Origin of the sequence: Escherichia sp. MOD1-EC7011 (genome assembly GCF_002965005.1) — a bacterium.
Classification (GTDB): Bacteria; Pseudomonadota; Gammaproteobacteria; order Enterobacterales; family Enterobacteriaceae; genus Escherichia; species Escherichia ruysiae.
In genome coordinates this window covers 1-57,671 of the sequence record NZ_PTRD01000015.1, presented here as the reverse complement: position 1 = coordinate 57,671, position 57,671 = coordinate 1, and the positions used below count along the sequence as shown (strand labels likewise).

General features: G+C 51.2%; 53 protein-coding genes and 1 pseudogene (1 of these 54 running past the window's edge). 33 read left to right on the top strand and 21 right to left on the bottom strand.

From position 1 onward, the window contains the following. Nucleotides 1-573, bottom strand: the 5' portion of a protein-coding gene (gene yfcG, locus A7098_RS07390; RefSeq protein ID WP_000566493.1) for a GSH-dependent disulfide bond oxidoreductase. Its footprint begins 75 nt before the window's first position; 573 of the gene's 648 nt are visible here — the first part of the coding sequence; it begins with the start codon at nucleotides 571-573; its stop codon lies beyond the left edge, outside the window. 134 nt (nucleotides 574-707) lie between these two features. Between yfcG and yfcF the strand changes: the two genes are divergently transcribed. The 3 genes from yfcF to yfcD are packed head-to-tail and all read left to right on the top strand — an operon-like array spanning nucleotide 708 to nucleotide 2,560. Then, nucleotides 708-1,352 carry a glutathione transferase gene (yfcF, locus tag A7098_RS07385; RefSeq protein WP_105280576.1) on the top strand — a complete coding sequence of 215 codons (645 nt, stop codon included), beginning with the start codon at nucleotides 708-710 and terminating at the stop codon, nucleotides 1,350-1,352. Nucleotides 1,353-1,407: 55 nt separating this feature from the next. After that, nucleotides 1,408-1,959 carry a phosphodiesterase gene (gene yfcE / locus A7098_RS07380; RefSeq protein ID WP_010346680.1) on the top strand — a complete coding sequence of 184 codons (552 nt, stop codon included), beginning with the start codon at nucleotides 1,408-1,410 and terminating at the stop codon, nucleotides 1,957-1,959. Between the two features lie 58 nt (nucleotides 1,960-2,017). After that, entirely contained in the window at nucleotides 2,018-2,560 is a 543-nt protein-coding gene (yfcD, locus tag A7098_RS07375) for an NUDIX hydrolase YfcD (protein ID WP_000437935.1), read from the top strand. 32 nt (nucleotides 2,561-2,592) lie between these two features. On the opposite strand, the gene yfcC is transcribed toward yfcD, so the two are convergent. The 3 genes from yfcC to ackA all read right to left on the bottom strand — a co-directional run bounded on the left by yfcC (nucleotide 2,593) and on the right by ackA (nucleotide 7,727). Then, nucleotides 2,593-4,113, bottom strand: coding sequence for a putative basic amino acid antiporter YfcC (gene yfcC, locus A7098_RS07370; RefSeq protein ID WP_001274494.1), 1,521 nt, complete (start codon nucleotides 4,111-4,113; stop codon nucleotides 2,593-2,595). 189 nt (nucleotides 4,114-4,302) lie between these two features. Further along, nucleotides 4,303-6,450, bottom strand: a complete 2,148-nt coding sequence (gene pta, locus A7098_RS07365) for a phosphate acetyltransferase (RefSeq protein ID WP_000086701.1) — start codon at nucleotides 6,448-6,450, stop codon at nucleotides 4,303-4,305. A 74-nt stretch (nucleotides 6,451-6,524) separates the two neighbouring features. Next, nucleotides 6,525-7,727: an acetate kinase gene (gene ackA, locus A7098_RS07360; RefSeq protein ID WP_000095696.1), complete on the bottom strand. Its 1,203-nt coding sequence runs from the start codon at nucleotides 7,725-7,727 to the stop codon at nucleotides 6,525-6,527. A 337-nt stretch (nucleotides 7,728-8,064) separates the two neighbouring features. Between ackA and yfbV the strand changes: the two genes are divergently transcribed. From yfbV to A7098_RS07340, 4 genes are all read left to right on the top strand, one after another. After that, nucleotides 8,065-8,520 carry a terminus macrodomain insulation protein YfbV gene (gene yfbV / locus A7098_RS07355; protein WP_000106629.1) on the top strand — a complete coding sequence of 152 codons (456 nt, stop codon included), beginning with the start codon at nucleotides 8,065-8,067 and terminating at the stop codon, nucleotides 8,518-8,520. Nucleotides 8,521-8,603: 83 nt separating this feature from the next. Further along, nucleotides 8,604-9,098 carry a YfbU family protein gene (locus A7098_RS07350; protein ID WP_000426118.1) on the top strand — a complete coding sequence of 165 codons (495 nt, stop codon included), beginning with the start codon at nucleotides 8,604-8,606 and terminating at the stop codon, nucleotides 9,096-9,098. A gap of 10 nt (nucleotides 9,099-9,108) precedes the next feature. After that, on the top strand, nucleotides 9,109-9,759 hold the full coding sequence (hxpA, locus tag A7098_RS07345; RefSeq protein WP_105280575.1) for a hexitol phosphatase HxpA: 651 nt from the start codon (nucleotides 9,109-9,111) through the stop codon (nucleotides 9,757-9,759). Nucleotides 9,760-9,845: 86 nt separating this feature from the next. Continuing rightward, a complete protein-coding gene (locus tag A7098_RS07340; RefSeq protein WP_001012872.1) occupies nucleotides 9,846-11,678 on the top strand; it encodes an SLC13 family permease in 1,833 nt (610 codons plus the stop codon). An 86-nt stretch (nucleotides 11,679-11,764) separates the two neighbouring features. Here A7098_RS07340 and yfbR read toward each other — a convergent pair whose 3' ends face one another. Beyond that, nucleotides 11,765-12,364, bottom strand: a complete 600-nt coding sequence (yfbR, locus tag A7098_RS07335) for a 5'-deoxynucleotidase (protein WP_000813872.1) — start codon at nucleotides 12,362-12,364, stop codon at nucleotides 11,765-11,767. An 83-nt stretch (nucleotides 12,365-12,447) separates the two neighbouring features. Beyond that, entirely contained in the window at nucleotides 12,448-13,665 is a 1,218-nt protein-coding gene (alaA, locus tag A7098_RS07330) for an alanine transaminase AlaA (RefSeq protein ID WP_000074519.1), read from the bottom strand. A gap of 920 nt (nucleotides 13,666-14,585) precedes the next feature. Between alaA and lrhA the strand changes: the two genes are divergently transcribed. The 14 genes from lrhA (at nucleotide 14,586) to nuoN (ending at nucleotide 31,240) form a co-directional block, all read left to right on the top strand. Beyond that, complete coding sequence (gene lrhA, locus A7098_RS07320; protein ID WP_000622296.1) at nucleotides 14,586-15,524, top strand: transcriptional regulator LrhA; 939 nt, start codon at nucleotides 14,586-14,588, stop codon at nucleotides 15,522-15,524. 628 nt (nucleotides 15,525-16,152) lie between these two features. Then, nucleotides 16,153-16,596: an NADH-quinone oxidoreductase subunit NuoA gene (nuoA, locus tag A7098_RS07315; RefSeq protein ID WP_000062994.1), complete on the top strand. Its 444-nt coding sequence runs from the start codon at nucleotides 16,153-16,155 to the stop codon at nucleotides 16,594-16,596. 15 nt (nucleotides 16,597-16,611) lie between these two features. Then, nucleotides 16,612-17,274 carry an NADH-quinone oxidoreductase subunit NuoB gene (nuoB, locus tag A7098_RS07310; RefSeq protein ID WP_000386733.1) on the top strand — a complete coding sequence of 221 codons (663 nt, stop codon included), beginning with the start codon at nucleotides 16,612-16,614 and terminating at the stop codon, nucleotides 17,272-17,274. An 89-nt stretch (nucleotides 17,275-17,363) separates the two neighbouring features. Continuing rightward, nucleotides 17,364-19,166, top strand: coding sequence for an NADH-quinone oxidoreductase subunit C/D (gene nuoC / locus A7098_RS07305; RefSeq protein ID WP_105280574.1), 1,803 nt, complete (start codon nucleotides 17,364-17,366; stop codon nucleotides 19,164-19,166). A gap of 2 nt (nucleotides 19,167-19,168) precedes the next feature. Beyond that, nucleotides 19,169-19,669: an NADH-quinone oxidoreductase subunit NuoE gene (nuoE, locus tag A7098_RS07300; RefSeq protein ID WP_000545042.1), complete on the top strand. Its 501-nt coding sequence runs from the start codon at nucleotides 19,169-19,171 to the stop codon at nucleotides 19,667-19,669. Further along, on the top strand, nucleotides 19,666-21,003 hold the full coding sequence (gene nuoF, locus A7098_RS07295) for an NADH-quinone oxidoreductase subunit NuoF (RefSeq protein ID WP_000789500.1): 1,338 nt from the start codon (nucleotides 19,666-19,668) through the stop codon (nucleotides 21,001-21,003). Before nuoE ends, nuoF begins: the two co-directional genes overlap by 4 nt. Nucleotides 21,004-21,055: 52 nt before the next feature. Beyond that, entirely contained in the window at nucleotides 21,056-23,782 is a 2,727-nt protein-coding gene (gene nuoG, locus A7098_RS07290) for an NADH-quinone oxidoreductase subunit NuoG (protein ID WP_105280573.1), read from the top strand. Then, the gene (nuoH, locus tag A7098_RS07285; RefSeq protein WP_000118685.1) at nucleotides 23,779-24,756 is read left to right on the top strand and encodes an NADH-quinone oxidoreductase subunit NuoH; all 978 of its coding nucleotides are present in this window, start codon (nucleotides 23,779-23,781) and stop codon (nucleotides 24,754-24,756) included. The genes nuoG and nuoH overlap by 4 nt, the downstream gene beginning before the upstream one ends. Before the next feature lie 14 nt (nucleotides 24,757-24,770). Further along, nucleotides 24,771-25,313 carry an NADH-quinone oxidoreductase subunit NuoI gene (gene nuoI / locus A7098_RS07280; RefSeq protein WP_000172749.1) on the top strand — a complete coding sequence of 181 codons (543 nt, stop codon included), beginning with the start codon at nucleotides 24,771-24,773 and terminating at the stop codon, nucleotides 25,311-25,313. An 11-nt stretch (nucleotides 25,314-25,324) separates the two neighbouring features. Beyond that, on the top strand, nucleotides 25,325-25,879 hold the full coding sequence (gene nuoJ / locus A7098_RS07275; RefSeq protein WP_000393511.1) for an NADH-quinone oxidoreductase subunit J: 555 nt from the start codon (nucleotides 25,325-25,327) through the stop codon (nucleotides 25,877-25,879). Further along, the gene (gene nuoK, locus A7098_RS07270) at nucleotides 25,876-26,178 is read left to right on the top strand and encodes an NADH-quinone oxidoreductase subunit NuoK (protein ID WP_000612644.1); all 303 of its coding nucleotides are present in this window, start codon (nucleotides 25,876-25,878) and stop codon (nucleotides 26,176-26,178) included. Before nuoJ ends, nuoK begins: the two co-directional genes overlap by 4 nt. Then, a complete protein-coding gene (gene nuoL, locus A7098_RS07265) occupies nucleotides 26,175-28,016 on the top strand; it encodes an NADH-quinone oxidoreductase subunit L (RefSeq protein ID WP_001056602.1) in 1,842 nt (613 codons plus the stop codon). The genes nuoK and nuoL overlap by 4 nt, the downstream gene beginning before the upstream one ends. Nucleotides 28,017-28,246: 230 nt before the next feature. Then, nucleotides 28,247-29,776 (top strand): NADH-quinone oxidoreductase subunit M, encoded by a 1,530-nt coding sequence (gene nuoM, locus A7098_RS07260; protein WP_105280572.1) that lies wholly within the window; start codon nucleotides 28,247-28,249, stop codon nucleotides 29,774-29,776. Between the two features lie 6 nt (nucleotides 29,777-29,782). After that, entirely contained in the window at nucleotides 29,783-31,240 is a 1,458-nt protein-coding gene (gene nuoN / locus A7098_RS07255; protein WP_000156703.1) for an NADH-quinone oxidoreductase subunit NuoN, read from the top strand. Nucleotides 31,241-31,308: 68 nt separating this feature from the next. Here the strand turns inward: nuoN and A7098_RS07250 are convergent, their stop codons facing one another. The 3 genes and pseudogenes from A7098_RS07250 to rbn all read right to left on the bottom strand — a co-directional run bounded on the left by A7098_RS07250 (nucleotide 31,309) and on the right by rbn (nucleotide 33,177). After that, the gene (locus A7098_RS07250; protein ID WP_032225778.1) at nucleotides 31,309-31,812 is read right to left on the bottom strand and encodes a YfbM family protein; all 504 of its coding nucleotides are present in this window, start codon (nucleotides 31,810-31,812) and stop codon (nucleotides 31,309-31,311) included. 101 nt (nucleotides 31,813-31,913) lie between these two features. Then, nucleotides 31,914-32,114, bottom strand: a pseudogene (locus tag A7098_RS07245) (M28 family peptidase); the annotation flags it as partial. Nucleotides 32,115-32,259: 145 nt separating this feature from the next. After that, a complete protein-coding gene (rbn, locus tag A7098_RS07240) occupies nucleotides 32,260-33,177 on the bottom strand; it encodes a ribonuclease BN (RefSeq protein WP_105280571.1) in 918 nt (305 codons plus the stop codon). A 64-nt stretch (nucleotides 33,178-33,241) separates the two neighbouring features. Here rbn and A7098_RS07235 point away from each other — a divergent pair, with 64 nt between their 5' ends. The 9 genes from A7098_RS07235 to pmrD all read left to right on the top strand — a co-directional run bounded on the left by A7098_RS07235 (nucleotide 33,242) and on the right by pmrD (nucleotide 41,513). Continuing rightward, nucleotides 33,242-33,703, top strand: a complete 462-nt coding sequence (locus A7098_RS07235; RefSeq protein WP_000568146.1) for a GNAT family N-acetyltransferase — start codon at nucleotides 33,242-33,244, stop codon at nucleotides 33,701-33,703. Nucleotides 33,704-33,757: 54 nt separating this feature from the next. After that, nucleotides 33,758-34,063: a stress response protein ElaB gene (gene elaB / locus A7098_RS07230; RefSeq protein WP_000070617.1), complete on the top strand. Its 306-nt coding sequence runs from the start codon at nucleotides 33,758-33,760 to the stop codon at nucleotides 34,061-34,063. Between the two features lie 78 nt (nucleotides 34,064-34,141). Beyond that, nucleotides 34,142-35,437 carry an isochorismate synthase MenF gene (menF, locus tag A7098_RS07225; protein WP_001191450.1) on the top strand — a complete coding sequence of 432 codons (1,296 nt, stop codon included), beginning with the start codon at nucleotides 34,142-34,144 and terminating at the stop codon, nucleotides 35,435-35,437. Nucleotides 35,438-35,525: 88 nt separating this feature from the next. Further along, nucleotides 35,526-37,196, top strand: a complete 1,671-nt coding sequence (menD, locus tag A7098_RS07220; RefSeq protein WP_105280570.1) for a 2-succinyl-5-enolpyruvyl-6-hydroxy-3-cyclohexene-1-carboxylic-acid synthase — start codon at nucleotides 35,526-35,528, stop codon at nucleotides 37,194-37,196. Further along, nucleotides 37,193-37,951 (top strand): 2-succinyl-6-hydroxy-2,4-cyclohexadiene-1-carboxylate synthase, encoded by a 759-nt coding sequence (gene menH, locus A7098_RS07215; protein WP_032225771.1) that lies wholly within the window; start codon nucleotides 37,193-37,195, stop codon nucleotides 37,949-37,951. The genes menD and menH overlap by 4 nt, the downstream gene beginning before the upstream one ends. A gap of 14 nt (nucleotides 37,952-37,965) precedes the next feature. Next, the gene (gene menB, locus A7098_RS07210) at nucleotides 37,966-38,823 is read left to right on the top strand and encodes a 1,4-dihydroxy-2-naphthoyl-CoA synthase (RefSeq protein WP_000639990.1); all 858 of its coding nucleotides are present in this window, start codon (nucleotides 37,966-37,968) and stop codon (nucleotides 38,821-38,823) included. After that, the gene (gene menC / locus A7098_RS07205) at nucleotides 38,823-39,785 is read left to right on the top strand and encodes an o-succinylbenzoate synthase (protein WP_105280569.1); all 963 of its coding nucleotides are present in this window, start codon (nucleotides 38,823-38,825) and stop codon (nucleotides 39,783-39,785) included. The genes menB and menC overlap by 1 nt, the downstream gene beginning before the upstream one ends. After that, entirely contained in the window at nucleotides 39,782-41,137 is a 1,356-nt protein-coding gene (gene menE / locus A7098_RS07200; protein ID WP_105280568.1) for an o-succinylbenzoate--CoA ligase, read from the top strand. The genes menC and menE overlap by 4 nt, the downstream gene beginning before the upstream one ends. 109 nt (nucleotides 41,138-41,246) lie before the next feature. Continuing rightward, nucleotides 41,247-41,513 (top strand): signal transduction protein PmrD, encoded by a 267-nt coding sequence (pmrD, locus tag A7098_RS07195; protein ID WP_032225767.1) that lies wholly within the window; start codon nucleotides 41,247-41,249, stop codon nucleotides 41,511-41,513. On the opposite strand, the gene arnF is transcribed toward pmrD, so the two are convergent. Genes arnF through arnB form a run of 7 tightly spaced genes read right to left on the bottom strand, consistent with a single transcriptional unit; the run spans nucleotide 41,507 to nucleotide 48,857 of the window. After that, nucleotides 41,507-41,893 (bottom strand): 4-amino-4-deoxy-L-arabinose-phosphoundecaprenol flippase subunit ArnF, encoded by a 387-nt coding sequence (gene arnF / locus A7098_RS07190; RefSeq protein ID WP_000523886.1) that lies wholly within the window; start codon nucleotides 41,891-41,893, stop codon nucleotides 41,507-41,509. The genes pmrD and arnF overlap by 7 nt on opposite strands. After that, a complete protein-coding gene (gene arnE / locus A7098_RS07185; RefSeq protein ID WP_000638041.1) occupies nucleotides 41,893-42,228 on the bottom strand; it encodes a 4-amino-4-deoxy-L-arabinose-phosphoundecaprenol flippase subunit ArnE in 336 nt (111 codons plus the stop codon). The genes arnF and arnE overlap by 1 nt, the downstream gene beginning before the upstream one ends. Beyond that, entirely contained in the window at nucleotides 42,225-43,877 is a 1,653-nt protein-coding gene (arnT, locus tag A7098_RS07180; RefSeq protein WP_032225766.1) for a lipid IV(A) 4-amino-4-deoxy-L-arabinosyltransferase, read from the bottom strand. The genes arnE and arnT overlap by 4 nt, the downstream gene beginning before the upstream one ends. Then, the gene (gene arnD / locus A7098_RS07175) at nucleotides 43,874-44,767 is read right to left on the bottom strand and encodes a 4-deoxy-4-formamido-L-arabinose-phosphoundecaprenol deformylase (protein WP_105280567.1); all 894 of its coding nucleotides are present in this window, start codon (nucleotides 44,765-44,767) and stop codon (nucleotides 43,874-43,876) included. The genes arnT and arnD overlap by 4 nt, the downstream gene beginning before the upstream one ends. A gap of 2 nt (nucleotides 44,768-44,769) precedes the next feature. Continuing rightward, nucleotides 44,770-46,746: a bifunctional UDP-4-amino-4-deoxy-L-arabinose formyltransferase/UDP-glucuronic acid oxidase ArnA gene (gene arnA / locus A7098_RS07170; RefSeq protein ID WP_105280566.1), complete on the bottom strand. Its 1,977-nt coding sequence runs from the start codon at nucleotides 46,744-46,746 to the stop codon at nucleotides 44,770-44,772. Beyond that, the gene (gene arnC / locus A7098_RS07165) at nucleotides 46,746-47,714 is read right to left on the bottom strand and encodes an undecaprenyl-phosphate 4-deoxy-4-formamido-L-arabinose transferase (protein ID WP_105280565.1); all 969 of its coding nucleotides are present in this window, start codon (nucleotides 47,712-47,714) and stop codon (nucleotides 46,746-46,748) included. Before arnC ends, arnA begins: the two co-directional genes overlap by 1 nt. A gap of 3 nt (nucleotides 47,715-47,717) precedes the next feature. Further along, nucleotides 47,718-48,857, bottom strand: coding sequence for a UDP-4-amino-4-deoxy-L-arabinose aminotransferase (gene arnB / locus A7098_RS07160; RefSeq protein ID WP_105280588.1), 1,140 nt, complete (start codon nucleotides 48,855-48,857; stop codon nucleotides 47,718-47,720). A gap of 316 nt (nucleotides 48,858-49,173) precedes the next feature. Here arnB and ais point away from each other — a divergent pair, with 316 nt between their 5' ends. Next, complete coding sequence (gene ais, locus A7098_RS07155) at nucleotides 49,174-49,776, top strand: lipopolysaccharide core heptose(II)-phosphate phosphatase Ais (protein WP_105280564.1); 603 nt, start codon at nucleotides 49,174-49,176, stop codon at nucleotides 49,774-49,776. Nucleotides 49,777-49,814: 38 nt separating this feature from the next. On the opposite strand, the gene nudI is transcribed toward ais, so the two are convergent. Next, the gene (gene nudI / locus A7098_RS07150) at nucleotides 49,815-50,240 is read right to left on the bottom strand and encodes a nucleoside triphosphatase NudI (RefSeq protein WP_001249882.1); all 426 of its coding nucleotides are present in this window, start codon (nucleotides 50,238-50,240) and stop codon (nucleotides 49,815-49,817) included. A gap of 278 nt (nucleotides 50,241-50,518) precedes the next feature. On the opposite strand from nudI, the gene A7098_RS07140 reads away from it, so the two are divergent. Next, nucleotides 50,519-51,061 carry a YfaZ family outer membrane protein gene (locus A7098_RS07140; protein WP_000712688.1) on the top strand — a complete coding sequence of 181 codons (543 nt, stop codon included), beginning with the start codon at nucleotides 50,519-50,521 and terminating at the stop codon, nucleotides 51,059-51,061. 99 nt (nucleotides 51,062-51,160) lie between these two features. After that, nucleotides 51,161-52,366 carry a nicotinamide mononucleotide deamidase-related protein YfaY gene (locus A7098_RS07135; RefSeq protein ID WP_032225758.1) on the top strand — a complete coding sequence of 402 codons (1,206 nt, stop codon included), beginning with the start codon at nucleotides 51,161-51,163 and terminating at the stop codon, nucleotides 52,364-52,366. A gap of 53 nt (nucleotides 52,367-52,419) precedes the next feature. Here A7098_RS07135 and A7098_RS07130 read toward each other — a convergent pair whose 3' ends face one another. The 4 genes from A7098_RS07130 to A7098_RS07115 form a co-directional block, all read right to left on the bottom strand. Beyond that, on the bottom strand, nucleotides 52,420-53,466 hold the full coding sequence (locus A7098_RS07130) for a fimbrial protein (protein ID WP_128568110.1): 1,047 nt from the start codon (nucleotides 53,464-53,466) through the stop codon (nucleotides 52,420-52,422). A 4-nt stretch (nucleotides 53,467-53,470) separates the two neighbouring features. Beyond that, complete coding sequence (locus A7098_RS07125) at nucleotides 53,471-55,957, bottom strand: fimbria/pilus outer membrane usher protein (protein WP_001086635.1); 2,487 nt, start codon at nucleotides 55,955-55,957, stop codon at nucleotides 53,471-53,473. Nucleotides 55,958-56,018: 61 nt separating this feature from the next. Then, complete coding sequence (locus tag A7098_RS07120; protein ID WP_105280563.1) at nucleotides 56,019-56,723, bottom strand: molecular chaperone; 705 nt, start codon at nucleotides 56,721-56,723, stop codon at nucleotides 56,019-56,021. 57 nt (nucleotides 56,724-56,780) lie between these two features. Continuing rightward, on the bottom strand, nucleotides 56,781-57,371 hold the full coding sequence (locus A7098_RS07115; RefSeq protein WP_000644765.1) for a fimbrial protein: 591 nt from the start codon (nucleotides 57,369-57,371) through the stop codon (nucleotides 56,781-56,783). Nucleotides 57,372-57,671: the final 300 nt, after the last annotated feature.

Genomic DNA, 57,671 nt, shown 5'->3' with positions numbered 1-57,671 from the left:
TTCATACCAGTTTTTTACTGCCGGATACATTGCGAGTTCAATTCGCTGGCGAGTCCAGGCATTAACCCACGGCCAACAGGCAATATCTGCAATGCTGTAGTTTTCACCGCCCAGCCAGGGCGAGTTTTCCAGGCGCTTATTCAATACATGATACAGACGCTGAGTTTCAACCTGATAACGCTCAATTGCATAGGGAATAGTCTGTGGCGCTGCATGATTAAAATGGTGATTTTGCCCGAGCATCGGCCCCAGGCCTCCAACCTGCCAGAATAACCACTGTAATGTAGTGGCGCGCTCACGCGGTTGATGACCTAAAAATAGCCCTGTTTTTTCCGCCAGATACAACAAAATCGCACCTGATTCAAAGAGGCTTAATGGTTCTCCGCCGTCAGTCGGGGCATGATCAACAATCGCCGGAATTTTATTGTTGGGCGAAATGCGCAAAAATTCCGGGCGAAACTGACCACCTTTACCGAGGTCAACTTTGATTAAGCGATAATCCAGTCCCGCCTCTTCGAGAAACAACGTAATTTTGTGACCATTCGGCGTTGGGGCGAAATAGAGATCGATCATTGCAGCTCCGGTTATCTAATAATCTGAACACATCAAGTATAGAAAGCGCAGCGACTTGTGTAAGTTTTCATCAAGTCACCGTGACAAAAAGGCTCTATAGTTTGATAGCAAGCCCATTTATCGCTGAGGACATAATGAGTAAACCTGCTATCACGCTGTGGTCAGATGCCCATTTTTTCTCCCCTTATGTGTTATCCGCCTGGGTGGCGTTGCAGGAGAAAGGCCTGCCTTTTCATATAAAAACCATCAACCTCGACAGCGGTGAACATTTGCGGCCGACGTGGCAAGGTTACGGACAGACACGGCGCGTGCCGTTGTTACAAATTGATGATTTTGAGTTGAGTGAATCCTCTGCCATTGCAGAATATCTGGAGGATCGTTTTGCGCCGCCGACCTGGGAGCGCATTTATCCGCTTGATTTGCAAAAGCGGGCGCGAGCACGGCAGATTCAGGCCTGGTTACGCAGCGATCTGATGCCCATCCGCGAAGAACGTTCGACGGATGTTGTCTTTGCTGGTGCGAAAAAAGCGCCACTAACGGCGGAGGGAAAAGCCAGTGTAGAGAAACTGTTCGCGATGGCAGAACATTTACTGGCACATAACCAGCCGAATCTGTTTGGTGAGTGGTGTATTGCGGATACTGATTTGGCGTTAATGATTAACCGCCTGGTATTACAGGGTGATGAGGTGCCGGAACGTCTGGTGGATTATGCAGCATTCCAGTGGCAGAGGGCTTCAGTTCAGCGTTTTATTGCACTTTCGGCGAAGCAATCTGGCTGATAGAGGCGATAGAATCCAGTATCATAGCTTACGTTTTTTCGACGAGGAGTGAGTGATGAAACTGATGTTTGCATCGGACATTCATGGGTCGTTACCGGCGACGGAACGTGTTCTGGATTTGTTTGCCCAGAGCGGAGCTCAGTGGCTGGTGATTCTTGGCGACGTGCTGAATCATGGCCCGAGAAACGCCCTGCCTGAAGGGTATGCGCCAGCCAAAGTAGCCGAACGGCTGAATGAGGTGGCGCATAAAGTTATCGCCGTGCGCGGCAACTGCGATAGCGAAGTGGATCAGATGCTGCTGCACTTCCCGATAACCGCACCGTGGCAACAGGTATTACTGGAAAAACAACGTCTGTTTCTGACGCATGGTCATCTGTTTGGCCCGGATAATCTGCCGACTTTAAACCAGAACGACGTGTTGGTGTACGGTCATACCCATCTACCAGTGGCGGAACAGCGGGGTGAAATCTTCCACTTTAACCCCGGTTCGGTAAGCATCCCGAAAGGCGGTTATCCGGCGAGCTATGGCATGTTGGATGATGACGTACTAAGCGTAATCGCACTCAATGATCAAAGTATCATTGCGCAGATCGCGATTAATCCGTAATTTACTCCACAACTCAAAATGCGCCGTAAGAGCGCCAGAAAAAGAAGGTTTCCTGATAATGGAACAGCGTCGTTTGGCAAGTACTGAATGGGTGGATATTGTCAATGAAGAGAACGAAGTCATTGCACAAGCCAGCCGGGAACAAATGCGGGCACAGTGTCTGCGTCATCGTGCAACTTATATTGTCGTGCATGATGGCATGGGCAAAATTCTTGTGCAGCGTCGTACCGAGACAAAAGACTTTTTACCCGGCATGTTAGATGCGACCGCTGGTGGTGTGGTCCAGGCCGATGAGCAACTGCTGGAATCCGCACGTCGCGAAGCGGAAGAAGAGTTGGGCATTGCCGGTGTCCCCTTTGCCGAGCACGGGCAGTTCTATTTCGAAGATAAAAATTGCCGTGTCTGGGGCGCGCTGTTCAGTTGTGTCTCTCACGGTCCATTCGCCCTCCAGGAAGATGAAGTCAGTGAAGTTTGCTGGCTAACGCCGGAAGAAATCACCGCACGTTGCGATGAGTTTACTCCAGACTCGCTGAAAGCACTGGCGTTGTGGATGAAGCGCAATGCCAAAAATGAAGCCGTAGAGACTGAAACGGCAGAATGAAAAAAGAGCCGCAATTGCGGCTCTTAACATTTTTAATGGTAGCCCATTAACTGAGCGCCTATCACCACCACGCTGGACATAATAAACAGCAGTCCAAGCAGTGTCGCACCCACTTTCACCCAGTTACGGAAGTCCACCCGGCAAACACCGAGCGTGGCCATTAACGACGCCGAGGTCGGGTAAATGATGTGACTGAAGCCATCGCCGAACTGGAATGCCAGCACGGTAACCTGGCGGTTAACACCGACCAGATCGCCAAGCGGTGCCAGTAATGGCATGGTTAGCGCAGCCTGACCAGAACCGGATGTCACGAAGAAATTAAATACCGCCTGGAAGAGCAACATAAACCAGGCCGCGACCGCGTTATCCAGACCGCTAATGGCATTGGCAATGCTGTTGAGGATAGTATTCAGCACGCTGGCCTCACCAGCTTCACCGTTACCCACCAGCAGCAAAATCCCTTTGGCGAAACCTACCAGCAGGGCAGGGGCGATCATCATTCGCGCGCCTTCGGTAAAGGATGAAGCCATGGTATTTACCGTCATGCCGTTAAGACGGAAGACAACGCCGATGATGCCAATCACCAGCCCCATAGTGAAGAACTGGCTGGCGATTTCTGGAATAAACCATGCATTAACGATCACGCCCCAAATTACCCAGACCATCACGGCGGTCAGGACAATCAATACCAGCCAGTCACCAAAGGTAAATGGACGTTGTTCAACATCAGCCTGCTTTTCACGAAAGAAGCGGTCGGACTCATGCACGCGTGACAGAAGAGGATTCTTTTTCACTCGTGAGGCATAAACCATGGTAAAGATCAGGCCAATCAGAGTCGCGATAACCCACACTACAATGCGCAGGCCGGAGCCGGAAAGCACCGGAACGCCAGCAATCCCCTGGGCGACAACCACGCAGAACGGGTTCATCCACGAGCTGGCAAAACCGATTTGCGTGGCGATATAGGTCACCAGGACGGTAGTAATACTGTCATAACCCAGTCGTACCATTAGCGGGGCAATGATGATGGCAAAGGCGACGGCCTCTTCCCCCATGCCGAACACCGCACCACCGAGCGAAAAGAGAATAAACAGCGCCGGAATAAAGAGAATTTCATTCCCTCGTGTATGGCGGATAAGCGCCAGGATGCCGTTATCAATGGTTCCTGTACGCATCACGATGCCAAATGCACCGCCAATCACCAGCATAAACATGATGATGCCAACGGCTGTCCCGTATTTCGATCCGGAGGTTAACCCTTCAAACGGGAAGTTCATCAGGCCTGGACGTTCATCTCCGGTCGTGAACAGTTGTACGCGATGATACTCAGGTTCGCCGGCCTCGTTGGTCAGAATGCGAAATGAGTGAGGGTCTACGACTTTGCGTGTTTTCGTCTGACCATCAACCTGGTACTGCACTTCCTGACTGTCAAACATCCCCACCGGAACAACCCATGTGGCGAGGCTGGTTAAAATAGCGACAAAAAAGATAATCACCAGCGTATCGGGCATTGCCCATCTTCTGGTTGGTTTGGATTCAGTTATTGCGGACATAGCGCAAATTTTCCCTTGCACAAGACAAAGTGGTAAGTATGCAAAGTGATATGGCGCAATTCATTGATGCAGCGCAGTTAAGCAAGATAATCAGAAAGGAGTAATGCAAATTAAGAGAATAAAAAACCGGAAATAGTGACTATTTCCGGTTCAGATATCCGCAGCGCAAGGCTGCGGATGATGACGAGATTACTGCTGCTGCTGTGCAGACTGAATCGCAGTCAGCGCGATGGTGTAGACGATGTCGTCAACCAGAGCGCCACGGGACAGGTCGTTAACCGGCTTGCGCATACCCTGCAGCATCGGCCCGATGGAGATCAGGTCGGCAGAACGCTGTACCGCTTTGTAGGTGGTGTTACCGGTGTTCAGATCCGGGAAGATGAACACGGTAGCGCGACCTGCAACCGGAGAGTTCGGTGCTTTAGATTTCGCAACGTCAGCCATTACCGCAGCGTCGTACTGCAGCGGACCGTCGATCATCAGGTCAGGACGTTTTTCCTGCGCCAGACGAGTTGCTTCGCGAACTTTTTCTACGTCGCTACCTGCACCAGAAGTACCGGTGGAGTAGGAGAGCATAGCAACACGCGGTTCGATACCGAAGGCAGCGGCGGAATCTGCGGACTGAATCGCAATTTCTGCCAGCTGTTCTGCGGTCGGATCCGGGTTGATCGCACAGTCACCGTAAACGTAAACCTGTTCCGGCAGCAGCATGAAGAACACGGAAGATACCAGAGAGCTGCCCGGTGCAGTTTTGATCAGCTGCAGTGGCGGACGGATGGTGTTTGCGGTGGTGTGGACAGCACCGGAAACCAGACCATCAACTTCATCCTGTTCCAGCATCAGCGTACCGAGAACCACGTTGTCTTCCAGCTGTTCGCGGGCAACGGTTTCGGTCATGCCTTTGTTCTTACGCAGCTCGACCAGACGAGCAACATAGCTTTCGCGAACCACTTCTGGATCAACGATTTCAATTCCTGCGCCCAGTTCTACGCCCTGAGACGCGGCAACGCGGTTGATCTCTGCCGGGTTACCCAGCAGTACGCAAGTTGCGATACCACGTTCAGCACAGATAGCGGCTGCTTTAACCGTACGCGGTTCGTCGCCTTCCGGCAGAACGATACGTTTGCCCGCTTTACGCGCCAGTTCGGTCAGCTGATAACGGAACGCCGGCGGAGACAGACGACGGCTGCGCTCGGAAGTGGCTGTCAGAGAATCGATCCAGTCAGCGTTGATGTAGTTAGCAACATATTCCTGAACTTTCTCGATACGCTCGTGATCGTCAACCGGAACTTCCAGGTTGAAGCTCTGCAGGCTCAGAGAAGTCTGCCAGGTGTTGGTGTTCACCATAAATACCGGCAGGCCGGTAGCGAAAGCACGTTCGCACAGTTTAGAAATGCGCGCGTCCATTTCGTAGCCGCCAGTCAGCAGCAGGGCACCGATCTCTACGCCGTTCATTGCAGCCAGGCAAGCGGCAACCAGCACGTCAGGACGGTCTGCGGAAGTCACCAGCAGAGAACCAGCACGGAAGTGCTCCAGCATGTGCGGAATGCTGCGTGCGCAGAAAGTGACGGATTTAACGCGGCGAGTGTTGATGTCGCCTTCGTTGATGATGGTCGCATTCAGGTGACGCGCCATATCGATCGCACGGGTTGCGATCAGATCAAAGCTCCACGGCACAGCGCCGAGAACCGGCAGCGGGCTGGATTCTTGCAGCTTCGCCGGATCAACATTGTTGACTTTAGCTTTGGAAGAGTCGTCGAAAATCTCGGACAGATCCGGGCGAGTACGACCCTGTTCATCAACCGGTGCATTCAGTTTGTTAACGATAACGCCGGTGATGTTGGTGTTTTTGGCACCGCCGAAGCTGTTGCGGGTCAGTTCGATACGCTCTTTCAGCTGTTCCGGGGTGTCAGTGCCCTGAGACATAACGAAGACGATTTCCGCGTTCAGCGTTTTAGCGATTTCGTAGTTCAGAGACTGGGCAAATTGGTGCTTACGTGTCGGGACCAGACCTTCAACCAGAACCACTTCAGCGTCTTTGGTGTTAGCGTGGTAGTTCGCGACGATCTCTTCCATCAGCACATCTTTTTTATTGCTGGAAAGCAGACCTTCAACGTAACTCATTTTCAGCGGTTCAGCGGCTGTCGTGGTGGAAGAATTCGCACGCACAATAGTCGTTGTCTGATCGGGCGCATCGCCACCGGTACGCGGCTGAGCGATAGGTTTGAAAACGCTCAGACGAACGCCTTTGCGTTCCATTGCACGGATCACGCCAAGACTGACGCTGGTCAGACCGACGCTGGTTCCGGTAGGGATCAGCATAATAATACGGGACACGGTTTATCCTCTTTCGTTACCGCCGGTTTGGCGGGTTACAAAACAGCACCGCCAGCAGGGCTGGCGGTGTGGAATCAGGCGGTCAGGCGGCAGGCGTCTTGCGCGATAACCAGCTCTTCGTTGGTTGGGATCACAACAGCAGGGCGGGTGCCTTCTTTGTTGATGAAACCAGATTTGCCGAAACGTGCAGCCAGGTTGCGTTCATGATCAACTTCAAAGCCCAGCACGCCCAGTTTGCCCAGAGACAGTTCACGAACCATCGCGGCATTTTCACCGATACCACCGGTGAATACAACAGCGTCCAGACGGCCATCCATCAGTGCAGTGTATGCACCGATGTATTTCGCCAGACGGTGGCAGTAAACGTCCATTGCGCGCTTCGCGTCTTCTTTAGTCGCGTAGTTGTCTTCGACATAGCGGCAGTCGCTGGTGACTTCGGTCAGGCCCAGCAGGCCAGACTCTTTGGTCAGCATTTTGTTGATTGCGTCAACGCTCATGCCCAGGGTGTCGTGCAGGTGGAAGATGATAGCCGGGTCGATATCGCCAGAGCGAGTACCCATTACCAGACCTTCCAGCGGGGTCAGACCCATAGAGGTGTCAACGCATTTACCGTTGCGGATAGCAGAAACGGAACCACCGTTGCCCAGGTGGCAGGTGATGATGTTCAGCTCTTCTACCGGTTTGTTCAGCATTTTTGCCGCTTCCTGGGTTACATAGAAGTGGCTGGTGCCGTGCGCGCCGTAACGACGGATGCCGTGCTCTTTGTACAGGTTGTACGGCAGGGCGTAGAGGTAAGACTCTTCCGGCATAGTCTGGTGGAACGCAGTGTCAAATACAGCAACGTTTTTGTCTTTCAGCTGCGGGAAAGATTTCAGAGCTTCTTCGATACCGATCAGGTGAGCCGGGTTGTGCAGCGGTGCAAAAGAAGCCGCATCTTTGATACCCTGAATAACAGACTCATCGATCACTACGGAGCTGGTATACTTCTCGCCGCCGTGTACGATACGGTGACCGATAGCGGTCAGCTGCGCAGAAAGTTCTGGTTTTTGTGCCAGAATATTATTAACGATAAAGTTGAGCGCTTCGCTGTGAGCGGCGCCTGCACCTAAAGCCGCTTCTTGTTTATTGCCGTCCATTTTCCATTTGATGCGTGCTTCGGGCAGGTGGAAACATTCGGCTAAACCAGAAAGGTACTCTTCACCATTTACAGCATCGATGATTGCAAATTTCAGTGAAGAACTACCGCAGTTCAGAACCAGTACTAACTTACTCGACATGGAAGTACCTATAATTGATACGTGGCTAAAAAAACGTCAGGGAGCCATAGAGCGTAGCGCATGATGACACCGACATTTATGATTAACATCATGCACTGCAAATTTTTTTTGCATGATGGAATAAATATCTTGAGTCTATGCCATTTTGCGTAATTTTCAGCCAATGGCATAATGTATATGAATTTGACGACTCAATGAATATGTACTACTTAGGCCTTCAGGCTGCTAAAGGATACCTGATAGTGGGTATGGAAGACAAAATGTTTTGAACGTTGTCCCGCTGAGTTGTGAATTTGCACAAATTTTTGAATCTTTATATGTGAAGTTGAGGTGAAGCATGTCAACGCCGGATAATCGTTCTGTTAATTTTTTTAGCTTGTTTCGCCGGGGACAGCATTACTCAAAGACGTGGCCGCTGGAAAAACGCCTTGCCCCGGTCTTTGTTGAAAATCGCGTCATCAAGATGACGCGCTATGCGATTCGTTTTATGCCGCCGATTGCTGTGTTCACTCTCTGCTGGCAAATTGCGCTAGGCGGTCAGCTTGGGCCGGCTGTTGCTACTGCGCTGTTCGCCCTGAGTTTGCCGATGCAGGGGCTGTGGTGGCTGGGCAAACGTTCTGTTACGCCATTACCGCCGGCGATCCTGAGTTGGTTTTATGAGGTTCGTGGTAAATTGCAGGAGGCCGGGCAAGCATTAGCACCCGTAGAAGGCAAGCCTGACTATCAGGCATTAGCTGACACGCTTAAGCGCGCCTTCAAACAACTGGATAAAACTTTCCTTGATGATTTGTAATTGACCCCTGATTACGCATATAAAAGAAGGCAGACATCGGCCTTCTTTTTTTTCACCGTAGTAAAGTGATACAGGAGTCAACAATGGAAATGACCAACGCGCAACGTCTTATTTTGTCTAACCAGTACAAAATGATGACTATGCTCGATCCGGCAAATGCTGAACGTTACCGTCGCCTGCAAACAATCATTGAGCGTGGTTATGGATTGCAGATGCGCGAACTGGATCGTGAGTTTGGCGAGCTGAAAGAAGAAACTTGCCGCACTATCATCGACATTATGGAGATGTATCACGCACTGCATGTTTCCTGGTCTAATTTACAGGATCAACAAGCTATCGATGAACGCCGTGTCACCTTCCTCGGCTTCGACGCCGCTACTGAAGCGCGTTATCTCGGTTATGTACGCTTTATGGTTAATGTTGAAGGGCGTTACACCCATTTTGATGCCGGGACTCACGGATTTAATGCTCAGACGCCAATGTGGGAGAAATATCAACGCATGTTGAACGTCTGGCATTCTTGCCCGCGTCAGTATCATCTGAGCACTAACGAAATTAATCAAATCATTAATGCCTGAGGAGGCTAGCGTGCGGTGCAAAGGTTTTCTGTTTGATCTTGATGGTACGCTGGTGGACTCCCTGCCTGCGGTAGAGCGGGCGTGGAGCAACTGGGCGAGACGCCATGGATTAACGCCGGAAGAAGTGCTGGCTTTTATTCACGGTAAACAGGCAATAACGTCTCTGCACCATTTTATGGTGGGGAAATCGGAGGCGGAAATTGCTGCAGAGTTTACGCGTCTGGAGCAAATCGAGGCTACGGAAACCGAAGGGATCTCCGCACTACCTGGGGCGATAGCTTTGCTCAATCATTTGAATAAAGCGGGTATTCCATGGGCAATTGTCACTTCTGGTTCTATGCCAGTTGCACGAGCCCGCCACAAAATAGCCGAACTTCCCGCACCGGAAGTATTTGTTACTGCGGAGCGGGTGAAACGTGGAAAACCAGAGCCTGATGCATATCTGTTAGGCGCGCAACTGCTGGGGCTTGCACCACACGAATGCGTGGTGGTGGAAGATGCTCCCGCAGGTGTGCTTTCAGGACTGGCGGCGGGATGCCATGTTATTGCGGTTAATGCCCCGGCAGACACTCCACGTCTGAATGAGGTAGATTTGGTTCTCCATAGTCTGGAGCAAATTACTGTGACCAAACAGCCAAATGGCGATGTTATTATTTCGTGAAACACCTAATCATGATTTAGCCCCGTCTCGTCGGGGCTTTTTTGTGGCAGAATCAAGCCATCCCCCTCAATTAACAAGGATAAGTTGTGAACGGTGAATTGATCTGGGTTCTCTCATTACTGGCCGTTGCCATAGTCCTGTTCGCTACAGGCAGAGTGCGTATGGATGCGGTCGCTTTGTTTGTTATTGTCGCGTTTGCATTAAGCGGAACGCTGACGGTTCCCGAAGTTTTTTCCGGCTTTTCCGATCCCAACGTTGTGCTGATCGCCGCCCTGTTTATTATTGGTGATGGTTTAGTCCGTACCGGCGTTGCAACCGCGATGGGGACATGGCTGGTTAAAGTAGCAGGCAACAGTGAAATCAAAATGCTGGTTTTACTGATGTTAACTGTTGCGGGTCTTGGCGCATTTATGAGTTCAACTGGCGTCGTCGCTATCTTTATTCCCGTGGTGTTAAGCGTTGCCATGCGTATGCAAACGTCGCCGTCGCGCCTGATGATGCCGCTGAGTTTTGCCGGGTTGATTAGCGGCATGATGACGCTGGTAGCGACGCCGCCTAACCTGGTGGTGAACAGTGAACTGCTACGCGAAGGTTATCACGGGTTTAGTTTCTTTAGCGTAACGCCTATCGGCCTGGTCGTATTGGTACTCGGCATCTTATACATGCTGGTGATGCGTTTTATGCTGAAAGGGGATTCCCAGACCCCGCAGCGCGAAGGCTGGACGCGTCGCACCTTCCGCGATCTTATTCGTGAATACCGTCTTACCGGACGTGCGCGCCGTCTGGCTATTCGCCCCGGTTCGCCGATGATTGGGCAACGACTGGACGACCTTAAATTGCGTGAACGCTATGGCGCAAATGTCATTGGTGTTGAACGCTGGCGTCGTTTTCGTCGTGTTATTGTGAATGTGAACGGGGTTTCTGAATTTCGTGCGCGTGACGTTTTGCTTATCGATATGTCAGCGGCTGATGTCGATCTCCGGCAATTTTGCAGTGAGCAATTGCTGGAGCCGATGGTTTTGCGCGGTGAGTATTTTTCCGATCAGGCTCTTGATGTCGGCATGGCGGAGATTTCATTAATTCCTGAGTCAGAGCTTATTGGTAAATCGGTGCGCGAAATTGGCTTTCGTACTCGCTACGGGCTGAATGTCGTGGGGCTGAAACGCAATGGCGTGGCGCTGGAAGGTTCGCTGGCGGATGAGCCTCTGCTGCTGGGCGATATCATTCTGGTGGTCGGTAACTGGAAACTGATCGGTATGCTGGCAAAACAGGGGCGCGATTTTGTGGCGCTGAATTTACCGGAAGAAGTGAGTGAGGCATCGCCCGCACACAGCCAGGCACCCCATGCCATTTTTTGTCTGGTGTTGATGGTGGCCTTAATGCTAACCGATGAAATTCCTAACCCTGTTGCCGCTATCATTGCCTGCCTGCTAATGGGGAAATTCCGCTGTATCGATGCCGAAAGCGCCTATAAATCCATTCACTGGCCGAGCATTATTTTGATCGTTGGGATGATGCCGTTTGCTGTAGCATTACAGAAAACCGGAGGTGTTGCGCTGGCGGTAAAAGGACTGATGGACATCGGCGGCGGTTACGGACCGCATATGATGCTGGTCTGTTTGTTTGTCTTGTCGGCGGTTATTGGGTTATTTATCTCTAATACCGCGACGGCGGTGTTGATGGCTCCGATTGCGCTGGCTGCCGCAAAAACAATGGGCGTATCACCTTATCCGTTCGCAATGGTCGTGGCGATGGCTGCATCCGCCGCTTTTATGACGCCAGTTTCTTCGCCCGTTAACACACTGGTTTTAGGTCCGGGGAATTACAGCTTCAGTGACTTTGTGAAGCTGGGTGTACCGTTCACCATTATCGTGATGGCGGTTTGTGTGGTGATGATCCCGATGCTGTTTCCATTTTGACGAGAGCCTGATGTCGCATCCGTCGCTTATTGCCTGATGCGACGCTGGCGCGTCTTATCAGGCTGTGTCGGCTGGTATCTGGCTGCTTACAGCGGTGAATCCTGGCTAATCTCATCGAGCGAAAGATGGAAGCTGGGAACAAATACTTCCATGAAGTAGTCCATCTCCTGGCTGCGGCGCGCTTCAAGCGTCGCTTCCAGCCGCGTTTTTGCCAGCAAAAATTCATTATTTCCGGCTGCGAGTTCTTCAAGGCATTTCAGATACGCACACAGCGCATCCGCCTGTTTAACCAGTGACTTTTCTTCATCGCTATACGCATTCTCATCGATTAAAGGCGCAAAGATATCCCGCAACTCCTCAGGAACCATATCGACAAGTTTTTGCTGAGCGATTTTCTCAATGGCTTTATATTCCTGGGCGATTTGCGAGTTGAAGTATTTCACCGGAGTAGGAAGATCGCCAGTGAGCACTTCAGAGGCATCGTGGTACATCGCCAGCAGTGCGATGCGTTCTGCATTCACCTGTCCGCCAAATTTGCGATTCTTGATGGCTGCCAGCGCATGGGCGACCATCGCTACCTGCAAACTGTGTTCGGACACATTTTCCGTCCGCACGTTGCGCATTAGCGGCCAGCGGTTAATGAGTTTCAGGCGGGAGAGGTGGGCAAAAAAATGGCTCTGTTTCATAGTGACCTTACGAGTGATGACATCCTGAGGCCATTGTGGAGGGATAACACTGCCGGATGCAATCTCCGGCAGTGAATTTAAGATTACAACTGATGATAACCGGAAAGGAAACGAGCGAACTTGCTCAAGGACAGTTCGATATCATCAACACGCGGAAGCGTAACAATGCGGAAGTGATCCGGCCACGGCCAGTTAAATGCAGTTCCTTGTACCAGCAGAACTTTTTCCTGTAACAGGAAATCCAGTACCATCTTCTGATCGTCGTGAATATTAAAGCGTTTGGCGTCGATTTTCGGGAACATGTACAGTGCGCCGCGCGGCTTCACGCAGGAAACGCCTGGAATGTCGTTAATCAATTCCCAGGCGCGATTACGCTGCTCGTAAAGACGTCCACCCGGCATGATAAACTCGCTGATACTCTGATAGCCGCCGAGTGCGGTTTGTATTGCGTGTTGCGCGGGAACGTTGGCGCACAGTCGCATTGAGGCCAGCATTTCCAGACCTTCGATGTAGCCTTTGGCGTGTTTTTTCGGCCCGTTCAGCACCATCCAGCCCTGACGGAAGCCAGCGACGCGATACGTTTTCGACAGCCCGTTAAAGGTAATGGTCAGCAGGTCAGGAGCTAACGGCGCAATCGAGTGATGCTCTGCGTCGTCATAGAGGATTTTGTCGTAAATTTCATCGGCGAAGATAATGAGATTATGTTGACGCGCAATCTCCACAATCTCCATCAAAAGCTCTTTGGAATATACTGCGCCGGTTGGGTTGTTCGGGTTGATAATAACAATGCCGCGCGTGCGTGGCGTAATTTTGGCGCGAATGTCATCGAGATCCGGGAACCAGTCAGAGGATTCATCGCAAAGATAGTGCACTGCTTTACCGCCGGAGAGCGAAACTGCCGCTGTCCATAGAGGGTAATCAGGCGCAGGAACCAACATTTCGTCCCCACTGTTCAGCAATGCCTGCATTGCCTGAACGATAAGCTCTGATACACCATTGCCAATGTAAATATCTTCCACGGTAACATCACGCATACCACGAGCCTGGTAGTGCTGCATGATGGCTTTACGCGCGGAATAAAGGCCTTTGGAATCGCAATAGCCCTGAGCTGTCGGGAGGTTGCGTATCACGTCAACCAGGATCTCATCGGGTGCGTCAAAACCGAACGGCGCTGGATTGCCGATGTTCAGTTTCAGTACTTTGTTACCTTCTTCTTCCAGGCGTTTTGCTTCTTTCAGCACCGGACCACGGATGTCGTAACAGACATTCTCTAATTTGCTGGATTTTTCAATGGGGGACATGAATCTTGACCTTTTTGCTGTTATCGCCACTCCCTGCCGTGGAAGTCAGCTTAGAACAATGTACTCTCCCAGGGCGGCGTTTTGAAGTTCTGCAGAACAAGATTTTGCTAGCAGAGAAAGAGGAATTGTGCTGTTAATAACTTAATTATCGCAAAATAATAAGATGCATATACTTAATAAGCGATGTTTTGTAGTGATTTATTCCGAATATTAATTCGCTGTATGGTTTTTTTGTCTGGCAGATAAATGCGTAAAATTTCTTCGGCTTAAGAAATCACGAACATAAAGTGTTGATGATATTTTCGTTATAAGTGAAAAATTAACGAGTAGTGATTGCCGATGTGTCGTATAGGTGATGACGGGGGTAATTATTGTTAAGAGGAATTAATGAATGCGGGTGATGCTAATTAATTATTATTTAATATTCAAAAAGGTTTTGTTGTGCATATTAATAATAGAAGATTACTTTGCCTAACATAACATAACTTTGCATCAGATAATTCGCAATGACCCTTATAAATAAAAGGGTTTTAGGGTAAAATGCCTGCTTTAATGACGGAACACCTGCTTTTGATGCGGTCTCATCCTTGCTGTTTGTACGCGTATACGTATTAGCCGCGCTGCTGCGAGGGAGAGGAGCAGGGAGCAACATTTACATTTACACAAACTCGCGCATGTCATAAATAGAAAAGAGTGAGTAACTTAATAGATATGCGATCCCTGAAGATATATTCTGTGATCTACTTCAGGCATTATAACGGAACAATGTGAGCCACATTTTTAGTGCAACTCATATGCATTTTTACTTTCATCCGGGTTCCGGATGAAACTGCCAGGGAGGCACATTACAAATGGAATTGCTTGTTTGTGTGTGCACAGCATTAACCAGCTCAGTATGAGCCGCCAGTAAGTGATAATATATGATAAGTGCAAATCGTCCGATAATTAACCTCGACCTCGATCTGCTGAGAACATTTGTTGCTGTTGCCGATCTGAACACTTTTGCTGCTGCAGCTGCCGCTGTGTGTCGTACTCAGTCCGCTGTTAGCCAGCAAATGCAACGTCTGGAACAACTCGTTGGGAAAGAACTGTTCGCTCGGCATGGTCGCAACAAACTGTTAACTGAACATGGCATTCAGCTTCTTGGTTACGCCAGGAAAATCCTGCGTTTTAATGATGAGGCTTGCTCATCATTGATGTTCAGTAATCTTCAGGGCGTGTTAACTATCGGTGCTTCAGATGAATCTGCTGATACGATCTTACCTTTCCTGCTTAATCGCGTAAGTTCGGTTTATCCGAAACTTGCGCTGGATGTCCGCGTTAAGCGCAATGCCTATATGGCAGAAATGCTGAAGTCCCAGGAAGTGGATTTAATGGTTACCACTCATCGTCCTGATACCTTTAAGGCGTTGAACCTGCGTACTTCTCCTACGCACTGGTATTGCGCTGCGGAATATGTGTTGCAAAAAGGCGAGCCGATCCCACTTGTGCTCCTGGATGATCCTAGTCCGTTCCGTGACATGGTTCTGGCAACGCTCAATAAAGCGGATATTCCATGGCGCCTGGCGTATGTTGCCTCCACATTACCGGCGGTTCGTGCTGCAGTAAAAGCGGGTCTTGGCGTGACGGCAAGACCGGTTGAGATGATGAGTCCGGATCTGCGCGTTTTGAGCGCGGTAGACGGTTTACCTCCACTACCAGATACCGAATATTTGCTGTGCTATGATCCATCCAGCAATAATGAGTTGGCGCAGGTGATATACCAGGCGATGGAGAGTTATCACAACCCATGGCAATACAGCCCGCTGACTACCCAGGAGGGGGACGATTCCCTGTTGATAGAAGGGGATTACGAATAATCGTCCGGCAATAACAATTTCTGATGACAAGTTTGTAAAAATAAGCCACTGGTGACGAATAAAACGTCAGTGGCTTTTTTTACAATAAATCCTTAAGAATTTTCCTCACGACGAACAAAATCGTTCATTTTTTAATCATCAGCCATTCTCCTCGCTGACGAACAAAAAATCGCCTGAAAAAAATCTCCTGCTACAATGATGTTAAAAAATGCGTAAAATTTTTGCTGTATTTTTGTTATGGATTAACAAAAGCGTGTCACAGATCAAGAAAATACTCTCTTTTGGGGGGAGGAATCGACACAAATTCCTGTCAAAATAGACCCGTATTTTTTCCATTGCTTCACAACGGACACGATTCAACAACATCTAATTTTCCTGGAGTTGTCAACAATCTGGGGCTAAAGGGCATTAAATGCAAAAGTTGTTGATATCATGTAAATTAATGTGAAGAAACCTTTGTTAAAGTTGACAAAAGGTTATAGAAAGGAGTAAAAGACCACATCAATTAGCTGTATAAAATAGTTTCTACAGTGATTGTAAGGTTTTTTTTATTCCTCCCCATGAATCGATGTGGCGTCCATCTGCCGTGAAGAGCAGTGAATCTGGCGCTACTTTTGATGAGTAAGCAATGAGTATGTCAACATCCACTGAAGTCATCGCTCATCACTGGGCATTCGCTATCTTTCTTATCGTTGCCATTGGCCTGTGTTGCCTGATGCTGGTAGGCGGTTGGTTTTTAGGCGGTCGCGCACGCGCGAGGTCGAAAAACGTGCCGTTTGAATCAGGTATCGACTCGGTCGGCTCCGCCCGCTTACGCCTGTCTGCCAAGTTTTATCTGGTGGCCATGTTCTTCGTTATCTTCGACGTTGAGGCGCTGTATCTGTTCGCATGGTCAACCTCCATTCGCGAGAGCGGCTGGATTGGCTTTGTAGAAGCGGCAATTTTTATTTTTGTGTTACTGGCTGGTCTGGTTTATCTGGTGCGTATTGGCGCGCTGGACTGGACGCCCGCGCGTTCTCGCCGCGAGCGTATGAACCCGGAAACGAACAGTATCGCTAATCGTCAACGCTAACCGCGAGGCATTAAGATGGATTATACGCTCACCCGCATAGATCCCAACGGTGAGAACGACCGTTACCCCCTGCAAAAGCAGGAGATCGTAACCGACCCTCTGGAGCAAGAAGTTAACAAAAACGTGTTTATGGGCAAGCTCAATGACATGGTTAACTGGGGTCGTAAAAACTCAATTTGGCCGTATAACTTCGGTCTTTCCTGCTGTTACGTTGAGATGGTGACCTCGTTTACTGCGGTGCATGACGTGGCGCGTTTTGGCGCAGAAGTATTACGTGCTTCGCCGCGTCAGGCTGACCTGATGGTGGTGGCAGGAACCTGCTTTACCAAGATGGCACCGGTTATTCAGCGTCTGTATGACCAGATGCTGGAGCCGAAATGGGTTATCTCTATGGGAGCCTGTGCCAACTCCGGTGGTATGTACGACATTTATTCCGTTGTACAGGGCGTTGATAAATTCATTCCGGTTGATGTGTATATCCCGGGGTGTCCGCCGCGTCCGGAAGCGTATATGCAGGCACTGATGTTGTTGCAGGAATCTATTGGTAAAGAACGTCGCCCGCTCTCCTGGGTCGTTGGCGATCAGGGCGTTTATCGCGCCAATATGCAATCAGAGCGCGAACGCAAGCGCGGTGAACGCATTGCCGTTACCAACCTGCGCACCCCTGACGAGATTTAATTTGCGCCTGTCGGCAAAGGCATTTTTCTTCGCTTATTCCTAAATCTATTGCGCGAAGCCACGCCGACAGTCACCACGGACCATATGCAATGGTGAACAATATGACCGACTTAACCGCGCAAGAACCCGCCTGGCAGACCCGCGATCATCTTGATGATCCGGTGATAGGCGAACTGCGCAACCGTTTTGGGCCGGATGCCTTTACTGTTCAGGCGACTCGCACCGGGGTTCCCGTTGTGTGGATCAAGCGTGAACAATTACTGGAAGTTGGCGATTTCTTAAAGAAACTGCCGAAACCTTACGTCATGCTGTTTGATTTACACGGCATGGACGAACGTCTACGCACCCACCGCGAAGGGCTACCTGCTGCGGATTTTTCTGTTTTCTACCATCTGATTTCCATCGATCGTAACCGCGACATCATGCTGAAGGTGGCGCTGGCTGAAAACGACCTGCACGTACCGACCTTTACCAAATTGTTCCCGAACGCCAACTGGTATGAGCGTGAAACCTGGGATCTGTTTGGCATTACTTTCGATAGTCACCCGAACCTGCGCCGCATCATGATGCCGCAAACCTGGAAAGGTCACCCGCTGCGTAAAGATTACCCGGCGCGCGCTACCGAATTCTCGCCGTTTGAGCTGACCAAAGCCAAACAGGATCTGGAGATGGAAGCCCTGACCTTCAAACCGGAAGAGTGGGGGATGAAGCGCGGCACCGAAAACGAAGACTTCATGTTCCTCAACCTCGGCCCGAACCACCCGTCGGCGCACGGGGCTTTCCGTATCGTTTTGCAACTCGACGGCGAAGAGATTGTCGACTGCGTACCAGACATCGGCTACCACCACCGTGGCGCTGAGAAAATGGGCGAACGCCAGTCCTGGCACAGCTATATTCCTTACACCGACCGTATCGAATATCTCGGCGGCTGCGTTAACGAAATGCCTTACGTACTGGCGGTAGAGAAACTGGCCGGAATTACCGTGCCGGATCGCGTTAACGTGATTCGCGTAATGCTCTCCGAACTGTTCCGTATCAACAGCCACCTGCTGTACATTTCCACCTTTATTCAGGACGTCGGCGCGATGACGCCCGTGTTCTTCGCCTTTACCGATCGGCAGAAAATCTACGATCTGGTAGAAGCGATAACCGGTTTCCGTATGCACCCGGCGTGGTTCCGCATTGGCGGCGTAGCGCACGACCTGCCGCGTGGCTGGGATCGTCTGCTGCGTGAATTCCTCGACTGGATGCCGAAACGTCTGGCGTCTTACGAGAAAGCGGCGTTGCAAAACACCATTCTGAAAGGCCGTTCCCAGGGCGTTGCCGCCTACGGCGCGAAAGAGGCGCTGGAGTGGGGCACCACCGGTGCTGGCCTGCGTGCCACCGGGATCGACTTCGACGTGCGTAAGGCGCGTCCTTATTCTGGCTATGAAAACTTCGACTTTGAAATCCCGGTTGGCGGTGGCGTTTCTGACTGCTACACCCGCGTGATGTTGAAAGTGGAAGAGCTGCGCCAGAGTCTGCGCATTCTTGAGCAGTGCCTCAACAACATGCCGGAAGGCCCGTTCAAAGCGGATCACCCGCTGACCACGCCGCCGCCGAAAGAGCGCACGCTGCAACATATCGAAACCCTGATCACCCACTTCCTGCAAGTGTCGTGGGGTCCGGTGATGCCTGCCAATGAATCCTTCCAGATGATTGAGGCGACTAAAGGGATCAACAGTTACTACTTGACCAGCGACGGCAGCACCATGAGTTATCGCACCCGTATCCGCACGCCGAGTTATGCGCATTTGCAGCAAATTCCGGCGGCGATCCGTGGCAGCCTTGTGTCTGACCTGATTGTTTATCTGGGCAGTATCGATTTTGTTATGTCAGATGTGGACCGCTAATTATGCACGAGAATCAACAACCACAAACTGAGGCTTTTGAGCTGAGTGCGGCAGAGCGTGAAGCGATTGAGCACGAGATGCACCACTACGAAGACCCGCGTGCGGCGTCCATTGAAGCCCTGAAGATCGTTCAGAAACAGCGTGGCTGGGTGCCGGACGGTGCGATCCACGCGATCGCTGACGTTCTGGGTATTCCGGCGAGCGATGTCGAAGGCGTGGCAACATTCTACAGCCAGATCTTCCGCCAGCCGGTTGGTCGCCATGTGATCCGTTATTGCGACAGCGTGGTCTGTCACATCAACGGTTACCAGGGCATTCAGGCGGCGCTGGAGAAAAAACTGAACATCAAACCAGGGCAAACGACGTTTGACGGCCGCTTTACGCTGCTGCCAACCTGCTGCCTGGGGAACTGTGATAAAGGGCCAAACATGATGATCGATGAGGATACTCACGCGCATCTGACCCCGGAAGCGATCCCTGAACTGCTGGAGCGGTATAAATGAAAAACATTATCCGTACTCCCGAAACGCATCCGCTGACCTGGCGTCTGCGTGATGATAAACAGCCAGTGTGGCTGGATGAATACCGCAGCAAAAACGGTTACGAAGGGGCGCGTAAGGCGCTGACCGGGCTGTCTCCGGACGAAATCGTTAATCAGGTAAAAGACGCTGGTCTGAAAGGGCGCGGCGGCGCGGGCTTCTCGACTGGCCTGAAATGGAGCCTGATGCCGAAAGACGAATCCATGAACATCCGTTACCTGCTGTGTAACGCTGATGAAATGGAGCCGGGCACCTATAAAGACCGCCTGCTGATGGAGCAACTGCCGCACCTGCTGGTGGAAGGCATGCTCATCTCCGCGTTTGCGCTGAAAGCTTACCGTGGCTATATCTTCCTGCGCGGCGAATATATCGAAGCGGCAGTGAATCTACGCCGTGCCATTGCCGAAGCCACCGAAGCGGGTCTGCTTGGCAAAAACATTATGGGAACAGGTTTTGATTTCGAACTGTTCGTCCATACCGGGGCAGGGCGCTACATCTGCGGGGAAGAAACAGCGTTAATCAACTCCCTGGAAGGGCGTCGCGCTAACCCGCGCTCGAAGCCCCCCTTCCCGGCAACCTCCGGCGCATGGGGTAAACCAACCTGCGTCAACAACGTCGAAACCCTGTGTAACGTTCCGGCAATCCTTGCTAACGGCGTGGAGTGGTATCAGAACATCTCGAAAAGTAAAGATGCTGGCACCAAGCTGATGGGCTTCTCCGGTCGGGTGAAAAATCCGGGTCTGTGGGAACTGCCGTTCGGCACTACCGCACGCGAGATCCTCGAAGATTACGCCGGTGGTATGCGTGACGGCCTGAAATTCAAAGCCTGGCAGCCAGGCGGCGCGGGCACCGACTTCCTGACCGAAGCGCACCTTGACCTGCCGATGGAATTCGAAAGCATCGGTAAAGCGGGCAGCCGTCTGGGTACGGCGTTGGCGATGGCGGTTGACCATGAGATCAACATGGTGTCGCTGGTGCGTAACCTGGAAGAGTTTTTCGCCCGTGAATCCTGCGGCTGGTGTACACCGTGCCGTGACGGTCTACCGTGGAGCGTGAAAATTCTGCGTGCGCTGGAGCGGGGCGAAGGTCAGCCGGGCGATATCGAAACACTTGAGCAACTGTGTCGATTCTTAGGCCCGGGTAAAACCTTCTGTGCCCACGCACCTGGTGCGGTGGAGCCGTTACAGAGCGCCATCAAATATTTCCGCGAAGAATTTGAAGCGGGAATCAAACAGCCGTTCAGCAATACCCATTTGATTAATGGGATTCAGCCGAACCTGCTGAAAGAGCGCTGGTAACCGAATTTCGATTAACGCTCAGTCTCTGACTGAGAAAACTGGAAGCATGCTAATGGCTACAATTCATGTAGACGGCAAAGAATACGAGGTCAACGGAGCGGACAATCTGCTGGAAGCTTGTCTGTCTCTGGGTCTTGATATTCCTTACTTTTGCTGGCATCCGGCGCTGGGAAGCGTCGGTGCTTGCCGCCAGTGTGCGGTGAAGCAGTACCAAAACGCGGAAGACACGCGTGGTCGCCTGGTGATGTCCTGTATGACACCGGCTTCCGATGGCACCTTTATTTCCATTGACGACGAAGAAGCGAAACAGTTCCGTGAAAGTGTGGTCGAGTGGTTAATGACTAACCACCCGCACGACTGTCCGGTATGTGAAGAGGGCGGTAACTGCCATCTTCAGGATATGACCGTGATGACCGGACACAGCTTCCGTCGCTACCGTTTCACCAAACGTACCCACCGCAATCAGGATCTGGGGCCGTTCATCTCCCACGAAATGAACCGCTGCATCGCCTGTTACCGCTGTGTGCGTTACTACAAAGATTACGCTGACGGTACGGATCTGGGCGTTTATGGCGCACACGACAACGTCTACTTCGGTCGCCCTGAAGACGGCACCCTGGAAAGCGAATTTTCCGGTAACCTGGTCGAAATTTGCCCGACTGGCGTATTTACCGACAAAACGCACTCCGAGCGTTACAACCGTAAATGGGATATGCAGTTTGCGCCGAGCATCTGCCAGCAATGTTCCATCGGCTGTAACATCAGCCCCGGCGAACGTTACGGCGAACTGCGTCGTATCGAAAACCGTTACAACGGTACGGTAAACCACTATTTCCTCTGCGACCGTGGTCGTTTCGGTTACGGCTACGTCAACCTGAAAGATCGTCCGCGTCAGCCAGTACAGCGTCGTGGCGATGATTTCATCACCCTTAACGCCGAACAGGCAATGCAGGGCGCAGCCGATATTCTGCGTCAGTCGAAGAAAGTGATCGGCATCGGTTCTCCGCGAGCCAGCGTAGAAAGCAACTTTGCGCTGCGTGAGCTGGTGGGCGAAGAAAACTTCTATACCGGTATTGCTCACGGTGAGCAGGAACGTCTGCAACTGGCGCTGAAAGTGCTGCGTGAAGGCGGCATTTATACGCCGGCACTGCGCGAAATCGAATCTTACGATGCGGTACTGGTACTGGGCGAAGACGTTACCCAGACCGGCGCACGCGTCGCGCTGGCGGTGCGTCAGGCGGTGAAAGGTAAAGCACGCGAAATGGCGGCAGCACAGAAAGTGGCTGACTGGCAGATTGCGGCAATCCTCAACATCGGCCAACGTGCGAAGCATCCGCTGTTTGTTACCAACGTTGATGACACCCGTCTGGATGATATCGCGGCGTGGACTTACCGTGCACCGGTTGAAGATCAGGCGCGTTTAGGATTTGCCATCGCCCATGCGCTGGATAACTCCGCGCCAGCGGTTGACGGTATCGAGCCTGAGCTGCAAAGCAAAATCGACGTCATCGTGCAGGCGCTGGCTGGCGCGAAGAAACCGTTGATTATCTCCGGGACGAACGCCGGTAGCACAGAAGTGATTCAGGCGGCGGCTAACGTGGCGAAAGCCCTGAAAGGTCGCGGCGCTGACGTAGGTATCACCATGATTGCCCGTTCCGTCAACAGCATGGGGCTGGGCATTATGGGCGGTGGATCGCTTGAAGAAGCGTTAACCGAACTGGAAACCGGACGCGCCGACGCGGTGGTGGTGCTGGAAAACGATCTGCATCGTCACGCTTCCGCAACCCGCGTAAATGCTGCGCTGGCTAAAGCGCCACTGGTGATGGTGGTTGACCATCAACGCACAGCGATTATGAAAAACGCCCATCTGGTGCTTTCCGCCGCCAGCTTTGCTGAAAGCGACGGTACGGTTATCAACAACGAAGGTCGCGCTCAACGTTTCTTCCAGGTTTACGACCCGTCCTATTACGACAGCAAAACGGTCATGCTGGAAAGCTGGCGCTGGCTGCACTCGCTGCACAGCACCCTGCTGAGCCGTGAAGTGGACTGGACGCAGCTCGACCATGTGATTGACGCCGTTGTGGCGAAAATCCCGGAACTGGCGGGTATCAAAGATGCCGCGCCGGATGCGACATTCCGCATTCGCGGGCAGAAACTGGCTCGTGAACCGCACCGTTACAGCGGTCGTACCGCCATGCGCGCCAACATCAGCGTTCATGAGCCGCGTCAGCCGCAGGATATTGACACCATGTTCACCTTCTCGATGGAAGGTAACAACCAGCCGACCGCGCACCGTTCGCAAGTGCCGTTTGCCTGGGCACCGGGCTGGAACTCCCCGCAGGCGTGGAACAAATTCCAGGACGAAGTGGGCGGCAAACTGCGCTTTGGCGATCCGGGCGTGCGTCTGTTTGAAACCAGCGAAAACGGTCTGGATTACTTCACCAGCGTACCGGCTCGCTTCCAGCCGCAGGAAGGGAAATGGCGTATCGCGCCGTACTACCACCTGTTTGGCAGCGATGAACTGTCACAGCGTGCTCCGGTCTTCCAGAGCCGTATGCCGCAGCCGTACATCAAACTTAACCCGGCAGATGCCGCGAAGTTGGGTGTGAACGCGGGTACACGCGTCTCCTTTAGTTACGATGGCAACACGGTCACGTTGCCGGTTGAAATCGCCGAAGGGCTGACGGCAGGGCAGGTGGGCTTGCCGATGGGGATGTCCGGCATTGCTCCAGTGCTGGCTGGCGCGCATCTTGAGGATCTCAAGGAGGCACAACAATGAGTTGGTTATCACCGGAACTGATTGAGATCCTGCTGACCATCCTCAAAGCGGTGGTGATCCTGCTGGTGGTTGTCACCTGCGGGGCATTCATGAGCTTTGGCGAACGTCGCCTGCTGGGTCTGTTCCAGAACCGTTACGGACCTAACCGTGTTGGCTGGGGCGGTTCGCTCCAGCTGGTCGCGGACATGATCAAAATGTTCTTTAAAGAAGACTGGATCCCGAAATTCTCGGATCGCGTCATCTTTACTCTGGCGCCAATGATTGCCTTTACCTCGCTGCTGCTGGCCTTTGCGATTGTGCCAGTCAGTCCGGGTTGGGTGGTTGCCGACCTGAACATCGGGATTTTGTTCTTCCTGATGATGGCCGGTCTGGCGGTCTACGCGGTGCTGTTTGCGGGCTGGTCAAGTAACAACAAATACTCTCTGCTGGGGGCGATGCGTGCTTCTGCGCAGACTCTGAGCTACGAAGTGTTCCTCGGGCTTTCCCTGATGGGCGTGGTGGCGCAGGCCGGTTCATTCAACATGACCGACATCGTCAACAGCCAGGCGCATGTGTGGAACGTCATCCCGCAATTCTTTGGTTTTATTACCTTTGCCATCGCGGGCGTGGCGGTGTGTCACCGTCACCCGTTTGACCAGCCGGAAGCCGAGCAGGAACTGGCGGATGGTTACCACATTGAATATTCCGGTATGAAATTCGGTCTGTTCTTCGTGGGTGAATACATCGGGATTGTGACCATCTCTGCACTGATGGTGACGCTGTTCTTCGGTGGCTGGCAAGGCCCGTTGTTACCACCATTCATCTGGTTCGCGCTGAAAACCGCGTTCTTTATGATGATGTTCATTTTGATTCGTGCGTCGTTACCGCGTCCGCGTTATGACCAGGTAATGTCCTTCGGCTGGAAAATCTGCCTGCCGCTGACGCTGATCAACTTGCTGGTAACGGCGGCTGTCATTCTCTGGCAGGCGCAATAAGGGGCACTAAGACCATGACCTTAAAAGAATTGTTAGTAGGTTTCGGCACCCAGGTTCGTAGTATCTGGATGATCGGCCTGCACGCGTTCGCCAAACGCGAAACGCGAATGTACCCGGAAGAGCCGGTCTATCTGCCGCCCCGTTATCGTGGTCGTATCGTTCTGACCCGCGACCCGGACGGCGAAGAGCGTTGCGTAGCCTGTAACCTCTGCGCGGTAGCCTGCCCGGTCGGCTGTATCTCGCTGCAAAAAGCAGAAACCAAAGACGGTCGCTGGTATCCGGAATTTTTCCGCATCAACTTCTCACGCTGCATTTTCTGTGGCCTGTGCGAAGAAGCCTGTCCGACCACGGCGATTCAGTTAACCCCGGATTTCGAAATGGGGGAATACAAGCGCCAGGATCTGGTTTACGAGAAAGAGGATCTGCTGATCTCCGGTCCGGGCAAATACCCGGAATATAACTTCTACCGGATGGCAGGTATGGCAATCGACGGCAAAGATAAGGGCGAAGCAGAGAACGAAGCCAAGCCTATCGACGTCAAGAGCCTGTTACCGTAAGGAGAGGGGCAATGGAGTTCGCTTTTTATATCTGTGGCCTGATAGCCATACTTGCGACCTTGCGAGTGATCACCCATACCAATCCGGTACACGCACTGCTGTACCTGATTATTTCGCTGCTGGCGATTTCCGGGGTGTTCTTCTCACTGGGCGCTTATTTCGCTGGTGCGCTGGAAATTATTGTCTACGCGGGTGCCATTATGGTGCTGTTCGTGTTCGTGGTGATGATGCTCAACCTGGGCGGTTCAGAAATCGAACAGGAACGCCAGTGGCTGAAACCGCAGGTGTGGATTGGTCCGGCAATTTTGTCGGCCATCATGCTGGTGGTGATTGTTTACGCCATTCTCGGTGTTAACGATCAGGGTATCGACGGTACGCCAATCAGTGCTAAAGCAGTGGGTATTACGCTGTTCGGGCCTTACGTACTGGCGGTGGAACTGGCTTCTATGCTGCTGCTGGCTGGTCTGGTTGTGGCCTTCCACGTCGGTCGTGAAGAGCGTGCGGGTGAAGTGCTGAGCAATCGTAAAGACGACAGCGCGAAAAGAAAAACGGAGGAGCACGCATGATCCCCTTACAACATGGACTGATCCTCGCGGCAATCTTATTCGTTCTTGGCTTAACCGGTCTGGTTATCCGTCGCAATCTGCTGTTTATGCTGATTGGTCTGGAAATCATGATTAACGCCTCCGCGCTGGCCTTTGTGGTCGCCGGTAGCTACTGGGGCCAGACCGACGGTCAGGTGATGTACATTCTCGCCATCAGCCTCGCGGCGGCAGAAGCGAGTATCGGCCTTGCGCTGCTGCTGCAACTTCACCGTCGTCGCCAGAACCTGAACATCGATTCAGTAAGTGAGATGCGCGGATGAACATGCTTGCCTTAACCATTATTTTGCCATTGATTGGCTTCGTCCTGCTGGCGTTCTCCCGTGGACGCTGGTCTGAAAACGTCTCTGCGATCGTGGGCGTTGGCTCAGTGGGCCTGGCGGCGCTGGTAACTGCCTTTATCGGCGTCGATTTCTTCGCTAACGGCGAGCAGGCATACAGCCAGCCGCTGTGGACGTGGATGTCGGTAGGCGACTTTAACATCGGTTTTAACCTGGTACTGGACGGCCTGTCGCTGACCATGCTCTCGGTGGTCACTGGTGTGGGTTTCCTTATTCACATGTACGCCTCCTGGTATATGCGCGGTGAAGAAGGCTACTCTCGCTTCTTCGCTTACACCAACCTGTTCATCGCCAGCATGGTGGTTCTGGTTCTCGCCGACAACCTGCTGCTGATGTACCTCGGCTGGGAAGGCGTGGGTCTGTGCTCCTATCTGCTGATCGGTTTCTATTACACCGATCCGAAGAATGGCGCAGCGGCAATGAAAGCGTTCGTCGTGACCCGTGTGGGTGACGTGTTCCTCGCTTTCGCGCTGTTCATTCTTTACAACGAACTGGGCACCCTGAACTTCCGCGAAATGGTGGAACTGGCACCAGCGCACTTTGCTGACGGCAATAACATGCTGATGTGGGCGACGCTGATGCTGCTGGGCGGTGCGGTCGGTAAATCTGCGCAGTTGCCGTTGCAGACATGGCTTGCCGACGCGATGGCTGGCCCGACGCCAGTCTCCGCGCTGATCCACGCCGCAACGATGGTAACAGCCGGTGTCTACCTGATCGCTCGTACCCACGGCCTGTTCCTGATGACCCCGGAAATCCTGCATCTGGTGGGTATTGTCGGGGCGGTTACGCTGCTGCTGGCAGGCTTTGCTGCACTGGTACAAACTGACATCAAACGTGTTCTCGCTTACTCCACCATGAGCCAGATTGGTTACATGTTCCTCGCGCTTGGCGTACAGGCATGGGATGCGGCGATTTTCCACTTGATGACCCACGCGTTCTTTAAAGCGTTGCTGTTCCTGGCATCCGGTTCCGTCATTCTGGCCTGCCATCACGAACAGAACATCTTCAAGATGGGCGGTCTGCGTAAATCTATTCCACTGGTTTATCTCTGCTTCCTGGTGGGCGGCGCGGCACTGTCGGCACTGCCGCTGGTCACTGCGGGCTTCTTCAGTAAGGATGAGATCCTCGCGGGTGCGATGGCGAATGGTCATATCAATCTGATGGTGGCAGGTCTGGTCGGTGCGTTTATGACCTCGCTTTACACCTTCCGTATGATTTTCATCGTCTTCCACGGAAAAGAACAAATTCACGCTCACGCCGTGAAAGGGGTAACTCACAGCCTGCCGCTGATTGTGCTGCTGATCCTTTCCACCTTCGTTGGCGCACTGATTGTACCGCCGCTGCAGGGCGTGCTTCCGCAAACGACGGAACTGGCGCACGGCAGTATGTTGACCCTGGAAATTACCTCTGGCGTGGTTGCGGTCGTCGGCATTCTGCTGGCTGCCTGGCTGTGGCTGGGTAAACGTACTCTGGTGACCTCCATCGCCAACAGTGCGCCGGGTCGCCTGCTGGGAACCTGGTGGTACAACGCCTGGGGCTTTGACTGGCTGTACGACAAAGTGTTCGTCAAGCCGTTCCTGGGTATTGCCTGGTTGCTGAAACGCGATCCGCTGAACTCAATGATGAACATCCCGGCTGTCCTTTCCCGCTTTGCAGGTAAAGGCCTGCTGTTAAGCGAGAACGGCTACCTACGCTGGTATGTGGCATCCATGAGCATCGGTGCGGTCGTGGTGCTGGCACTGTTGATGGTACTGCGTTGAGTTGTTGGCTGAGTGAATATACCCGGCGTTGCGCCGGGTCTGTGAACTAAGAATAAATTTTAGGTAACTGTTCCTGAAGTACAGGCGTCATCGGCGAAGTCAGACCGGATACCGCCAGCGCACAGCAACCGGAGCGTACTTAAGTACGTGAGGATTGCGAGCACTGCCGGGATTCGGGCTGGCGAGTGAGATAGCCTGAGCAGGAGTAAATATAAGGGACATACTTAGCTATGTTATTACCCTGGTTAATACTAATCCCCTTTATCGGCGGCTTCCTGTGCTGGCAGACCGAACGCTTTGGCGTCAAGGTGCCGCGCTGGATCGCGCTGATCACCATGGGATTGACGCTGGCGCTGTCGCTGCAACTGTGGTTGCAGGGCGGTTATTCACTGACGCAATCCGCCGGAATTCCACAGTGGCAGTCTGAATTCGACATGCCGTGGATCCCGCGTTTTGGAATCTCTATCCATCTCGCCATTGATGGTCTGTCGCTGCTGATGGTCGTCCTGACTGGTTTGCTCGGCGTGCTGGCGGTACTTTGCTCGTGGAATGAGATCGAAAAATATCAGGGCTTCTTCCACCTCAACCTGATGTGGATCCTGGGCGGCGTTATCGGCGTGTTCCTTGCCATCGACATGTTCCTGTTCTTCTTCTTCTGGGAAATGATGCTGGTGCCGATGTACTTCCTGATCGCACTGTGGGGGCATAAAGCCTCTGACGGTAAAACGCGTATCACGGCGGCAACCAAGTTCTTCATTTACACCCAGGCGAGTGGTCTGGTGATGTTGATCGCCATCCTGGCGCTGGTTTTTGTTCACTACGATGCGACTGGCGTCTGGACCTTCAACTATGAAGAGTTGCTGAATACGCCAATGTCCAGCGGTGTGGAATATCTGCTGATGCTGGGCTTCTTCATCGCCTTTGCGGTGAAAATGCCGGTGGTTCCACTGCACGGCTGGCTGCCGGATGCGCACTCCCAGGCACCGACTGCCGGTTCCGTTGACCTCGCGGGGATCTTGCTGAAAACCGCCGCTTACGGTCTGCTGCGTTTCTCCCTGCCGCTGTTCCCGAACGCGTCGGCAGAGTTCGCGCCAATCGCTATGTGGCTGGGTGTTATCGGCATCTTCTACGGTGCGTGGATGGCCTTCGCTCAGACCGATATCAAACGTCTGATCGCCTACACCTCGGTTTCCCACATGGGCTTCGTGCTGATTGCTATCTACACCGGCAGCCAGTTGGCCTACCAGGGCGCGGTAATTCAGATGATTGCGCACGGCTTGTCGGCGGCGGGTCTGTTTATTCTCTGCGGTCAGCTCTATGAACGTATCCATACCCGCGACATGCGCATGATGGGCGGTCTGTGGAGCAAGATGAAATGGCTGCCAGCACTGTCGCTGTTCTTTGCGGTGGCAACGCTTGGGATGCCAGGCACCGGTAACTTCGTCGGCGAATTTATGATTCTGTTCGGCAGCTTCCAGGTTGTGCCGGTGATTACCGTTATCTCTACCTTTGGGCTGGTCTTTGCATCTGTTTATTCGCTGGCGATGTTGCATCGCGCTTACTTCGGTAAAGCGAAAAGCCAGATTGCCAGCCAGGAACTGCCAGGGATGTCGCTGCGTGAGCTGTTTATGATCCTGTTGCTGGTGGTGCTGCTGGTACTGCTGGGCTTCTATCCGCAGCCGATTCTGGATACCTCGCACTCCGCGATTGGCAATATCCAGCAGTGGTTTGTTAATTCCGTTACTACTACAAGGCCGTAAATCGCCATGACAATAACTCCACAAAACCTGATCGCACTGCTACCGTTGCTGATCGTCGGCTTGACGGTGGTGGTTGTGATGCTCTCCATTGCGTGGCGACGCAATCATTTCCTCAACGCTACGCTCTCGGTTATTGGGCTTAACGCGGCGCTGGTTTCGCTCTGGTTTGTCGGCCAGGCTGGCGCTATGGACGTTACGCCGCTGATGCGCGTTGATGGTTTCGCCATGCTTTATACCGGGCTGGTATTGTTGGCGAGCCTCGCCACCTGTACTTTCGCCTACCCGTGGCTTGAAGGCTATAACGACAACAAGGATGAGTTCTACCTGTTGGTGTTAATTGCCGCGCTGGGCGGGATCCTGCTGGCGAATGCCAACCATCTGGCGTCTCTGTTCCTCGGTATTGAACTGATCTCTTTGCCGCTGTTTGGCCTGGTCGGTTACGCTTTCCGTCAGAAACGTTCGCTGGAAGCCAGTATCAAATACACCATCCTTTCTGCCGCAGCGTCTTCTTTCCTGCTGTTCGGTATGGCGCTGGTGTATGCGCAGTCTGGCGACCTGTCGTTTGTCGCGCTGGGTAAAAACCTCGGCGACGGTATGCTCAACGAGCCGCTGTTGCTGGCAGGTTTCGGCCTGATGATTGTTGGCCTCGGCTTCAAACTCTCTCTGGTGCCGTTCCACCTGTGGACGCCAGACGTATACCAGGGCGCGCCTGCGCCGGTTTCCACTTTCCTGGCGACGGCGAGTAAAATCGCTATCTTCGGTGTGGTGATGCGTCTGTTCCTTTACGCACCGGTGGGTGACAGCGAAGCGATTCGCGTGGTGCTGGCGATTATCGCCTTTGCCTCCATCATCTTCGGTAACCTGATGGCGCTGAGCCAGACCAACATCAAACGTCTGCTCGGTTACTCGTCTATCTCTCACCTCGGCTATCTGCTGGTGGCGCTGATTGCGCTGCAAACCGGCGAGATGTCGATGGAAGCGGTAGGGGTTTACCTGGCCGGTTATCTGTTCAGCAGCCTCGGTGCGTTCGGTGTGGTCAGCCTGATGTCCAGCCCGTACCGTGGCCCGGATGCTGATTCCCTGTTCTCTTACCGTGGTCTGTTCTGGCATCGCCCGATACTCGCGGCAGTGATGACGGTGATGATGCTGTCGCTGGCAGGTATTCCGATGACGCTGGGCTTTATCGGTAAGTTCTATGTGCTGGCTGTCGGTGTCCAGGCACACCTGTGGTGGCTGGTGGGCGCCGTGGTTGTCGGTTCGGCAATCGGCCTCTACTACTACCTGCGCGTGGCGGTGAGCCTGTACCTTCATGGTTCAGAACAGCCAAACCGTGATGCGCCGTCAGACTGGCAGTACACAGCAGGTGGTATCGTGGTGCTGATCTCTGCCCTGCTGGTTCTGGTGCTGGGTGTATGGCCGCAACCGCTGATTAGCATTGTGCGTTTGGCAATGCCGATGATGTGAGTCGTCAGTCAGTAAGCTGAGAAAGCCGCCGACATGTTCGGCGGTTTTTTTATGGTGCCCTGACACCATCACCCAACAATAACCGTCAGCGCATGATTCCCTTGCCGCAGCATACGTCGATACGCACTAATCAGTTTTTCCATATCAAGCATGATCGAAGCAAAGAGTTGCCCCTCTAACTCCTCTGAAAAGGTCACTCCCGGATAAATATCCATTTCATTGAGTCGCTTAATGGAAAACTGTTTACGCAGTTCATTTCGGTCGAGTGCCTCCAGTCGGTCAATAGTGGCGGCTAACTCCTGATTCCAGGTCAATCCCAGGAAACCATCGATTCCATCTTCGAGACTATGTTCACCGAGCACCGCACGACTCAGCGGATCATTCTTCGCTGGATCAAAAGCAGAGGTGCCCGTCAGGCCAAAATGTAAAAAGTCCCAGCGTTTATCAATATCCAGTCGCCTTGAGCCTGAAATCGTTTCATGAATATCGACCATTAAAGATTTCTCATTAGACTCAATCAATTTGTTGGCCTTTTCTGAGTTAATTTCCGCAAAATACGCAATCATTCCCATCTTATTTCTCCCGTCAGATTTCCTTTTGCGCATCTTAAAACAGACGGGGGGAAATAAAATATACAAGCTGCTTTTTCTGGAGCCGCCTCGAGAAAATTTTATTATTTACTGTTGTACAACAAGGTTATAACACCATCCACCACCTGCGCCATTTTCTGATAGTTCAGTCTGTCTGCGGTATCACCGGGCAGGTGATATTGTTTATTACGATAAAAAGCGGTGTCTGTAATCATGACGGCGGGGATATCTTGCTGCCAGTAATTAAGATGGTCAGAGAAATCGACACCGGGAATAAAACCAGGACATAGGCGAGTCTGTTATTTATCACTATTAATGATAAATAACATGCTCAAATATATTGTTGACTTGATAGATTTATATAAAAGTAGCCTGAGTCATTGGCTGATGAAACAGGGCGATTTTGCCCTGTTATCAATTAATTAAAAATTATACGTGAAACACCGCGAAATCGCTCGCCAGTTCTGTTGCCGGGAAAATTGCCCGGCACTCGCGTAATAAATGCTGACAGCCTTTATCATCATAGCGTGAGCTGACGTGAGTAATGATCAATTTGCCGACACCCGCCTCACGAGCCAGAGTCGCCGCCTGACGGCTTGAACTGTGCCCACGGCTGTTGGCTTTGGCTTCCATCTCCATATCCAGCGTTGTTTCGTGAACCATTATGTCGACACCTTTAGCAAGATCTATTGCGGCATCGCAAGGGCCGGTATCACCGAAAATGGCGATTGATTTACCCGGTGTAGGCGCGGATAAGTAATCAGCGCCGTTAATCTGCCGACCGTCTTCCAGCGTGACTGTTTTGCCTTTTTTCAAATCCTGGAACAGCGGACCAGGTTGTACGCCGGCATCTTTTAACGCCTGGGCATTCAGCGCGCCTGGTTTATCATGTTCTTCAATACGATAGCCGTAACACTCCAGTGGATGTTCCATTGGATATGCCGTTACCTTGCGCAGGCCATCATCAACTATTTCTCCTGCTGTAATTTCAACAATTTCCAGCGGATAATCGGTCCATGAGCCGCTAATGCGTAACGCTGTCTCAACAAATTCACGGATACCTTTCGGACCATAAATTGTTAATGGTTGCACAATGCCTGACATGGAACGACTGCATAGCAATCCGGGCAAGCCAAAAAGGTGATCGCCATGAAGATGGCTTATAAAAATCCTGTCCAGTTTTCCTGGGTTAAATGCCGTGTTCAACATCTGGTGTTGTGTACCTTCACCACAATCAAATAACCAAAGCCCGGCTTGCGTCGGATGTTGCAGATTAAGCAATATTGCCGTGACATTACGTGTCCGGGTCGGAACACCTGCCGAAGTGCCTAAAAAAATTAATTCCATGAGTTCATCACGCTGCTGAAAATATTCCGGCTAGTATAAAGCAAACAGCACAAAGGAGCCTTCCATGATCGACTGGCAAGATCTGCATCATTCTGATTTATCCGTTTCTCAGCTTTATGCCTTATTACAACTGCGTTGTGCGGTATTTGTAGTGGAACAAAACTGTCCTTACCAGGATATCGATGGCGACGATCTGGTGGGAGAAAATCGCCACATTCTCGGTTGGCATAACGGGACACTGGTGGCGTATGCGAGGATTCTGAAAAGTGACGACGAACTGCAACCCGTTGTGATTGGTCGGGTGATTGTCAGCGAAGCCTTACGCGGCGAAAAAATTGGTCAGCAATTGATGAGTAAGGCGCTGGAATCGTGTACTCGCCACTGGCCGGAGAAGCCGATTTATCTGGGGGCGCAGGCGCATTTACAAAACTTTTATGGGCAATTTGGTTTCATCCCTGTGACCGATATTTATGAGGAAGATGGTATTCCGCATATCGGGATGGCGCGCGAGGTTATTCAGGCGTAATCGATAACCGTTGTCTATAGTTAGTGGCAGGTTTTACGCAAATGGAGAACGAGAATGTCTAATCAGTTTGGTGATACACGTATCGATGACGACCTGACGTTGCTGAGTGAAACACTTGACGAGGTACTACGTTCCTCTGGCGATCCCGCCGATCAAAAATATGTTGAACTAAAGGCGCGTGCAGAAAAGGCGCTGGATGATGTGAAAAAAAGGGTAAGCCAGGCTTCTGACAGTTATTACTATCGGGCGAAGCAGGCAGTTTATCGCGCCGATGACTACGTCCACGAAAAACCCTGGCAGGGAATTGGCGTTGGCGCGGCTGTTGGACTGGTGTTAGGACTATTGCTGGCACGCCGTTAAAACCTCCCTACACTGGGGTACTGCATTTTTTCTGTAGTACCCCGTATAATGTGAGGCTTTTAACAGGGAGAGGTCCGCGTGCAATCACTTACTACGGCGCTGGGAAATCTACTGCGCCATTTGTCGCAAGAGATTCCGGCGACACCCGGCATTCGGGTTTTCGACATTCCTTTCCCTCTCAATGACGCTTTTGATGCCTTAAGCTGGCTGGCCAGTCAGCAAACGTATCCGCAATTTTACTGGCAACAACGTAATGGCGATGAAGAAGCTGCCGTGCTGGGCGCAATCATCCGCTTTACGTCGTTGGGGCAGGCGCAACGTTTTCTTCGTCAGTATCCGGAACACACCGACTTACGCATCTGGGGATTGAATGCGTTTGACCCGTCGCAGGGTAATCTACTTTTACCACGTCTGGAATGGCGACGCTGTGGCGGTAAAGCCACGCTACGGCTGACGCTATTCAGTGAAAATTCCCTTCAGCACGATGCAGTTAAGGCAAAAGAATTTATCGCCACACTGGCGAATATTAAACCTTTGCCCGCGTTACGTTTAACCACCACGAAAGAACAACACTGGCCGGACAAAACTGGCTGGACGCGATTAATCGAACTGGCAACGAAAACCATCGCCGAAGGTGAACTCGACAAAGTGGTTCTTGCCCGGGCGACTGACCTGCATTTCGCAAGTCCGGTCAATGCAGCGGCGATGATGGCTGCCAGCCGGCGGCTCAATCTGAACTGCTATCATTTTTACATGGCCTTTGATGGCGAAAATGCTTTTCTTGGCTCAACGCCTGAGCGGCTATGGCGGCGGCGAGACAAAGCTCTGCGTACCGAAGCCCTGGCGGGAACGGTAGCAAATCATTCTGATGATAAGCAGGCGCAGCAGTTGGGTGAGTGGCTGATGGCGGATGATAAAAACCAGCGCGAGAACATGCTGGTGGTGGAAGATATCTGCCAACGATTGCAGGCCGATACCCAGACGCTGGATGTGTTACCGCCGCAGGTACTGCGCCTGCGTAAAGTGCAGCATCTGCGCCGCTGTATCTGGACTTCACTCAACAAAGCGGATGATGTGATCTGTTTACATCAGTTACAGCCAACGGCAGCCGTTGCTGGCTTACCGCGCGATCTGGCGCGGCAGTTCATCGCCCGGCACGAACCGTTCACCCGTGAATGGTATGCCGGTTCTGCGGGTTATCTCTCATTACAACAAAGCGAATTCTGCGTTTCCCTGCGCTCGGCGAAAATCAGTGACAATGTGGTGCGATTATATGCCGGAGCAGGCATTGTCCGAGGCTCAGACCCCGAGCAGGAGTGGCAGGAAATCGACAACAAAGCGGCAGGGTTGCGAACATTATTACAAATGGAATAGTAATGAGTCGCATCATTACCGATTCATATCAATAATCTATTTTTGTAGCTCCTTATACTTAGCCGCAATATTGATACCGGACAAACTCATGTCAGTAAGCGCATTTAACCGACGCTGGGCGGCGGTCATTCTGGAAGCATTAACGCGTCATGGCGTCAGACACGTCTGCATTGCCCCTGGCTCTCGTTCTACGCCGTTAACGTTAGCGGCGGCGGAAAATTCTGCATTCATCCACCACACCCATTTTGATGAGCGTGGGCTGGGGCATCTGGCACTGGGGCTGGCGAAGGTCAGCAAACAGCCGGTGGCGGTGATAGTAACTTCCGGCACGGCGGTGGCAAATCTCTATCCGGCACTGATTGAAGCGGGGTTAACCGGAGAGAAACTGATCCTCTTAACCGCCGATCGCCCGCCAGAACTGATTGACTGCGGCGCGAATCAGGCGATTCGCCAGCCGGGAATGTTCGCCTCTCACCCCATGCATAGCATTTCACTACCGCGTCCGACCCAGGATATTCCCGCTCGCTGGCTGGTATCCACCATCGACCATGCTCTCGGTACTCTGCATACTGGCGGAGTCCATATCAACTGCCCGTTTGCTGAACCGTTGTATGGCGAGATGGACGACACCGGGCTTGGCTGGCAACAACGTCTGGGCGACTGGTGGCAGGACAATAAACCGTGGCTGCGTGAAGCGCCTCGTCTGGAAAGTGAAAAACAGCGCGACTGGTTCTTCTGGCGACAAAAGCGCGGCGTGGTCGTTGCGGGTCGCATGAGTGCGGAAGAGGGCAAAAAAGTCGCCCTGTGGGCGCAAACTCTTGGCTGGCCGCTGATTGGCGACGTGCTGTCGCAAACCGGGCAGCCGCTGCCGTGTGCCGATCTCTGGTTAGGCAATGCCAAAGCGATCAGCGAGTTACAGCAGGCGCAGATTGTGGTGCAACTGGGGAGCAGCCTGACCGGCAAACGGTTACTGCAATGGCAGGCAAGTTGTGAGCCGGAAGAGTACTGGATTGTTGATAATATCGAAGGGCGACTCGACCCGGCGCACCATCGTGGACGTCGGCTGATTGCTAATATCGCCGACTGGCTGGAACTGCATCCGGCAGAAAAACGCCAGCCCTGGTGCGTTGAAATCCCGCGTCTGGCTGAACAGGCAATGCAGGCGGTTGTGGCGCGCCGAGATGCATTTGGTGAAGCGCAACTGGCGCACCGCATCAGCGACTATCTGCCGGAACAGGGGCAACTGTTTGTCGGTAACAGCCTGGTGGTGCGTCTGATTGATGCGCTCTCGCAACTTCCGGCAGGTTATCCGGTTTACAGCAACCGTGGAGCCAGCGGTATTGACGGACTGCTCTCTACCGCAGCAGGTGTTCAGCGGGCGAGCGGTAAACCCACGCTGGCGATTGTTGGCGATCTTTCCGCACTTTACGACCTGAACGCACTGGCGTTACTGCGTCAGGTTTCCGCGCCGCTGGTATTAATTGTGGTAAACAACAACGGCGGGCAAATTTTCTCGCTGCTACCAACGCCGACAAGCGAGCGCGAGCGTTTCTATCTGATGCCGCAAAACGTCCATTTTGATCATGCTGCCGCGATGTTTGAGCTGAAATATCATCGCCCGCAAAACTGGCAGGAACTTGAAGCGGCGCTTGCCGACGCCTGGCGCACCCCGACCACCACCGTGATTGAGATGGTGGTTAACGACACCGATGGCGCACAGACCCTCCAGCAATTGCTGGCGCAGGTAAGCCATTTATGATCCTGCACGCGAAGGAAAAACACGGCAAGCCAGGTTTACCCTGGCTGGTTTTTCTGCACGGTTTTTCCGGTGATTGCCACGAATGGCAGGAAGTCGGCGAAGCGTTTGCCGACTACTCGCGGTTGTATGTTGATCTCCCAGGTCACGGCGGTTCGGCGGAAATTAGCGTCGATGGTTTTGATGATGTCACCGACTTACTGCGTAAAACCCTTGTTAGTTACAACATACTTAACTGCTGGCTGGTGGGGTACTCGCTCGGTGGACGCGTGGCGATGATGGCGGCTTGTCAGGGGATGCCGGGGCTGAGTGGGGTTGTTGTGGAAGGCGGTCATCCGGGGTTGCAAAATGCTGAACAACGCACGGAACGTCAGCGTTCCGATCACCGTTGGGCGCAGCGTTTTCGCACAGAACCATTAACGGCAGTATTTGCCGACTGGTATCAACAACCAGTTTTTGCCTCGCTTAACGACGAGCAGCGCCGGGAACTGGTGACGCTGCGTAGCAACAATAATGGCGCAACCCTTGCCGCCATGCTGGAAGCAACCTCATTGTCCGTCCAGCCTGATTTACGTGCTAACCTTAGCGCCCGCACATTTGCGTTTTATTATTTATGTGGTGAACGTGACAGCAAATTCCGCGCTCTGGCGGCGGAACTGGCTGCTGACTGCCATGTCATTCCTCGCGCCGGACATAACGCGCACCGGGAAAATCCCGCTGGCGTAATCGCAAGTCTGGCGCAGATCTTGCGTTTCTGACTAAAGGACACAATATGATTTATCCTGATGAAGCAATGCTTTACGCACCGGTTGAATGGCACGACTGTTCCGAAGGTTTCGAGGACATTCGTTATGAAAAATCTGCCGACGGTATCGCAAAAATCACCATTAATCGTCCGCAGGTGCGCAATGCCTTCCGTCCTCTGACGGTAAAAGAGATGATCCAGGCGCTGGCGGATGCGCGTTATGACGATAACATCGGCGTGATCATTCTGACTGGCGCAGGCGATAAAGCGTTCTGCTCTGGCGGCGATCAAAAAGTCCGTGGTGACTACGGTGGTTATAAAGATGACTCCGGCGTACATCACCTGAACGTGCTGGACTTCCAGCGCCAGATCCGTACCTGTCCAAAACCGGTTGTCGCGATGGTGGCTGGCTACTCCATCGGCGGCGGTCACGTTCTGCACATGATGTGCGATCTGACCATTGCGGCAGAAAACGCCATCTTCGGTCAGACTGGGCCGAAAGTCGGTTCCTTCGACGGCGGCTGGGGCGCTTCCTATATGGCGCGTATTGTCGGGCAGAAAAAAGCGCGTGAAATCTGGTTCCTGTGCCGTCAGTATGACGCGAAACAGGCGCTGGATATGGGGCTGGTTAACACCGTTGTGCCGCTGGCGGATCTGGAAAAAGAAACCGTCCGCTGGTGCCGCGAAATGCTGCAAAACAGCCCGATGGCGCTGCGCTGCCTGAAAGCTGCGCTGAACGCCGACTGCGACGGTCAGGCAGGGCTGCAAGAGCTGGCGGGTAACGCCACCATGCTGTTCTACATGACGGAAGAAGGTCAGGAAGGTCGTAATGCTTTCAACCAGAAACGTCAGCCTGATTTCAGCAAATTTAAACGGAATCCGTAATGCGTAGCGCGCAGGTATACCGCTGGCAGATCCCCATGGACGCGGGGGTGGTTCTGCGCGACAGGCGGTTAAAAACCCGCGACGGGCTGTACGTTTGCCTGCTCGATGGCGGGCGCGAAGGGTGGGGAGAGATCTCCCCACTGCCGGGCTTCAGTCAGGAAACCTGGGAAGAGGCGCAAAGCGTGCTGCTTGCCTGGGTAAATGACTGGCTGGCAGGCGATTGCGAATTACCGCAAATGCCTTCCGTCGCCTTTGGCGTGAGCTGCGCGCTGGCAGAGCTTACTGATACGTTGCCGCAAGCAGCCAATTACCGTGCGGCACCGCTGTGTAACGGTGATCCGGACGATCTGATCCTCAAACTTGCCGATATGCCTGGCGAGAAAGTGGCGAAGGTCAAAGTGGGATTGTACGAAGCCGTGCGCGATGGCATGGTAGTGAATCTGTTGCTGGAAGCGGTTCCGGATCTGCATTTGCGTCTTGACGCGAATCGCGCCTGGACGCCGCTGAAGAGCCAGCAGTTTGCCAAATATGTCAATCCGGATTATCGCGACCGCATCGCTTTTCTCGAAGAACCGTGCAAAACACGCGATGATTCCCGCGCCTTTGCCCGTGAAACTGGCATTGCCATTGCCTGGGATGAAAGCCTGCGCGAGCCGGATTTTGCCTTTGTGGCGGAAGAGGGCGTGCGCGCGGTGGTGATCAAACCCACGCTCACTGGCAGCCTGGATAAAGTACGCGAGCAGGTGCAGGCGGCGCACGCGCTGGGGCTGACGGCGGTGATCAGTTCTTCCATCGAGTCGAGCTTAGGCTTAACGCAACTGGCGCGGATTGCGGCCTGGTTAACGCCAGACACCATTCCGGGTCTGGACACGCTGGATCTGATGCAGGCGCAGCAGGTTCGTCGCTGGCCGGGTAGCCCGCTACCGTTAGTGGAAGTAGATGCACTGGAGCGGCTGCTATGATCTTCTCTGACTGGCCGTGGCGTCACTGGCGGCAGGTGCGGGGAGATGCCATCGCCTTGCGTCTCAATGACGAGCAACTCAACTGGCGCGAGCTTTGTGCTCGCGTCGATGAATTAGCGTCGGGCTTTGCGGCGCAGGGCGTAGTTGAGGGCAGCGGCGTGATGTTGCGGGCGTGGAATACGCCGCAAACGCTGCTGGCCTGGCTTGCGTTGTTGCAATGCGGTGCGCGGGTGCTTCCCGTCAACCCACAGCTTCCGCAGCCGTTGCTTGAGGAGTTGCTGCCCAATCTTACGCTGCAATTTGCGCTGGTGCCGGAAGGGGAGAACACCTTTCCGGCGTTAACGTCGCTGCAAATTCAGGCTGGAGAGGGCGCATATGCAGCTATGTGGCAGCCGACACGCCTGTGCTCAATGACGTTGACCTCTGGTTCTACCGGGTTGCCGAAAGCCGCTGTCCATACTTATCAGGCTCATCTTGCCAGCGCCGAAGGGGTGTTATCGCTGATTCCGTTTGGCGATCACGATGACTGGCTGCTCTCTTTGCCGCTATTTCATGTTTCCGGGCAGGGAATTATGTGGCGCTGGTTGTATGCTGGCGCGCGGATGACGGTACGCGATAAACAGCCGCTGGAGCAAATGCTGGCAGGCTGTACTCACGCTTCGCTGGTGCCGACGCAGCTCTGGCGTTTGCTGGTTAACCGTAGTTCAGTTTCCCTGAAAGCGGTATTGCTTGGCGGCGCGGCAATCCCGGTCGAATTGACGGAACAGGCACGCGAGCAGGGTATTCGTTGCTTTTGCGGCTATGGTCTGACCGAGTTTGCCTCCACGGTGTGTGCGAAAGAAGCCGACGGTCTGGCAGACGTCGGTTCGCCGCTGCCCGGTCGGGAAGTGAAAGTTGTTAACGATGAGGTATGGTTGCGCGCTGCCAGTATGGCAGAAGGTTACTGGCGTAACGGGCAACTGGTGTCGCTGCTCAATGATGAAGGCTGGTACGCTACGCGCGATCGCGGCGAGATGCATAACGGTAAACTGACCATTGTCGGGCGCTTGGATAATCTGTTCTTTAGCGGTGGCGAAGGTATTCAGCCGGAAGAGGTGGAGCGGGTTATTGCTGCGCATCCTGCGGTTTTGCAGGTGTTTATCGTCCCCGTTGCAGACAATGAGTTTGGTCATCGCCCGGTAGCTGTGGTGGAGTATGACCAGGACAGCGTGGATCTTAGCGAATGGGTGAAAGATAAGCTGGCTCGTTTTCAGCAACCGGTGCGTTGGCTGACGTTGCCATCAGAACTGAAAAACGGCGGCATTAAAATTTCACGCCAGGCGTTGAAAGAGTGGGTTCAACGCCAGCAGTAATGGAACATCCGTTTCACTTCTCATTTTTGCCATTCCATTGCCGTTGATAAAGAGTTTATCTGTTAATCTGTAACTTAATGTGAAAACTCTTAGTTAACAGGATAATGCAATGGAATGGCTGGTCAAAAAATCGTGTTGCGATAAACAAGATAAGAGACATGTAATTATGCTCTGCGATGCTGGCGGCGTGATAAAAATGATCGCTGAAGTGAAGAGTGACTTCGCCGTGAAAGTGGGGGATTTACTCTCGCCTTTGCAGAATGCGCTTTACTGTATTAATCGTGAAAAGTTGCACACGGTGAAAGTCCTCTCGGCAAGCAGTTACAGCCCCGATGAGTGGGAACGGCAGTGTAAATCGGCTGGGAAAATTCAGTAACGTTGTTTTGTCGTGGGAAGGAAAATCAGCATTAATCCGCTCGCAATACAGGTTACGCCCAGCAGCGCTTTCAGTGAAAAAGTCCCTTCCCAACCAGGAAGCACCATTGAAGCAATCCATACCAGTACATAACTCATACTCAGTAAGGCATAGGCTTTGCTGAGTGCCAGTTGATGTAACGCTTTATACCAGCAAAAAACGGAGATCAGATAACCAAGCAATCCGACCAGCAGAATCTGAGCACCGGTATCAAAAGCAAAAAACGCCGCGATAAAATCCCGCCACCGCGTCATCGATGGCAGATGACTTGCCGCATAACCCAGACTTAATTGTGCTGCAGAAGCAATCATGACGCTGAACAATCCCCACATCAGCCCCATTACACCGTACTCCCCAGGATCACAATGCCGCCAATAATGAATGCTACCCCGCACCAGTGACGCAGCGATACCGGCTCGTGCCACAGTTTTACTGCCGCCAGCGTCACCCAGACAAAATTCAGACTCAACATCGGGTAGGCAATGCCTACCGGAACGCTCTGCAAGACCAGTAGCCAGAGCACCATCGCAAGGCCAAGACAAGCCAGCGCCAGTCCCAGCCACAGTACGATATGTTTGCGCCGCTTTTTTATTGCCACAAAGCCGGTTGCCTGTTTCTGACACAACTGCCCGGCTACGCTAAGCAGACTGGCAAAGACTAAAATCATCCAGATCATTTGGGACGATACTGAATGAGCACCAGACGTCCCTGATGATCGATGGCATCAGCGGGCGGAATGGCGAGACTGTTGATGTCTTCATCGCGGTCAACCGAAAGCACGAGTGTAATCATCCCCTCCTGACGATGTTGATTAAGCCAGTTTGCGAACTCATCACCGCTGACAAATCTCCCTTGCGCATCCGGATAATTAAGGCCGTATTTCAATTCACCCGTCTGGCGATACATGATGATGTCATCGCGTTGCAGGCTCCATGCCAGACCAGCGGCAACGCCGACGCTGTCGGTAAGAATATAGCGGCTTGGCTGCAGTGATTCTTGTGTCATCTCGACAAAAAATTGCGGATGTTTTCCTTCCATAACTCTGTCAGGAATTGAAAATCCTACCAGCAACGCCATCCCCAGCGGGCAAAGCGCGGCATAAGGCCAGGTTTTATCCACGTTTGTTAAGGTATACCAGCCGAAAAATGCCCATAGCGAAAAAATCGACCATGCACAGAAGACTTTATAGCTCTCGAAGGTTTGCCACACTGGCGTGTTCATTGCTCCCCAGGGGGAGACTACAAACGTGGCAATAATGCCAGTGACACCAAAAGCGATGTTAATCCAGCCATTCATCCGCAACGCCAGAGGATTATTTTTTGCTGCCAGCAAAGCGTAATGCGCCATCAGCATTGCCAGAGGTGCAAAGCAGGAAAGAATATAGGTAGGTAATTTGCCTTTCGCGACGGAGAAAAACAGCAGCGGCATCACCGTCCAGCTCAACAAATAGACGGTTGCGGAATGCTTGCGGTTTTTCCAGCCTGTGTACAGTGCACCGGGGAGTAACCCCAGCCACGGCAGGCTACCGGCAATAATGACCGGCAAGTAGTACCAGAACGGGGCTTTATGCTGGGCATCATCCATCGCAAAGCGTTGAATATGCTCAACCCAGAAAAAATAATGCCAGAAGTCAGACTCCCGCTGCGCTATCGCCAGTCCCCAGGGGAGAACCGTCAGTACGCAACTGATAACCGCCAGCCAGCCGTAAATAAAGAGATCTTTCCAGCGTTTTTGCGTCGCTACCCACGGCAGCACGCTTAATACCGGGACGGCGAGGGCGAGAAAACCTTTAGTCATCACCCCCATGCCGCAGGTGATCCCCAGCAGTAAAAATCCCACGCTTTTGCCTTTCCACGTCTGTGCCTGCATTGCCAGCCAGAAGCTGCACATTCCCGCCACCAGCCAGAATGCAATAAACGGATCGAGCACGGCATAAGTGCCGATGGCATAGACAATAAACAATGAGAGATAAATCACTGCGGCGAGTAGTGCCAGACGTTTATCGCGCCATAAGCGCAGTGTAAACCAGGCCACCAGCGCGGCGGTTAACAGGGTCGCAAAGATAACGCCTGCCCGCACACCAACGTTATTCGCACCAAATAGCCATTGCCCAATGCTGTTAATCCAGTATCCGGCAATGGGTTTTTCAAAATAACGTAGCCCTAACAGATGGGGCACAATCCAGTCTCCGGATGCCAGCATTTCCCGACTGATTTCCGCATAACGCGTTTCATCTGGTTGCCAGAGCAGACGATAATTAATCGGCAAGAGATAATAGGCGGTGATAAACGCAAAGAATGCTGCGTAATAGCGAATGGATTTCATGGAAGCATTCCCGCAGCTTGTTGGCAACCCAGCCAGCCTTCACGTCCGGCAATACTTCCGCGAACAACTTGTCCGAGCGGCAACGTTTCTGATAACAGTTCGCTTAAAGGGCAAAATGTCACGCCTTCCTGGGCAGCACGTTTCAGGAGATCCACAAAATTATGCTGATAAGCGCAGCCTTCAACTTCGGCATGAATGGTATAAACCGGCGTGCCTTTATCTCGCAGGATGCGGTTGAGTAGCCAGCCATTAAAATCTTCCGCTTTCACATCCCGACCAATCACTTCATCCCAGGTGGGTAAGGTCACCGGAATTTGCGTAGTACCGGGTTTTCCTGATTCGAGCAATGGACGAAACGGCATCGCCCCACGACAATCGCTGTTGTAGCGCAAATGGAACGCTTCTTTTGCTTCGATCACCTGCTGGTCGGCACGCCAGCCCGCAGCGGCAGAACAGGTTACCGGTTGGCCGATAATCTCTTCAAGGGTGCGAAGACCACGTGCAATATCGTCGACCATCGTTTGGCGATCCCAGTTACCGCTTTGGGCTTGCCAGGCATGGTGATCCCAGGCGTGCAGGCCGACTTCGTGGTATTTAGCCGCTTCGCGAATGATATCGGCGTTGGCATAACCAATCTCTTTACCTGGCCATGCCGTACCGGCCAGTAAAATATCCCAGCCATAAAGCGATGCCGCGTTTGAGCGCAGCATCTTCCACAAAAACTGTGGTTTCACTAGCCGCCAGAGATGGCGACCCATATTGTCCGGGCCGACGCTGAAAAAAATGCTGGCCTGAATATTATGCTTACTCAAGATTTCCAGAAGACGCGGCACGCCTTCACGGGTGCCACGAAAGGTATCGACATCAATGCGTAAGCCCACTTTGGTCATGATCATTTTTCCGTAAGATCGACAGTGCGCAGGAAGAAATCCAGTGTTTCGTCGATGGTTTCCTGCATATCAATTTTCGGTTCCCAGCCCAGGCAGCGGTGGGCATTGCGGATGCTCGGTTTACGATGCTCTACGTCCTGATATCCTTTGCCGTAGTAGCTGCTACTTTCGACAACCCGAAAGCCCGCAAACGGTGGGAAGTGATGGCGCAGTGGATGTTTTTCGAAGCTCGCCAGCAGCATCTCGCCCAGTTCCTCAATGCTCGCTTCGTTATCAGGATTGCCAATGTTGATAATTTCGCCGTCGCAGCGATTTCCCGCATTTTCGATAATACGGTATAACGCTTCAATGCCATCCCGAATATCAGTAAAGCAGCGTTTTTGTTTTCCGCCATCAATCAGCTTAATCGGTGAACCTTCCACCAGGTTGAGAATGAGTTGCGTAATAGCGCGCGAACTGCCAATTCGCGCCGCATTCAGGTTATCCAGCCTTGGCCCCATCCAGTTAAACGGACGGAAGAGGGTGAACTGTAAACCTTCTTTTTCGCCATACGCCCAGAGCACCCGATCAAGTAATTGTTTTGAAACCGAATAAATCCAGCGCGGTTTATTCACCGGGCCGACGATTAAATTAGAATGGTCTTCATCGAAGTATTTATCGCTACACATCCCATAAACTTCTGAAGTCGACGGGAAGATGATTCGCTTACGGTACTTCACGCAATAACGGATAATGCGCAGATTCTCTTCAAAATCGAGTTCAAATACGCGCAGCGGGTTGCGGGTATATTCAATCGGTGTGGCTATCGCCACCAGCGGCAAGACGACATCACATTTTTTGACGTGATACTCAATCCATTCGGAATGAATACTGATATCGCCTTCGACAAAGTGAAAATGCGGATGATTCAGAAAACGGCTTATCGCATCGCTGCCGATATCCAGACCGTAAACTTCATAATGATCTTCGCGCAGCAGGCGTTCTGTCAGATGGTTACCAATAAAGCCATTCACCCCGAGGATGAGTACCCGGGTACGGTGTTGGGCAGCGCAGGTTGATTGGCTATTTAATCGTGAACCTTGCACCAGCCCCAGCGTTTGCGCTAATTGTGAGCCTTGCATGGTAATGCCGTCGCCCGCCTGTCCGGTGACGATTTCCAGCGTGCCATAACCACAGGCAATCAACAGCGGTGAAACAGAAATCACGCTGCCCGACTGTGCGGCAGTAGTAAGGGAATGAACGCGGGACGACCAGACTGTAAATTTCTGATTGCCAACATAGCTAAAGGCGCCAGGCCAGGGATCGGCAACGGCACGCACCATGTTGTGGAGTTCACAAGCCGGTTTATGCCATTCGAGGCGGCTGTCCTCCGGTGTTCTGCGACCAAAACAGGTGGCTTCGTTCTCACGCTGGGCGATTTCCAGAATATTACCGTGTTTAATAGCGGGTAACGTCTGTTCCAGTAACTGACGCGCGGCGTGGCACAATTTATGATGTAGCGTAATGGCAATATCATCCGGCGCAATGGTAACGCGTAGCTGGGCAATAATGGCTCCGGCATCGGCACGCTTCACCATTCGGTGCAACGTAACGCCAGTTTCCGTTTCACCGTTCACCAGCACCCAGTTCAGCGGCGCGCGACCACGATATTTCGGTAACAGCGAACCATGCAGATTAAATGCGCCTGCGGGAGCAAGCTGCAAAATCTCGTCGCTGATCAAATGGCGATAATAAAAAGAGAAAATCACATCAGGTGACAGTTGGGCTATGCGTTCTACCCACAGCGGATGGTTAACGTTATCCGGCGCGTAAACCGGAATGCCTCTTTCCGCCGCCAGACGAGCCACCGAACCATAAAACGCTTTTTCGCCAGGATTATCGGTATGAGTAAAAATGGCGCTAATTTCGTAACCGGCAGCCAGCAAGCCTTCAATGCCCAGGCATCCCATATCGTGATAGGCAAAAACGGCGGTTTTCATTATTCATTTTCCTTGCTGGATGGACGGATAACTTGCTGAACAAAATAGCGGGGGCGGGCGCGGACATCGGTGTAGATCCTGCCGATATATTCACCGAGCAAGCCCATGCCGATAAACTGAGCGCCAATAAAGGTAAACAGCACGGCAAACAGCATAAAGACGCCTTCAGCCGCCCATTGTGGTCCGAAGGTCAGGCGTAAAATCACCAGCAGCACCGCGATGCTAAAACCGCCAATCGCAATAATGCTGCCGAGCAGACTCAGCATACGTAGCGGCGTAGTGGTAAGGCAGGTCACCAGGTCGTACATCAAATTAATCAGGCGCATAAAGCTGTATTTGGATTCACCAAACTCACGCTCGGCATGATGCACCGGAATTTCAATGGCGCGGCGGGCAAAGATATTCGCCAGAATAGGAATAAAGGTGCTGCGTTCATGGCAGTGCAACATCGCATCGACAATATGCCGGCGATAAGCGCGCAGCATACAGCCGTAGTCGCCCATCGCTTTGCCGGTGGTGTGCTGGATAAGCCGGTTAATCATCTTCGAGGCGGTTTTACGAAACCAGCTGTCCTGGCGATTCTGGCGCACAGTCCCTACCACGTCGTAACCTTCATCGGCTTTTTCCACCAGGTGGGGGATTTCTTCTGGTGGATTCTGGAGATCGGCATCAAGAGTAATGATTAAGTCGCCGGTAACGTGACTGAATCCCGCCATAATTGCCGAATGTTGTCCGTAATTGCGGTTAAGCAAAATAGACACAATATGGCTGCCCTCCGCTTGTGAGGCATCGACCAGCATTTGTGCGGAGTTGTCGTTACTGCCGTCATCAACCAACAGTATTTCATACTCTTTGCCCAGTGATTCACAAGCTGCGGTGGTGCGCCTGATTAATTCCGGTAAACTTTCCTGCTCGTTATAAACGGGAATAACCACCGAGACTTTCTTAACAGGGTGGATTTCAAACATGGCTTATTGTCCTGCGAGTTGCTGAAGGGCAGTGATGACGCGATCGGCATCGGCGGTGGTCATATCCGGGAACAGCGGCAACGAACAGATGCGTTCGCTATTCCATTCCGTATTCGGCAACGACAGCGTTGGAAAACGCTCGCGATAATATTTTTGCGTGTGGGCGGCGCGGAAATGTAACCCGGTTCCAATGCCTCTTTCTTTTAACGCTTCCATCAGAGCATCGCGGCTGATACCACAACGTTGTTCATCAACACGAATGATAAACAGATGCCAGGCGTGAACGTGTGACCATGCAGGAACGCTTAAAGGCTGGAAAGGGAGAGTTGCCAGTGCTTGCTGATATTGCAGGGCAATGTCGCGACGGCGAGTATTTAGTTGCTCTAATTTATTCAACTGCGTCAGAGCTATCGCAGCGTTAATATCGGTCAGATTGTACTTATAGCCTGGCGTTAATACTTCAGCCTGCGGTGTGCGGCCCCAGGTTTGTCTGTCGTATGCATCGACACCCAGACCATGAAATTTCAACATGCGTAACTGGCGGGCGAGGCTTTCATTATCGGTAACAATCAGGCCGCCTTCCGCGCAGGTAATATTTTTGATGGCGTGAAACGAAAAAATAGCGGTGCCCTTTGCACCAGTATGCTGACCTTTGTAATACGTACCGACGGCGTGGGCGGCATCTTCAATGACCGCGATACCGTGGCGTTCAGCAATGGCGCGAATGGCGTCAATATCTGCTGGCGCTCCGGCATAATGCACCGGGATAATCGCTTTGGTGTAGGGCGTAATGGCCGCTTCGATCGCTTCAGGCGTGATCATCAGCGTATCGCGATCAACGTCCACCATCACCGGCGTTGCGCCCAACAGAGAGATCATATTGAGGGTTGAAACCCAGGTCATGGAGGGGGTGATGACTTCATCATCAGCGCCAATCCCCAGCGCCATCAGCGTGATATGCATTCCAGCAGTGGCCGAGCTGACTGCGATGGCATGTTGATTTCCTGTCAACTGGCAAAAGGCCGCTTCCAGTGCTTGATTCTTCGGGCCAGTGGTGATCCAACCGGATTCGAAAACCTCTTGAGCTGCAGCGAGTTCTTCTGCGCCTATTGCCGGACGCGAAAAAGGTAAAAAGTCTGACATCGTTTTTCCTTCGGCCATTGAATACCTTTCCCTGTTATTCGCTAATATCTGTCATAGGGAACGTTATGTGTATTTTGCCATTTGGAGTGAAATTCTAAGGGTAGAATATTAATTTAACCTTAAGGGATGAATATAAGGCTTAAATATTATTTTTTTTGTTTTTGTATCTTATTCAGGCTTTTAATTTGACAAGATTTAAGGCATTTTGCGTGCATCGTAATGTTTTAATACTATCCCAGCCACTATTTACCGGTGAAAATGTCGTTTGTTTTCGCGGTCATTTAGCTGGCTACGCTTGTCTATAGGTGGAGCTTAAGTGTTAGCTTTTAGTGGGACTTCGTTGAAGTCTAAAAAATATATCTACATTTTACTGGCGCTTGGGTCGATTGTGGGGCTGGGTACACATGCTGCCTGGAGCAGTAATGGTTTGCCGCGTATCGACAATAAAACGCTGGCCAGATTAGCGCAGCAGCACCCGGTTGTGGTTCTGTTTCGCCATGCGGAACGCTGCGATCGCTCCTCTAATCAATGCTTGTCAGACAAAACAGGCATTACGGTGAAAGGTGCTCAGAATGCCCGTGAACTGGGCAAAGCTTTTAGCGCGGACATCCCTGATTTCGATCTTTATTCCAGTAATGCCGTTCGGACTATTCAATCAGCGACCTGGTTTTCTGCTGGAAAAAAACTGACGGTAGATAAACGGTTTTTACAATGTAGAAATGAGATTTATAGCACAATTAAGGAGTTGCAAAGCAAAGCTCCAGATAAAAATATCGTTATTTTCACCCATAACCATTGTCTGACCTATATCGCAAAAGATAAACGTAGCGTGACATTTAAACCAGATTATCTGGATGGGTTGGTAATGCATGTGGAAAAAGGCAACGTTTTACTGGATGGTGAGTTTGTTAATCGGTGATTTTTTAATATGACAGCCAATAATGGCTGTCATTACTGTTACATCAGGCCTTTCAAACGTAATGTTTTTTGGGTGGCAACATTCAGATCATAGTGAGCAAGATCTTCAGGTTTTACCCATGCGTATTCCTGAAACTCTTCGTTAATTTTCACTTCACGGTTGGCAGAGACGCAGTCAAAGATCAGGTAAATCATATAAATCTCTTCCTTGCGGCCATCTGCATATGTCTTGATGCGAATATCATCACTGAACGTCCACGGCGTGATGTCAGTAAGAATCAGTTGCTCGCCCAGCTCTTCTCTGATTTCACGACGTAATGCTTCTTCAATGCGCTCACCGGGTTCTACGCCGCCGCCAGACAGCGCCCATTGTCCGGGGAAAACGCCGCGATCGTCGGCCATTTTACACAGCAGATAAGCACCATCATTTTGAATTAAGGGACAAACTATAGTCCGTTGCCGCATGGGAATATTCCTTACCACCAAAAATAAAACAAAAGAATACGGCAATGGATCAACGCGTGAAAGTGGCATTGGTCTTTTTTGCGATGATAATCATGGTGATTGTTTTTTTTGGTTTCATCTTTTTGGTGGCTACTTTTTCTGCACTTAATTATTCAAGAAGTATTTAGTTACAATAAGTTAGCAGATCGCTTTTTTCACGCATTGAATCTTCTGTGTCAGGCAGTACAATCCCGCAGCTTTGGGGACTTTTAATTATCTTCTTGCGGGAAAAGGTAAAAATGAAAAAATTTGCGCTGCCAGTTCTGGCTGGAATGCTATTGGTTTCTGCATCGGCAAATGCGATAAGCATTAGCGGTCAGGCGGGAAAAGAATATACCAATATTGGCGTCGGTTTCGGTACTGAATCGACCGGTCTGGCATTAAGCGGTAACTGGACACATAACGATGACGACGGTGACGTCGCGGGCGTGGGTCTGGGATTGAATCTGCCGTTGGGACCGTTAATGGCAACGGTGGGCGGTAAAGGCGTTTACACCAACCCGAACGACGGCGATGAAGGCTATGCCGCAGCGGTAGGCGGTGGCTTGCAGTGGCAAATTGGCGATAGCTTCCGTCTGTTTGGTGAGTATTACTACTCTCCGGATTCGCTCTCCAGCGGTATTAAAAGTTATGAAGAAGCGAATGCTGGCGCGCGTTACACCATTATGCGTCCAGTCAGTATTGAGGCGGGTTATCGCTACCTGAATCTGTCGGGTAAAGACGGTAACCGCGACAACGCCGTGGCTGACGGTCCGTATGTCGGGGTTAACGCCAGTTTCTGATCCCTTCCGGCGCGGCGTTCTGCCGCGCCATTCAGTTTCTTACTACGCCTTATCTCCCTTTGCGTTATAGTGATTCGATAACAAAAGCAGGAGATAACCATGTTAAAAGTGGAAATGTTATCCACCGGGGATGAAGTGTTACACGGGCAAATCGTTGACACTAACGCTGCCTGGCTGGCGGATTTTTTCTTTCACCAGGGATTGCCATTATCTCGCCGCAATACAGTGGGCGATAACCTTGATGATTTAGTGACCATTCTTCGCGAACGTAGTCAGCACGCCGATGTGCTGATCGTCAATGGCGGACTGGGGCCGACCAGTGATGATTTAAGCGCACTCGCCGCAGCGACAGCCAAAGGTGAAAGCCTGGTTCTTCATGAAGCCTGGCTCAATGAGATGGAACGCTATTTCCGCGAACGTGGTCGCGCAATGGCGCCGAGTAATCGCAAACAAGCGGAGCTGCCTGCCAGTGCTGAATTTATCAATAACCCGGTAGGCACCGCTTGTGGTTTTGCCGTACAGCTTCACCGTTGCCTGATATTCTTTACCCCCGGCGTACCGTCGGAGTTTAAGGTGATGGTGGAGCATGAAATCCTGCCGCGCCTGCGCGAGCGTTTTTCTTTGCCGCAGCCGCCGGTTTGTCTGCGGCTGACCACTTTTGGTCGTTCGGAAAGCGATCTGGCACAAAGCCTGGATGCGTTGCAACTGCCGCCAGGTGTGACGATGGGCTATCGCTCTTCCATGCCGATTATTGAACTGAAACTCACTGGACCGGCAAGCGAGCAACAGGCGATGGAAAAACTGTGGCTGGACGTTAAACGCGTCGCCGGGCAGAGCATGATTTTCGAAGGCACAGAAGGACTGCCTGCACAAATCAGTCGCGAACTGCAAAGTCGCCAGTTCAGCCTGACGTTGAGTGAGCAATTCACCGGTGGTTTATTGGCTTTGCAACTCGCGCGCGCAGGTGCGCCATTACTGGCATGTGAAGTGGTTCCTTCACAGGAAGAAACTCTGGCGCAAACTGCACACTGGATTACAGAACGGCGGGCCAACCATTTTGCCGGACTGGCACTGGCTGTTTCTGGTTTCGAGAACGAGCATCTCAACTTTGCGCTAGCCACACCAGACGGCACTTTCGCTCTGCGTGTGCGTTTCAGCACTACGCGCTACAGCCTGGCTATCCGTCAGGAAGTGTGCGCAATGATGGCACTGAATATGCTGCGCCGCTGGCTGAACGGGCAGAACATCGCCAGTGAGCATGGCTGGATTGAGGTTGTTGAGTCGCTGAGACTGTCGCCGCAATAATAGTCCAGGTGCCGGATGCTTCCGGCACCTGTTCGCGGGTTTATTGCTGTTTATTACGGAAACGAAAGATAAAATGTCGCATCCGCATCCGCTTTCCCTGGCGTTACATTACTTTCTGTCTGAATATATCGCGCACTAAAATTCAACGACGTGGCTGATTGCTGAATATTACTTAACTGTAAAACGTAATCAGGTTGATTAAGGGGGATAATATTTTTATTCTTATCTAAGATCTGTACGCCAACCCCAGAGGCAGAATTATTCTGTTGAGTTAGCTTCAGGATTGAATTATTACTTCCACTTACCGTATCGCCTTCAAAACGTATGGCGACATTGGTTCCCGGATCACACGTTAGTCCGATATTAAAATCTACCAGCGCCGAAGTGGAGTTAATCCCTTTGAAGGTGGTGTCGGAATTAATTCCTGCGGCGGGTGATAATGAAACTGGAACATCAGGCGTGTTCAGGTCGCAGCTCAATGAGTGAAGATTAATAATGGTGTTGCTAAATTCGAGAGAAAATGCCTCAATATTATTCCACCAAATGCCAGCATTACTAAAACGAGATAAGTCAATTTCACCACCCTGTAATTCTCCGATGACTTTTAATTGTATGCGGAAATTACCCTCAACGGAGAAGTTGTTTTTATTTGCAGTGCTGGTGCGTTTAGGGTATTCCATGCAGTAATTGTTTGGGGTGGTATTATTATTCTTTAAATCGTAAAATATTTTAATGCCGACGCCAGAATTTTTTCCATTAGTCAAAGGCACATTGAATAAACAGATATCACTGCCGACTAAAGTTGAAGGAGAAGTGGCAAACCCTTCACTGTAATCAGGATAATTATCTGAGCATGTGATCTGTCCTGAGTGACTGGAATGGTAACTTCGATCAAAAATTATGGTTCCTGGCGCTGTGTTTTTATTGTATTCAGAATTGATCGAAATATCAGAAAATGAAACTAATGCCGGCCCACCACTGGTGTAGCTACATGTTTTAGCGAAACTAAGAGAAGGAACAAAGGCTGCTATCAAAATAACCAGCAGCAATAACGCTTCACGACTTGTAACTTTATAAGTACTGATGATTTTTATCTTCATGATGTTAATCACACGCTGCGGTGGCAATAATAAGATTAGTCATGTTTTGCGGTGTCTGAAGTAGTTCTGGTAATATACGAACCTGGCAACTTTCAGTGGCCGATTTTCCCCACTTGACTTGCCATTTTTGATTAGCTTGTGCGCCGGATAAATACGTTTCACCGTTTCGCCCAACGAGGGTTGAAATTTGCTCATCTTTAGCAGTGACTACGGCTCCAAAGGGAACAAATTTGTCTTTATGCATTAAGGTTAAAAGTAATTTCTGACCATATCGCGTTGAAAAATTGGCTACGACTAATGCGCCTTCCGTAGGAATAACTTCTTGTACCGGTTCCGGTATTTCAACATTTGACGGCAAGGTTTGCGTATTGATGGCGATACGGTTGCGCTGAAATGCTGATGCGTAAGGGATGATGGAGTATCCTCGCCAGTCGGTATAAACCGACGTTCCTCTGTTAATGCCCAGCCCACTGGCATCAGGGGCGCGCACCAGAATCGATGATTCACCTAAAGACTGAGCAAGGGTTAATCCATACGGATGCAGAACAATTGCGCCCTGCATATTGTAATTTAATTGCCGTTGATCCTGACCATAGTTCCAGCCTGCGCCAATTACGCCTTTACTGGAGCGATAACTGAGTGACGTATTGCCACCATAACCTTGATCGCCATGACTTTGTTGCAGACTATAACTGAGATTATTATCTTCCAGCGCAGTACCGTTAAGCGCCACACTGTTTAAAGTGTGACCGCTATTACTGCTGGTGTTATTGTAATTAACATGCGCACCAGGTAACCATTTTCCTAGTGGAACGCTGACAGAAAGTGAGAGTTGTTGATCGTTCTTATTATTGTCTGGCATTCGTGTCAGTAAATAACTTAGGCTAAAACTCACATTTTCCCAACTATGACTATACCCTACGCTGAGGCTGCGCTCTTTACCCCCGAGTCCCCAATAATCTTGTTGATAGCCTGAAATATTGAACTGACCAAACGAGGGGATCGCCTGATTAATGGTAAGTTGTAACCGACGATGGCGGTTATAGTTGTTACGGTATGAAAACGCGTCGTCCTCATCATACTCTTTATTATTTTGTGCTTCGCTAAAGGTATAGAAATTCTCTGTGGAATAACGGTAGCCAGCAAGCGTGATATTCGTTTCAGTGCTGGAGAAATTTTTCGAGTAAAGCAATCGGTAAGATTGTCCTTGTTGTGAACTGTCATCAACCGTCTGGCTATATGAACGAGTAATGTCTGCTGAAAGCGAGCCAAAGTGTTGTAAATCGACACCTGCGCCTAATGCGCCAGAACGATAATCACTGGCAAAAATTGTGCCACCATAGAGGGTAATGCCTGCAGGTAAACCGTAAATCAGCGTTGCCTGAGCAAAGCCGGGTTTATCATGGGAGTTATCAGATGAGCGATATTCTCCGCCAGATAAACTATAAGACATGGCTCCTTCTCGTCGCATGACAGGAATTGAAGCTGATGCCTGAATATATTTTTGTTCGCTACCATCAGATTCTTTCACCGTGACTTCCATATCCCCACCAGAAGAAACAGGAGAGACATCATGTAATTCGAAAGGACCTGGGGATACCGTACTTTGGTAAATAATATAATTATTTTGTCGAATCGTCACTTGCGCATTGCTTTTGGCAACGCCGCGAATAACGGGGGCAAAACCTCTCATGCTGTAAGGAAGCATATTTTCATTACTTTCCAGTTTTACCCCACGAAACTGGAAACTATCGAAAACGGCTGAATCTGTCCAGGTATCGCCAAGAATGAGTTTGCTGGTTAACGCAGGGATATTTCGCCAGATATAGGTATCAATATTTTGCCAGGTGCCATCGTTGTAATTAATGTTATTTCTTAAACGCCAGGGACCAAGATTAATACCATTATTCAGATTAAGGTATGAACTATTATCTGAACGACCATCTTGCCAATTATGTGAGCCGCTAAAATAGTAATTTGTAAACAACGCAGGCAATCCATTATCCCATAAAACCGGATCAATATACCCGTTTGCGGCATTGTTCATCGCCAGTTGTGGAACTGACAGATACAGGCGCAGCGAACTTTGCTCAAAGCGCACTGATGAAAAGGGAATATAATTTTCTAAATTCGTCACGATATCGTCATCTGCCAGCGTGGCAAATGACGCGGAGGGGCTATTGGCAACCCCCATAGCGATATACTCTTTTTTGCTTAACACAGGTAAGAGTTTGTTCGCTTTATCATCAACGACAAAATCAATATCTTTACGTGTAATGCGTTGATTATTCATAAAAACATCGACCCGATATTTACCGGGCACCAGGCCATCATTTTTGTCAAAATTTTTAATGGCTTCCAGTTCGCTTTCTGAAGCCCCTGACTCTAAAAGTTTGTAATTAAACACCTCGCGGGCGTAACTGTTTTGTAACAGTGTCAATGGCACTATTGTTACAACAACATGCAAACAAAATAGATGTAAGGAGTTCATGTTAGTATTACTTTCCTTGTACGAGATAATTCCTGTCGTTTTCCTGAACAATCTATTGCGCTTATAACCGGGTCTTTATGGTACTTGTCGTACCGCCGTAATCATTTATTGCTGACCATTCAACACTATTGTTTTCAGAAGAGGATGCGGTCAGAGTATATGTTTGCTCGCCAAATGGATTGAGCATCATTTTCACAACGCCGTTTCCTTTATACGATACGGGCTTACCATTCACTGCCAGAGTGCGGAAGGTGACAAAGTAAGGTGTTGGGTTTTTGGCGATTAGCCTGTTGCCTTGTATCCGGAAAGCGATTTTGCTATAGGCGGTATTGGCATCATCAGCAAGCCCCTGCGGGCGATAAAAAACTTTGAGCTGGCTCTGAACGGCAAATTGCAGTTGATTCGGCACCTGTGAAGACTCTTCTGACATCCCAGGAATGGATTTTACATTTAGCCAAAAAATGGATTCACGATCCTCCGGTAATTTTTGCGTACCGGTATAGATTAAGCGGAAAAGCGTGTTTTTCTGAGCTTCCAGTTTAACTAACGGCGGAGTGAGTACAAATGGCGTTTTCTTATTTGCATCATTGGCAAAGTCACTCATCCAGGCCTGAACAAGGTATGAACGCTCTTTATCTTGATTCGTCACTTCTACAGGGATTTCCCGCGCCGTGGACGGGTAAATAATTCTTGTTCCCCGAATAACCACTCCCCCGTAAGCAATGTTGGCAAATAATACAATCAGTAATAAAGAGTATTTTTTCATGCATTTTTACTTTAGTAATTAAGGGGTGTAGTAATGTCACCCCTTTGAAATATATCATTAATAGTAAGCGATACGATAATCCGCAGTCGCGTTACCCTGACCTTCAGTAATTGTATCTGCTGTTCTGACATAAACCGCTTTATAATTAAAGCTATGCTTGCCATCACCATTGGTTGGGCTAATGGATGAAAGTGTTACCGCAGAGCTTTCTGCATCGGTACGATCAGTAGCAAAATTAATCGGTGAAGAAGCACCTTCACGATAAATACGAATCCCTACGCCTGTTGCTTTATCTGCACCGGTGTCAATTGCCAGGGCTGTATTATCGGTGGCATCGGTGGTATTACCGCTAAATTCAAGGTTGATGCTACCTAATTGTGTCGTACAACCAGTAAGATTAATATTAAAATCTGTTGCAGAGTTTGCTGCTTCATTACCTACAGCAGCGCCAAAATCAGCAACGTCCACTGTCTGAAGCGTTACGGTCTGGTCATTCTGTCCCTTGCCTGTACCTTGCTCTAAGTCACAAGTTGATGCAGTAATTAGCCCATTGAAATGAACTTTACCGGCGGGAGTGTCCGCATAACTTAAAGCCGATATACCCATCAAGAGAACAGATAACGATGGAATGAGAATTTTTGCTTTCACTTAAGTTCCTTTTATATTGATGAATGGAATAATATTATATTTTTAATATATTGAACAGGCGGGATTATATACGCAAATAAATATTTATAAACAATTTTTTTTGCGGGAATTATAAAAGTAATTCTAAACATATAATGCTGGTGAATATGTTTAATTTTTAATAATCGTATATTATTATTCTTTTTGGTAATGTGGTGGTGAATATTATTATTTTTTTCAATTAGTTTTTGAAGGGGCATAATAAAGATACTTTTAGATAGTGATAGTAAATATTTGGGAATATGAATTTAAGTATAAAAT

Excerpts from the sequence above, each read along its gene's own strand:
- arnA (WP_105280566.1), bottom strand. The coding sequence starts at position 46,746 with ATGAAAACCGCCGTTTTTGCCTATCACGATATGGGATGCCTGGGCATT.
- nuoL (WP_001056602.1), top strand. The coding sequence starts at position 26,175 with ATGAACATGCTTGCCTTAACCATTATTTTGCCATTGATTGGCTTCGTC.
- alaA (WP_000074519.1), bottom strand. The coding sequence starts at position 13,665 with ATGTCCCCCATTGAAAAATCCAGCAAATTAGAGAATGTCTGTTACGAC.
- A7098_RS07130 (WP_128568110.1), bottom strand. The coding sequence starts at position 53,466 with ATGAAGATAAAAATCATCAGTACTTATAAAGTTACAAGTCGTGAAGCG.
- lrhA (WP_000622296.1), top strand. The coding sequence starts at position 14,586 with ATGATAAGTGCAAATCGTCCGATAATTAACCTCGACCTCGATCTGCTG.
- pmrD (WP_032225767.1), top strand. The coding sequence starts at position 41,247 with ATGGAATGGCTGGTCAAAAAATCGTGTTGCGATAAACAAGATAAGAGA.
- ackA (WP_000095696.1), bottom strand. The coding sequence starts at position 7,727 with ATGTCGAGTAAGTTAGTACTGGTTCTGAACTGCGGTAGTTCTTCACTG.
- yfcF (WP_105280576.1), top strand. The coding sequence starts at position 708 with ATGAGTAAACCTGCTATCACGCTGTGGTCAGATGCCCATTTTTTCTCC.
- nuoH (WP_000118685.1), top strand. The coding sequence starts at position 23,779 with ATGAGTTGGTTATCACCGGAACTGATTGAGATCCTGCTGACCATCCTC.
- yfcC (WP_001274494.1), bottom strand. The coding sequence starts at position 4,113 with ATGTCCGCAATAACTGAATCCAAACCAACCAGAAGATGGGCAATGCCC.
- elaB (WP_000070617.1), top strand. The coding sequence starts at position 33,758 with ATGTCTAATCAGTTTGGTGATACACGTATCGATGACGACCTGACGTTG.
- menC (WP_105280569.1), top strand. The coding sequence starts at position 38,823 with ATGCGTAGCGCGCAGGTATACCGCTGGCAGATCCCCATGGACGCGGGG.
- nuoA (WP_000062994.1), top strand. The coding sequence starts at position 16,153 with ATGAGTATGTCAACATCCACTGAAGTCATCGCTCATCACTGGGCATTC.
- nuoJ (WP_000393511.1), top strand. The coding sequence starts at position 25,325 with ATGGAGTTCGCTTTTTATATCTGTGGCCTGATAGCCATACTTGCGACC.
- arnB (WP_105280588.1), bottom strand. The coding sequence starts at position 48,857 with ATGTCAGACTTTTTACCTTTTTCGCGTCCGGCAATAGGCGCAGAAGAA.
- arnF (WP_000523886.1), bottom strand. The coding sequence starts at position 41,893 with ATGGGGCTGATGTGGGGATTGTTCAGCGTCATGATTGCTTCTGCAGCA.
- rbn (WP_105280571.1), bottom strand. The coding sequence starts at position 33,177 with ATGGAATTAATTTTTTTAGGCACTTCGGCAGGTGTTCCGACCCGGACA.
- A7098_RS07135 (WP_032225758.1), top strand. The coding sequence starts at position 51,161 with ATGTTAAAAGTGGAAATGTTATCCACCGGGGATGAAGTGTTACACGGG.
- arnD (WP_105280567.1), bottom strand. The coding sequence starts at position 44,767 with ATGACCAAAGTGGGCTTACGCATTGATGTCGATACCTTTCGTGGCACC.
- nuoN (WP_000156703.1), top strand. The coding sequence starts at position 29,783 with ATGACAATAACTCCACAAAACCTGATCGCACTGCTACCGTTGCTGATC.
- A7098_RS07140 (WP_000712688.1), top strand. The coding sequence starts at position 50,519 with ATGAAAAAATTTGCGCTGCCAGTTCTGGCTGGAATGCTATTGGTTTCT.
- menH (WP_032225771.1), top strand. The coding sequence starts at position 37,193 with ATGATCCTGCACGCGAAGGAAAAACACGGCAAGCCAGGTTTACCCTGG.
- nuoF (WP_000789500.1), top strand. The coding sequence starts at position 19,666 with ATGAAAAACATTATCCGTACTCCCGAAACGCATCCGCTGACCTGGCGT.
- nuoM (WP_105280572.1), top strand. The coding sequence starts at position 28,247 with ATGTTATTACCCTGGTTAATACTAATCCCCTTTATCGGCGGCTTCCTG.
- menE (WP_105280568.1), top strand. The coding sequence starts at position 39,782 with ATGATCTTCTCTGACTGGCCGTGGCGTCACTGGCGGCAGGTGCGGGGA.
- A7098_RS07120 (WP_105280563.1), bottom strand. The coding sequence starts at position 56,723 with ATGAAAAAATACTCTTTATTACTGATTGTATTATTTGCCAACATTGCT.
- A7098_RS07235 (WP_000568146.1), top strand. The coding sequence starts at position 33,242 with ATGATCGACTGGCAAGATCTGCATCATTCTGATTTATCCGTTTCTCAG.
- yfbV (WP_000106629.1), top strand. The coding sequence starts at position 8,065 with ATGTCAACGCCGGATAATCGTTCTGTTAATTTTTTTAGCTTGTTTCGC.
- A7098_RS07250 (WP_032225778.1), bottom strand. The coding sequence starts at position 31,812 with ATGGGAATGATTGCGTATTTTGCGGAAATTAACTCAGAAAAGGCCAAC.
- menB (WP_000639990.1), top strand. The coding sequence starts at position 37,966 with ATGATTTATCCTGATGAAGCAATGCTTTACGCACCGGTTGAATGGCAC.
- yfcE (WP_010346680.1), top strand. The coding sequence starts at position 1,408 with ATGAAACTGATGTTTGCATCGGACATTCATGGGTCGTTACCGGCGACG.
- arnE (WP_000638041.1), bottom strand. The coding sequence starts at position 42,228 with ATGATCTGGATGATTTTAGTCTTTGCCAGTCTGCTTAGCGTAGCCGGG.
- yfcD (WP_000437935.1), top strand. The coding sequence starts at position 2,018 with ATGGAACAGCGTCGTTTGGCAAGTACTGAATGGGTGGATATTGTCAAT.
- nuoG (WP_105280573.1), top strand. The coding sequence starts at position 21,056 with ATGGCTACAATTCATGTAGACGGCAAAGAATACGAGGTCAACGGAGCG.
- nuoB (WP_000386733.1), top strand. The coding sequence starts at position 16,612 with ATGGATTATACGCTCACCCGCATAGATCCCAACGGTGAGAACGACCGT.
- A7098_RS07125 (WP_001086635.1), bottom strand. The coding sequence starts at position 55,957 with ATGAACTCCTTACATCTATTTTGTTTGCATGTTGTTGTAACAATAGTG.
- arnT (WP_032225766.1), bottom strand. The coding sequence starts at position 43,877 with ATGAAATCCATTCGCTATTACGCAGCATTCTTTGCGTTTATCACCGCC.
- nuoI (WP_000172749.1), top strand. The coding sequence starts at position 24,771 with ATGACCTTAAAAGAATTGTTAGTAGGTTTCGGCACCCAGGTTCGTAGT.
- A7098_RS07350 (WP_000426118.1), top strand. The coding sequence starts at position 8,604 with ATGGAAATGACCAACGCGCAACGTCTTATTTTGTCTAACCAGTACAAA.
- yfbR (WP_000813872.1), bottom strand. The coding sequence starts at position 12,364 with ATGAAACAGAGCCATTTTTTTGCCCACCTCTCCCGCCTGAAACTCATT.
- arnC (WP_105280565.1), bottom strand. The coding sequence starts at position 47,714 with ATGTTTGAAATCCACCCTGTTAAGAAAGTCTCGGTGGTTATTCCCGTT.
- nuoK (WP_000612644.1), top strand. The coding sequence starts at position 25,876 with ATGATCCCCTTACAACATGGACTGATCCTCGCGGCAATCTTATTCGTT.
- nuoC (WP_105280574.1), top strand. The coding sequence starts at position 17,364 with ATGGTGAACAATATGACCGACTTAACCGCGCAAGAACCCGCCTGGCAG.
- menD (WP_105280570.1), top strand. The coding sequence starts at position 35,526 with ATGTCAGTAAGCGCATTTAACCGACGCTGGGCGGCGGTCATTCTGGAA.
- nudI (WP_001249882.1), bottom strand. The coding sequence starts at position 50,240 with ATGCGGCAACGGACTATAGTTTGTCCCTTAATTCAAAATGATGGTGCT.
- nuoE (WP_000545042.1), top strand. The coding sequence starts at position 19,169 with ATGCACGAGAATCAACAACCACAAACTGAGGCTTTTGAGCTGAGTGCG.